Source organism: Paraburkholderia sp. CI3 (genome assembly GCF_050436505.1).
Classification (GTDB): domain Bacteria; phylum Pseudomonadota; class Gammaproteobacteria; order Burkholderiales; family Burkholderiaceae; genus Paraburkholderia; species Paraburkholderia tuberum.
This window is the reverse complement of sequence record NZ_JBNDMI010000003.1, coordinates 1839718-1894733: the sequence shown is the minus strand read 5'-3', so window position 1 is coordinate 1894733 and position 55016 is coordinate 1839718. Positions and strand designations below refer to the sequence as shown.

The window sequence follows — 55016 nt, the reverse complement described above, 5'->3', positions numbered from 1 at the left end:
ACGGCGCGCGACGCATGGCCGGCCGTCGCGGCCGTCGTACCGGCGCGCAATGAAGTCGACGTAATCGCCGAGGCGGTCACGTCGCTGCTCGAGCAGGACTATGCAGGCGCGTTCCACGTGATCGTCGTCGACGATCACAGCACCGACGGCACCGCCGACGCCGCGCGTGCCGCAGCGCTGCGGCTGCAATGTCCGGAGCGCCTCACCGTGCTGAGCGCGAAGCCGTTGCCCCCAGGCTGGTCTGGCAAGGTGTGGGCGCAGTCGCAGGGCATCGAAGCGGTGCGCACGCTCGATCTGCCGGCCGAATTCCTGTTGCTGACCGATGCCGACATCGGCCATCCCGCCGAGGCGTTGACGCAGCTCGTCGCGCGCGCGGATGCCGAAAAGCGCGACCTCGTCTCGCTGATGGTCCGGCTGCGCTGCGATTCGTTCTGGGAAAAGGCGCTGATTCCGGCCTTCGTGTTCTTCTTCGCGAAGCTGTATCCGTTCGCGTGGGTCAACAATCCACGCAACCGCACCGCGGCCGCGGCGGGCGGCTGCATGCTGGTGCGCCGCGCGGCGCTCGAGGAAGCGGGCGGCATCGAGTCGATCCGCGCCGAGCTGATCGACGATTGCAGTCTTGCCGCGCGCATCAAGCATCGTGGCACCGGCCGTCATCCGATCCGGCTCGATGTGGCGGCGAAGAGCGTGTCGCTGCGTCCCTACGATAGCTGGCGCGACATCTGGAACATGATCGCGCGCACCGCGTTCACGCAGCTGCGCTACTCGCCGCTGCTGCTCGCGGGCACGCTCGTCGGCATGGCGATCATCTATCTGTTGCCGCCGGTCGCGGCGTTGATCCTCGGGCCGCTCGTCTGGCCGGCCTGGATCGCGTGGGCGGCAATGTGCTGCGCCTATGCGCCGATGCTCGTCTACTACCGGCGCTCACCGCTGTGGGCGCCGTTTCTGCCGCTCGTGGCGCTGTTCTATGTCGGCGCAACGTTCGCATCGGCGGTGCGCTACTGGCGTGGCAAGGGTGGGCAGTGGAAGGCGCGCGTGCAGGCGCCGGTGCAGGAGCGCTGAAGTCTGTCGATGGCCGATGCGCTCGTCGATTGCAGAAGGCAGGCGTAAAAAAAAGCGGCTCCAGGCCGCTTTTGTTATGTACGCGCGTTTCATCACGCGTTCGTCAGCATCATGTACATCTGGATCACGATGTCCGGCGAGAACGTGAACGGCACCCAGCCGTGGCCGGTGTGGCGCATCACCAGCAAGCGGTCGCCGTTCGACTGCTTCTGCACGGCCATCATCGGATTCTTCGTCGAGACGAATTGCCATCCCGGCGGGATGCCTTGCGGCTGCTCCGGCGTCATCGACGCCCGTGCGTTCGACAGTTCCTCGATCAGCCGGCTGATCTGGTCCGGGCGTAGCGCGACGGTCTGGTCGCCGATCGTCATCGTGATTTCGTCGCGCGCGGGGCGGTTGATTTCGAGCGTCGGCTGGAACTGCGGGGCGGCCGGCTTATCGATCGCTTCGGCGTGCGTTTCTGCGTTTGCTTCGGTGCTCGCGGGCTGTTCCGCTGCCGCTTGCGCCGCTGCTTCGTGCGCGGCATGCTCCACCGCCGCGGGCGATGCCGCAGCGTCAGCGCTTGTCTCGGGAGTGTTCTCGGCCTGCGTGGCCACGACAGCCTGAATGAGCTGATCGACGCCCATTTCCAGCGCGCCGAGCTGTTCGTGAAGATTCATGCGAGGTTTCTCAGGTAGGACCCGCGATTTTACCTGCTGCGCGCGGGCTTGGACCCGTCGCCGGCGCGGGACTTGTAACAAAATGCTTACGGCCGCTGTTCAGCCCTTCACTTAACCGTTCACTTGTCCCTTGATCACCGCTTCAGATACCCCGCCTGCCGGAACCATTCGAGCGCATCGGCGAGCCCCTCGCGATAAGGCCGCGCCCGATACCCCAGCTCGCGTTCCGCCTTCGCCGACGTGAAATACATCTTGTTCTTCGACATCTTCAGTCCGTCGACGGTGACGAAAGGTTCGCGCTTCGTGAACTTGGCGACCGCTTCCGCGCCCATCGCGAGCGGATACAACGGCCAGCGCGGCAGGCTCAGTGTCGGTGCCTTGCGGTCGGTCAACGCCGCGATATCGGCGAGCATCTGCTGCAACGGCAGATTTTCGCCGCCCAGAATATAGCGCTCGCCGATCTTGCCGCGTTCGAGCGCAAGGAAATGACCGGCGGCGACGTCGTCGACGTGCACGAGATTCAGCCCCGTATCGACGAATGCGGGAATCTTGCCGAGCGCCGCCTCCAGAATGATGCGCCCGGTGGGCGTCGGTTTCACGTCGCGCGGGCCGATCGGCGTCGATGGATTGACGATCACCGCGGGCAGACCGTCCTCGGCGACCATGCGCTCGACCGCGCGCTCGGCGAGCACCTTGCTGCGCTTGTAGACGCCGATCGCCTGGTCGGCGCGAAGCGGCGAGGTTTCGTCGGCGGACTGGCCGGAGCTCGTCACCTTCAGCGTGGCGACGCTGCTCGTATACACGATGCGTTCCACGCCTTCCTTCAACGCCGCGCGCATCGTCGCCTCGGTGCCTTCGAGATTCGCGCGCTCGATCTCGCCGGGGTCCGGCGCCCACAGCCGATAATCGGCGGCCACGTGCAGCAGATAGCGCACGCCGCGCAGCGCGTTCCGCATGGATGCTTCGTCGCGCATGTCGCCGACGACGATTTCCGCGTCGAGCGATTCGACGTTCTTGCGCGGACTCGTCGCGCGCACCAGCACGCGTACGCGAAAGCCCTTGCTCTGCGCGATGCGCGCCACCGACGAGCCGACGAAGCCGGACGCGCCGGTCACGAGCACGAGATCGCGATGCTGTTCGGTCATTCTGTTTCCATTTCCTGCGTGACGGTCGACGGATTGTACGTGGCGCGCGCAAAGGATGGGCGTTGCCGAGCGCGCTCGCCGCGACGCGACTAGAATGCCGGCTTGAAAGACTGTCAGGCATTAAAAGGAGGTAGCGGCATGGCCCCGGATCTGGATGAGCGGATCGAAACGTATTACGCGCGGGTGCGCGGCACCGTGCAGGGCGTTGGCTTTCGCCTTGCGACGGTGCGCCAGGCGCACGCACTCGGCATCAAGGGATGGGTCGCAAATCTCGACGACGGTTCGGTCGAGGCGATGTTGCAGGGACCGGCCAATCAGATCGACCGGATGTTGTCGTGGCTGCGTCACGGACCGCCGGCGGCGCGCGTGACCGAAGTGAGCGGCGAGGAGCGCGCGACGGACAGGCGTTACGAGCGCTTCGAACAGCATTGAGCTCGAGCTGCGCGAGTTAAAAAAGCGGCGCGCCGTCCAGAGGAGGGCGCGCCGCTTTTTCGTTTATGCCTTTATCGGCCGTTATTTGACGCGTGGTTAGCGCTTACCGGGCCACCAGCAAACTCTCCGCGAATCCCCACTCATCCTCGATCCATTGATGGCTGCACACGAAGCCGGCGCCATCGGCGATCGCGGGCAATTCTTCCGCGCGATACTTGTGGCTGCTTTCGGTCCAGATCGTCTCGCCTTCCTTCAGCGACACCGTCAGCTTTGCGGCGCGCACGTGAGCGGTGATATCGCGCTTCGCGCGCAGATGCATCTCGATGCTGCGCGCGTCCGGATTGAAGCGCGCGACGTGCTCGAACTCATCGAGCGGAAAGTCGCCGTCGAGTTCGCGGTTGACGCGCGCGAGCAGGTTCAGATTGAACGACGCGGTCACGCCGATCGCGTCGTCGTAGGCTGCGACCAGCACCGGCGTCGGTTTGATCAGATCGGTGCCGAGCAGCAGCGCGTCGCCGGGCGCGAGCATGTTGCGGATCTCGCGCAGAAAACGCGTCGCCGCGAGCCTGCCGAAGTTGCCGATCGTGCTGCCGAGGAACAGCACGAGCAAGCGGTCGCCGGGCGCGCGCTGCCGGCTCACTTCGGCGAGACCGGCCAGATAGTCGCGCTCATAACCGACGATCGAAATCCGCTCGATGTCACCGAGTTCGCGCCGGCACAACTGCAAAGCACTGCGCGAAATTTCAATCGGGCAGTAGGAAGTAGGGCGTTTTTTACACAGCGCCTCGAGAATGCGCCGCGTTTTGCGGCCGCTGCCGCTGCCGAGTTCGGCGACCGTGACGTCATGCGGCAAATGCTCGACGATGTCGGCCGCGTGCTTCGCGAGCAGACGTTCTTCGGCGCGCGTGACGCCATATTCCGGTAATACGGTAATCACTTCAAAAAGTGCGGAACCGACCTCGTCGTACAGATACTTCGACGGCAGCTCTTTTTGCGGCGTATGGGTGAGGCCGGCGTACACGTCGGCGGCGAAGGCGCGACGCAGTTCGGAAGGCGAGTTGCTGAGCGATAGGGCTGGCTGGGTCATGCTGGCTCCAGTAGTCACATTCGATGAGCGGGATTGCTGCCGGGCGGTGGCATGCGCGATGAAACGCAGTTGAGGCATGCCGTGGGCGAGATGCGCGGACGGTGATTCGTGGCGGCCTGACAGACTGCGCTCGAGGCTGCATTCGCCGACCCGGCTCGTGGGTGCTGCTCGTTGCGTGCCGCTGTGGACGTCGTTGTCGCGAATGGTGCGGCCACAGCGTGCAAAACTTGGGTAGCAAGATTCGCGCGAGGCGGGGACGAACCGGAAATGGCTTCGCCGGCCGCGGCGCACAGAGTTATGTTCTAGTGCATCGACACGCGACGCGCACGACTAATTGCGGCCGACTGACGAAAAAGCGCAAGCCCGTTGGCGAATAACCCGTCTAGAATGCCCGTTTTCCTACGATTTTGCACCGCCGCTTCAGAACAACAACGCAGCGTCTGCCGCTTTGCCCGCGTGGCCGCCTGCTCACGAGACATCATATTCATGACGACAACGAACGCCGCGAGCCTGCGTCGCGCGCCGCAAGCCCACGCGTCACACCGATCCCCGACCGCGCAATGAATCACAACGACTTCAGGCGCGGGATCGCATTGTCGGTCGGCGCGTCGGCGATGTTCGCATTATTGTCCGCTTACGCGACGCTGCTCAAACCGCTGTCAGGCCTCGACATCTTCGCGTGGCGCATCGTGTGGACCGTGCCTGGCGCGCTGCTGCTCGTCGCGGTGCGCAAGCGCCTGCCGATTCTGCGCGCGCTCGTTGTCCAAATGATGACGCAGCCGAAGCTCGGTGCCGCGATGGCCGTGGCTGCGGGCCTGCTCGGCGTACAGCTGTGGCTGTTTCTGTGGGCGCCGCTGCATGGGCGCATGCTCGAAGTGTCGCTCGGCTATTTCCTGCTGCCGCTCGTGATGGTGCTGGTCGGGCGCTTCCACTATCGCGAGCGGCTCGACACGTTGCAGTGGCTCGCGGTCGCGTGCGCGGCGGTTGGCGTCGCTCACGAACTGTGGGTGACGGGTGCGTTCTCGTGGCCGACGCTCGTCGTCGCGCTCGGTTATCCGCCTTATTTCGTGGTGCGTCGTCAGATCAATCAGGATTCGCTCGCGATGTTCACCGTCGAAATGGCGTTACTGCTGCCGGTGGCCGCCGTGTGCATTCTCAGCGGCGGCTCGCTGCAAGCGATCGCCGGTCGCGCCGAAATGTGGTGTCTGCTATTGCCGGGACTCGGTGCGTTGAGCACGCTCGCGCTCGCTTCGTATCTGAAGGCGAGCCGACTGTTGCCGGTCGCGTTGTTCGGCATCCTCGGCTACGTCGAGCCGGTGCTACTCGTGTTCGTGTCGATCACGCTGCTGCGCGAAACGCTGAGCGTCGCGCAACTCGCGACCTATGTGCCGATCTGGATTGCCGTCGCGCTAACCGCGCTGCACAGCGTGCGCTTCGTTCGGTTCGCGTCGAACTGAACTACGGCGCTCGCTCAGCGATGCGCGTCGGGCCTACCTCAGCCTCGATCGCATCGCGCAGCTCGGGACGCCAGCCGACACCGAACAGCGCTTCGGCGAGCACGAATAGCGGGCCGATCAACAGGCCGATCACGTCGTCGACGAATGCCGGCTTGCGATGTTCGTAGGCCACGTGGCCGACGAACTGGAACACCCAGCCGACCACGAACAGCCCAATGCCGGTCGCGAGCCACGCGAGCGTCGTTTGCGCGGCGATCCACTCGCCGAACGCGATGCAGAGCGCCGAGACGCAGGCCATCAGCACGCCGAGCGGCACGTCGAGCGCGAGGTAGTAGACGGTCGCCGCCACGAACAGCAGCCACGCGGGCGACAACGTGACCGGGAATATCCCGGCGCCAAACGACGGGCGGCTCAGCAACACCGCGAGCGCGAGCACGATCATCGGAATGCCGACGAAGTGCGTGGCGATATTGCGCCGGTCGCGATGGTAGGCCGCGTATTGCGTCAGTTGCTGCGTCAGCGTTCTCATCAGTGCCGCTCCTGTGTCAAAGTCAGCATAATCGCGCGCAGCGGATTTTCAAACCATCGGGTAGCCGACAATCAGCAACGACCGTCCACGGATACCGTCCATGACAGAGCGTTCTTCATCGAAGGAGCTTGCCAGGCTGCTTGAACGCAGCGCGTGGTTTCGCGCCGCGCCAGCCGAGCTGCGGGTGCAATTGCTCGACGCGGGGCGCGTCGAATCTCTCGCGGCAGGTCAGCGGCTTTTCACGCGCGGCGCTGCCGACGACGGCCTGTACTGCGTGCTCGACGGCCTCGTCAGAATCGGCGCGGCGAGTTCGACCGGCAAGGAAGCGTTGCTCGCGGTGATCGAGCCGGTGAACTGGTTTGGCGAGATCGCGCTGTTCGACGATCGATCGCGCACCCACGACGCCTATGCCGAACGCGATACCGCGCTGTTTCATGTGCCGCGCGCGGCGCTCGCCGCGTTGCTCGAGCGCACGCCGGCTTACTGGCATGCGTTCGGTCTGCTGCTCGCGCACAAGTTGCGTCTGGCGTTCGAGGCGATCGAGGAAGCCGCGCTATTGCCGGCCGCACCGCGTGTCGCGCGGCGCCTGTTGCTGATGGCGGGCGGCTATGGCGAACCCGGCGCATTGCGCAACGTGCTGAAGGTCCCGCAGGAAGACCTGGCGATGATGCTCGCGTTGTCGCGGCAGACGATCAATCAGGTGCTCAAGCACTTCGAGACGCAGGGCGCGTTGAAGCTGCGCTATGCGGAGATCGAAATCGTCGATGCCGACAAGCTGCGTGAACAGTCTCTCGTCGAGCGCATTTAACGCGCGCTCGGGTGGCTGACGCGACGTTTCAATGGACCGATCGTCGCGGCGGGCAACGTGGTGAGCAGCATGTGCAACGTGAAGTGGAGATCTTCGCGCGCGATGTCGAGTTGCACGCGGTCTTCTTCGCGCACGGTTTCCGTGTTGATTACATAGACGCCGAGCGGCGAATGAAGCAGTGCGCGCAAGTGAGCGTGCGGCAGCGTCACGAGTAGAGCCGCGCGCGCCGACGGAAACGGAATGACGTTGCTGTGTTGAACCTGCTTGCTGGCAGGTTGCGGCGAGAGCTTGTCGAGCGATTGGGTAAGAGCCATGTGATGCGGCGTTCGTGCGACGCGATGGTGAATTGGAACGATTCGAGAGTAGTCGTCCGCGAGTAAAGACGGTGCAAAAATTCGCGCGTTTGTCGGCAAAAAGATACGACGGGGAATGACACGCGGCATAAAAAAAGGCGAGTCATAAGACTCGCCCTCCCTGAACGGCACAGTCCGGCTTCGATCAACTTCTATTTGAACAGCACCTGCATGGCCGGTCAGCGCCGAAACCGATCACGTGTTATTGCGTTTTGGTCGTGTCGGCTTGTGCGCCGTCGGCTTTCGCCGGGGCAGTGCTGGCCTCTTTCGCACTCTCCGTTTTAGTCTTCGCTGCGCTCGTTTCGACGGCATTTTTGGCCGTGGACTTGTGGGCCTTCTTCGTATGGGCGGAAGTCTTTTTCACGTGCTTTTGCGTAGCGGCTTCGGCAGGCGCTTTCGTTGCGGTCGCGCCGGCTTGTACCGCGGTGCTTGCCTTCAGATTCGCCTGGCCGGTGGCTGGCAACTGCGTGGTTTGCGCGGGTTGTGCGGCAGACGGTGCGGCCGTTTGAGCAAAGGCGGTCGACACGAGCAGTGCGGAAGCAACAGCGGCGAACAGCGTCTTCATGATGTGACTCCAGGTTGAATCGGTGGATTCGTTTGTCGCGGCTGAATCATTTCAGCGCTGCCGGTTTAACGTAGGGCGGAATACAGGAGTTGACGCCGCGCTGGTGACAAAACGTAAGTAGTGCGTCAGGGCGGATACATGTTGCGACTCACAAAGCGAATCCCCGGAAAGACGCCACGCTCAATGAAGACGCGACCGCGGTCTTGCCGAGCAATTGCGCTAAAGCCTCCGGCGAGACCGCTGGGCTAAACAGGAAACCCTGGGCCACCGTGCATCCGTGACGGACCAGAAACTCGCGCTGGACATCGAGCTCGACCCCTTCAGCGACGACATCGAAGCTCAGCGTTTCAGCAATCGCGATGATGGCAAGCGACAGAGCTTCAAGTTCCTTGTCTCTGCCGATTTCGCAAACGAAGGCGCGATCGATCTTGATGCGGTCGACGCTAAAGCGTTTCAGATAGCTGAGGCTCGAATAACCGGTGCCGAAGTCGTCGATAGCGATGGACACACCGAGTTCGCGCAGTTCGCGAAAAGCCCGTTGCGCTTCTTCAGCGTTGCGCATCAATGTGCCCTCGGTGACTTCGAGCTCCAGCAGTTCGGCGGGCCAATGGGCATCGTCGAGTGCCGAGCGCACTACACCTGGAAGGTCCGCCCGTTCGAGTTGAAGTGGCGAAACATTGACCGATATGCGCACGGGCGGAAGCCCCGAGCGTACCCATGCGCTCGCCTGCAGACACGCCTGCCGCAATACCCACGTGCCGATGCTCTGGATCAGACCGGTTTCTTCGGCAAGCGGGATGAAGACGGCCGGCGAGACTTCACCGAGTTCGTCGTCGTGCCACCGCAAAAGTGCCTCGGCACCGACGATACATCCGGTTTTCATGTCGAATTGCGGCTGATACGCCAGATACAACTCATTGGCTTTCGCCGCGCGCCGCAGTCGCGTCGTGAGCCGCAACTTCTCGGCGGCCGCCCGGCTCAGCTCCGGTTCGTAGAATTGATAGCCGTTTCTCCCGCGCGATTTCGCCACGTACAACGCGGCATCGGCATTTCGCGTGAGCAGTTCCGGCTGGGCGCCGTCTTGTGGAAAAGTACTGACGCCGATGCTTGCTTCGAGATAAAGCTCGTGCTCGCCGATGCGATACGGCTCGCTCATCTCGTGAATCAGCGTGTCCAGCATTTCGGTGAGTTGCTTCGCGTCGGCCCGTTCCGCGACGATGACGAATTCATCGCCCCCGTAACGTGCGACGAAATCCGTCGCGCGCAGCAGACGCTGAAGCCTTCGCGCCACGGCTTGTAGCAGCAAATCGCCAATGCGGTGTCCGAGCGAATCGTTGACGTCCTTGAAACGATCGAGATCGAGGAACAGGACGGAAACGTTCTGACCTGTCGCTGCCGCGCGGACGAGCGACTCTGAAAGATGTTCGCCGAGCAGCACCCGGTTCGGCAGATCGGTCAGTGCGTCGTATCTGGCTTGATGCTCGAGTCTTGTGAGCGAACGACGAAGATGCGCTCCAATGCGCCCGTTCCAGTGAATCAGCGAAAGCAGCAACAAGGCCGAAGCGACGCCGCAGCTCAACAGCATGCGCGTAAACCACTTCCCATCCAACGAGGATTTGCTGACGACTAAAGCGACCTTGGCGTCGGCCGCGAGTCGTACGTCGACGACCCGGTCGAGAACGCTATAGAAATAGGCGTCGATTTGTTCGAGTCTGGGGTCGCCCACTGCCACACTGCCGGGATGTTCCGCGATCTTGCGCGCAAGACCAAAGCTCAGCTCGCTAAGTCTGCCGATCATGTCGTCCAGATCCGACAGCCTCGATATGCATTCCTGATTCTCGCTGCAGCTCTCGCGCGCGTCGCGCGTCAACGCGAGCAGTTCCAGCATCGGAAAGCTATAAGCGGCGCGGTTGTAAAGCGGCACCGTTGCGATCGAGGTGTAGAGCGTCGCATGCTCATCGAGCATGACTTGCTGAACCCGGTCGAGATCATGGCGCAGCCGCCCGGAAGCCTGGATCGTCCGAAGCGAACTGTCCTGCTCGCTGCTCTGGCGGATTGCGAGGAAGGTACTCGTCGCAATGACAGCGAGAATGGCAAGTACGGCTATGACAGTACCGGCTTTGCGCGTTGCTTCCTGTCCCAAGGCGCGTCCCTTTCCGTCAACCCGGCGCGGACGAACACCGACCCGCCCGGATAGTGAATGTTTAGGTGGCTGCATGACTTGCCTTAGGGCGCTCCGGATCTGCCTGTAACGGCGCGCTATGGGTCTGCTTATCCGCTTATCGATCGGCAAATTCCACGCGGTTGCGCCCGCTTCGCTTGGCGCGGTACAGAGCCGCATCGGCGAGGCCATATGCGGTGTCGAAACAGGTTCCGACCTCGTTGATGCTGACGCCAAAGCTGGCCGTGATGCGGCGCTCGACGGGTGGAACGACCAGCGAGTCACTGATGGCTTCTCGCATGCGCTCGGCAAGAATGGCACCGCTGGCCGGTTCATGACCGGGCAGCAGGACGGTGAACTCCTCACCGCCCACTCGCCCGATGAAGCCTTGTTCTCCGACGATTCTGCGCAGACAATCGACGACCCCCGAAATGACCGCGTCTCCGGTGGGGTGGCCGTAGTCGTCGTTGATCTGCTTGAATTCGTCGATGTCGAGGATGATCATCACCGCGCTGCTGATGCGCAAGACCTTGGTGGTCCGTTCGATCACGGCACTGCGGTTCAGTACGCCCGTCAACGCGTCGTGCGATGCGCGATACGCCAACTGCTGGGCGAGCGCCTGCATCTCGCGTTCGGCCCGGTCGCTGCGGTCGATCAGGCGCCGTGTCTCGCGCATCAGGCGCTGGAAGTGCTCGATCAGTTCGCCCAACGACTGGCGATACTCCGCGGGGTCCGCATCGATGATCGAATGCATGGCCCGAGCCTTTGCCAGCGCGGTGCTTTCGTTCTGGAACAGATCGGGTGCGCCACCCGAGGACACGTCAAGGGAAGAGGTCGAACGCACTTTACTTTCCCTGCTGCGCAATGGGACGATCGGTGAACTCGATCGCGCGGAAATCGGCTTTCAGTTCTTCACCGAATTCGGCAATGGTCTCGTCTTCCTCGTCGCGATACCAGTTCATCGACACGCGGCTTCCCGATTCCGCCGCCTGATCGAGCGCGTCGAAGATGCTGAACAGCATTTTGGTACTCGAGCTATTGAAGTACGTCAGCGCGACGTCGATAGTGATCTCGGCCCCGGCGTTCGCGGCGAGGTATTTGCGCATCTGCTCGATGATCGGCGCGTAAAAGGCGGCTGCGTTTTCGGGGTAAGACTCTCCCCTGATCGACAACGCGTGTTGGTCGAAGCGAAAATCGACTTCGGGCGACGTCGTCGTCGCGGGGATGTGTAGGTTTTCCATTGTTCGTGTGCCTTCCTGCTCAGATGATGGCCATGAGGCAAAACAGCGTGGTGCCCGGTTCGCCGGCACGCGGATGAAAAGCGAATTCAAGCGGCGCGCTCGCATCGCGCGCCATCGTCAGGAAGCCGAGCCCGGCGCCCTTGCTGTCTTTCGGAGCATCGGTGCGCAATGAAACCTTGTACGCTTGCTTGATTTCTTCGAGTGACATGTTGCGCAGAGGCTCCAACCTGCTTCGCAGGTCCTCGACTTCGGCGGTCGCGATGGGATTGACGCACAACATTACGTGATGTTCGCCGTGCCTGGAGATGCACACCGCGCCCTCGCGTATCTCACCTGCCCGTTCGCCACCGGGCTCCAGCGCGTTCGACGAGTAATGAACGATGTTCTGTGCCAGCTCGATAAAGGACGAGAAGAGTTTGCGGCGAGTAGGACCGCTGACGCCGGCGACTTCGAGCTGCAGTTTCACGACTTCGCCCATCGACGCGACGATGTTATGGGAGAAGTAGCCCTTGTGATAGAAGAGCACGTTGCGCCGCTGCGCGAGTTCGAAAAAGGCGCTGTCTTGTTCTAGTAGTTGGGACATTCTGGGAATTCACTAAATGCGGGCACAGAAAAGCGTGACGTCGTCACGGCGCGATTGCTTGCCTTGCCACTCCGCGAGCGCGAGCCGGACGCGCTCGCAAATCGTCGCTGGAGTTTCGGCGCGGTTTTCGAGTATCAGGTCGAGCGCACGGCGCCGGCCGAAAGAAATGTTGCGCGGGCCGCCGATCTGATCGGCGAGGCCGTCGGTATAGATGAACAGGAGGCTGCCCGCCGTGACCGGAATCGAACGCAAGCTCCACGCATAGTCGGCGCGACTGTCCACATAACCGACACCCATGCGGTCGGCGTCGATCGTTTCAAACTCCGCGGCATCGGGCGACAGGATGTGCAGAGCGATCCTCGCGCCGGCAAAATGCAGCACGCTCTCCGTGGCGTCGAACCAGAAGAGTGCGGTATCCAGACCGTCGTTGGATTGGGTTCCTTCGTCGGCACTGTTCACTTGCCCAAGCAAGCCCTTGACGTTTTGATTGACGGCCGCCAGTAACGCGGCGGGGTCGCGCGGACCGATCTGTTCGAGCGCCTTCGACAGTGACGCCGAAGCAAGCAAGGTCATGAAGGCGCCCGGTACGCCATGTCCGGTGCAATCGGCAACAGCGCCAAACCAGCCGTTCGCAAAGGCCGCGAAATGATAGAAGTCGCCGCCGACGACGTCGCGAGGTTCCCAGACCATCGCCGCGTCGCGCAGCTTCATCGACAGGGTCTCGCTGGAAGCACGCAACATGGCGCGCTGTATCACGCTGGCGTACTCGATACTCTGCATGATCTGGCGGTTCTTCTCCGCCTGCATTTCCGCGACCGCACTGATAAGCTGCAGACCACTGCCGAGACCCGAGAAGAGTCCGTCACGTGTCACGATGAAACCATCGACCAGCGCTTTTTCTCCGGCCTCGACGGTCCTGAACGTCAGCGCTTCGATGCTCACGTCGGCGTCGACGATGAGCGGTTCCTTGTCCATGAACGCGATGCAACTCTTCTTGTCGTAAAGCTCTCGATGGAACGGCTTGCTCATTTGCGACATGAAGATATCGCGGTTGATCAGGCCGATGGGACGGTGGTCGTCGATGACAGCGAGACTCTGCATGTCGCGGCGCGCCGAGAAGATCTCCATGACCACGGAGTTGGGATCTTCAACGTCTACGGATGGAACTCCCTGGCACAAGTCTCCGGCAGTGCGCGGATTACCCTGTGCGGAAGAACGGCGAAATCTCGAGAACGCAGCATGCATGGAGACGCCAGTCGATGTGTGAAGAAACCTCGCACGCTAAGGTTTCTCTATGTACATTATGTGACAGAGGGGAGGCGATCCGCTCTATTGGCGCGAGATTAGAAAACTAGCGGTCACGCAAAGGTTTGCGTGACCGACATCAGTAAAAATTGCGATCTGCGAGGTTGCGCAAATGCAACGCCGCCGAATCCGTTATTGAAACGGGTTCTGCACGATACCCGGTTTAGCATCCGGCTCGTCCTGCACCTTTGCCGGTAAATCCTTCTGCGCCTGCAGGCTCGCGACGATCGCATCGAGCGCTTCCTTCAACGCGAGCGCCGCCTTCAGTCCGCGTTGATCGCGCGTCAATTCGAGCGTGCCGTTCAGCACGACACGCGTCGTGCCATTGCTGAGCGTGAGCGCATCGCCTTGAATGTTGAGCACGTCGTCATCGTTCGAATAGGGCTTAAACACCTTTCAGTCCTCCTGGCCGCTGGTCCTTGAGGTTGTCCGGAATGCCCGGAAAGCGGATGCCCGACATCGCTTCGATTTCGTGAATCGTGTGGATGTCGTAGCGGTTGGTCGCTACATTATCAACCACGACTGCGAAGGCCAGTTGACGCGACGGCACGTAGACGACCTTGTACAACTGGGTGGGCACGAACACGCGCGTCGGTCCGATCGTCTGCAATTGCTGGCCGGTGAACAGCGGTCCGGTGACGACGTACGTGTCGTCGTAGGCGAGTGCGATCTTGCGCACGGCGGTTTCGATGCGTGCCCACAATCGTTGGTTATTCTGACGATTTTGCGGCACGATGTTCGCGAGCGAGAACGATTGCGCCATCGCCTCGTCGTTCCACCGATTACCCGCCGGACTCATATGACCGCGATCGAAGCCGCTGCGTTTGTAGTCGGCGAGTGTCGCGCCTTCGCCTTCGGGCAGACGCGCGTCTTCGAAGAACTTGTTGGTGCGCACCATGTCCTTCGCTTCTTCGATGTGCTCACGCGTCAGATGCTCGGCAGACCACAGCGGACCGTGCGTGATACCCGAATGCAGCACCGCGAAATCGCTATAACAAAGCAGGCGCGTTTTCGGCGCCATCTTCTGATTGGTGAGGACGGGCCATTGCGCATTCGGTGTGAATCCGGTGCAGGAAGGCGCCGCGCTCGCATGAGCGGCGACGGCGAGTAACAGACAGGCAAGCCACTTCTTCATGTGTCGGTGGTTCGATGAACGGGGACGCAAGTATAGCGTCGTGGCCCGCATCGAGCGACTGCACAATTCGAATCGAAGGAAGGGAATTGGAAACGGCAGAGGCGGCGTGCGCCGGACAAAAAAGTGGGCCGCTTTGCAGCGACCCGAATGCGTGGACTTCCGAATCTACGCACGCAATCTTAAGAATGTCTTAAGGCTTTGCGATATCGCGGCACGTTATGTTCGATTGCGCACGAACAGATTTACGCGTACGAACAGGCTCGTGCAATGAGCCGGAAGTTTCGACCGGAAAAGAGAAATGCGATGAATCGCGCCAGAACTTAATTACCGAACACGCTGTTTTCAGCGTGCACTTTTTGACGATCCACCGCCTGCAAACGCCAGAAGCCGCTAGTCGCCTTGCGTGTTGGCAGCGCGGTCCATGCAGCGGCGCCTTGCGCGGCGCTCACTCGCTCCTTGCGATCGACGTGCAGACCGCGCAACGTACAAAGCGGCGCGTCGGCGCTCGGTGCGCACAGCGTGGTCACGCCGTTTTCGTCGCGCAGTTCGCCCCATGGGGGCAGGTCGATCCCTTGATGCGCTTCTCTCGACCACCGATGTTCATCGGTATCGAGCCAGAGCACAGCGTAATCATGGCTTACGGTGGGATCGGAACCGTTAATCAGGATGGTCAGCCGCATATCAGTTCCGTTCATAAATTGCGAAGCGCTTTATCAGTCTAGGCGGCGCGGCGCTTTATGCAAGACAAAGGCATGACGTGCGAATGGAAAATCAAGTCGCCAAAAGGTGTGGCGAGGTACGGTGAATCCTTACTGCGCCGCGGCGTACGCGATATGCATGCAGTAACGACCACAGGCAGACCGCGAGCCGCGGCAAATCAACGCAGCCGAGAGGCGCTCAAGCGAGATCGAGCGAGGCGGTCAGATCGCCGAGCGGCGCGAGTCCGTTGCTTGCGAATGCCTTGTCGCGCGCGACCACGCCATCGAGTGGCGCGAGTCCATGCACACGGTTAATGAAACGCAGAATCGAGTTCGTGTCGTACACCGTGTGATCGACATAAGCCTTCTTCGCCAGCGGCGAGATCACGAGCGCGGGAACGCGCGAACCCGGACCCCAGCGATCGCCGATCGGCGGCGCGACGTGGTCCCACCAGCCGCCGTTCTCGTCGACGGTGACGATCACGACCGTGTTCTGCCATTGCGGGCCGCGCTGGATGTGCTCGATCAGCGTCGCGATGTGACGGTCGCCCGAGGCGACGTCCGCATAGCCCGCGTGCATGTTCAGGTCGCCCTGCGGTTTATAGAACGTCACGGTCGGCAAACGTCCCGCGTCGATGTCGGCAATCAGGCGATTGGTCGACGCGTCGTTACCCATGCCGCCGTCGCGCAGATAGCGGCGGCGCGCGGCGGTGCCCGGCGCGTAATTGGCGAAGTAGTTAAACGGCTGATGGTGGTACTGGAAGTCGGGCATCGACCCCGTATCGCGATGATCGAGCGCGAATTGCCACGCGCCGCTGTACCACGCCCAGTCGATGCCCTTGCCGGTCAGCCGGTCGCCGATCGTCGCGTAATTCTGCGGCGGCATCACCCGCGGGTTCGACGGATCCGCGAAAGCCGGGTCGCCGCCTTCGGCCGGACGCACGCTGCTCGGCTGATAGGGCGGCGCCATCGTGTTGACTGCGTAGCCGTCGGCGGTGAAAGCGCCGTCATTGACGAACTTCGGCGGACCGTCGAGCGCCGACGCAGGCGAATTGGGCGCGAGCTTCAAACGGGTGCCGGTCGGATCGTCGCCTTCCACGACCGACACCATCTTCTTCGCCGGACTGTTGTGGATGTCCGGATAGTAGGGCGCCTGCGCCGAGATCAGGAAGATATGGTTCAGCCAGGAGCCGCCAAAGGCGGCCATGAAAAAGTTGTCGCACAGCGTGTACTGCTGCGCGAGATTCCACAGACGCAGCGTGTCGGCGGAATTGCGGTAGTGCCCCATCACAAGGCCGCCGGAATCACCCCACGCGGCGAACTGGTTGTTGCGCCCCGCGTTGATCTGCATCTGGTTCTGATAGAAGCGATGGATGAGGTCGCGCGTGATCACGCCGGTCGGCAGCGGCGCGCCGTGCGCATCGACGATGCGGAACGGCCGGTTGCGCAGATGATCGAGATCCTTTTCGCCGATCATGTAGCGCTTGCCGTCCACTTCCTGCGCCTGCGGCACGAGCCCGCCCCAGATCGCCGGCAGCCGCGGCAGCGGCGTCTTGCCATCGCGGTCGAGCTGGACGTATTGCTCGGCGGTGACCGCGTCGAGCGGATGCTGGACGCCCGGGTAGTTGCTGTACAGGTTCGCGAAGCTGCGATTCTCCGCGTAGATCACCACGATGTTCTTCACCTGATCGTGCAGCGCGGCGTCGAGCCGCAAGTCGGCGGCGCTGCGCGGCGGCCCGTTGCCTGCGAGTCCCTCGCCTGTTTTGCAGCCGGTCAGCGCAAGGCCGAGGCCGACCGCCGCGAGACCGGTCAGTACGCGCCGGCGTTCGGGATCGTCGGGGGCGTCGTTGGTGTTATCGATTGAATCGGGGTTGTCCAGTTTCGGCGGCAGGTGAGGATCGTGGTCGGTCATCGGTGAGTTCCGAAGGAGACGTGACGGTCGCATCGGCGCCGCTCGAAGCGGCGCGCGCGACACCGGTTACGGGTCCGCCGAGGGCGGCAGGCCTCGCAGCTTTACGGCAGCCGACGCTTGACGCGCCAACTGTGATGCGTGGCATCGACGGCCAATAGTAGCCAGTGCCGTGCGTCGATCGGATGACGTTTTTGCGTCGCATAACGGTCGACGGTCAATTCGAGTTCGTCATGTGCGCGCCGATGGCAGGTGGCGTGCGCACCGGAACCGTCCGCGAATTCGACGCGCGCCTCGGCGACGTTTGACGCGCAGGCCGGCTCGGGAAGATTCGCGATGCGCACCGCGCAGCCCGGATAAAGATGCGAGTCGGCAACCTGAATCTGGACCGCGTTGGACATGACGTGGCCTCCTACGCTTGGGCGGCGCGAGCGAGCGGCTGGAATACACCGCGCCGCCGGACCGGATCAAAGCATAGCACCCCTCATGGCCGATTCGCCGCATGCTTCGCGCTATCAACCTGAATTGAACCCGATGAACCGCATAGAGACGGCAGCCAAGATGGCAAAAGAAGAGCAGACAGGAGTGGGACGCAGGCAGGCCAAACCGCGTGCGGCAGTGTATGAACGGTGCGCGCGAGAGCGCGGCGCTTGGCTATGCGGTCAGCGAGGCGTCGTTCGAGCGGGGGATTTCGGTGGTGAGCGCGCCGGTGCGTGACCAGAGCGGTAAGATCGCCGCCGCGTTGACGGTGACGATCCCGCGTTCGGATATCGGCGAGACCGCCGAGCGCGAGCCGCTGATCATCGCCGTATGCCAGGCGGCGCTGGAGCTGTCCGAGCGCCTGAGCTATCGCCCGAGGCAGGACGATCCGACCGCGATGCAGGCGCGCCGCAGATCGATTGCCGCGCATTGAGTGCGCGCTGACTTCACGGCGCAACTACTTCAAATACTTATTTCATATCTGTCGGCGAGTCCTGCTGCATTGCACAGCCGGACTCGCCGTGTCACGTCGTCAAAATCATCAGAACGACGATCTTCGCGCCGGCGATCGTGTCGAAGACGATGATCGGCGGCAACCTGGAAGTGGCGTGCTATATCCTCGCTGCTGTGCCGTTCCTCGCGGCGGTCGCGGTGCACATCCTTGGTATCGAAACCAAGGGCAAGGTGCTGGAGCAGCTCGAGGTCTGACCGGGACTGCGTGATGACCGTTTGAGCAGTAAAACGAAAGGCGCACCGGGTGGTGCGCCTTTCGTCTTTGATGAGCCTTGATGAAGCGCTGAGCGCTAAAGCGCTTTGCGATAAACCACGAAGCCGGACTTATCCGCGACCTTGTCATAGAGCTGCATCGCGGTGTGATTCGTCTCGTGCGTCTGCCAGTAGACGCGTTGCGCGCCGTCGGCTTTTGCCCGCGCATAGACGGCCTCGATCAGCGCACGGCCGACACCCTTGCCGCGCTCGCTATCGAGCGTGTACAGGTCCTGCAGATAGCAGATCGGCCCCGCCATCGTCGTATGACGGTGATAGAGAAAATGCACGATGCCCTGCAATTGCCCGGCGCGTTCCGCGACGAATGCATGCATCGGCTCGTAGCCATCGAAAAAGCGATTCCACGTGATTTGCGTGATCTCGCGCGGCAACGCGGTCTCGCCCGAGCGGCCATAAAACGCGTTGTAGGCGTCCCATAGCGGCAACCATGCATCGAAATCGTCACGGGTGACGGCGCGAATCTGCAGCGGGGCGGACATGTGGACGGTTCCTTTGGAAAGCTGTGGAACCGCCAGCATAAAAAATTTGCGACGCGATTGTTAGCTCCACCATGCTCGCAACATCTGGAGCCACGACCCGTGCGACAGCGCGATGAGCCGACGCATCACCGCATGCCGCGAGTCAGTGCTCGCGATGTTGCTTGTGACGCAGCTCGTTGCGGACCTTCTTCGCGGCGAACAGCGGCACGTAGTCGAACACGCGCGCCTCGTTCCGGAATTCGGCGAGCGTATCGGCGTACATGCGCGACACCGTTTCTGCCGGCGTGTCGGTTTCCTCGGCGATGCTTCGGACCACTTCGTCTACATTCGGCTCAGGCTGGGACATGGTCTCTCTCCGGGTAGGACGGCAGGCTGGATGGACGGTAGGAGTCCATTACAGGATGCGAATCGCGAGCGCGCCAATTGAATCGACCTATCGTTCGACTGATTTCACAAAGATTTTTTTCTTGCGCTGCGGCAAGCGCCCACGCGGTGAGGCCGTGCGGAAAATCAACTGGCTGCGCGGTGGTGAATACCCGGGAAACGCACAGGGCTAAGCGACCGTCGTCTCTACCTCTGCGCTTTCTGCGCTACATGCGCGATCCGGTCGCGCACGACGCCGATCGCCTGCTTCAGCGCGTAAACGTCCTGAAAGTAGCGGTACGGAATTCGGATCTGGCTAGCGTTCGCGTCGATGCTTTCAATCTCCTCGCTCCATTGCGCGATCTGCGCGCGAGACGGCTCGGCGTTCTTCCACACTTCGTCCTCGAGCGCCTTGATCGCGCGGTACCACACGAACAGGCGTTTCTTCATCCGCGCTTCGAGCATGCCCGGCAGCGCCTGCGCGAGGCCGATCAGCAGCGCGAGGAACGGCACCAGAATCAGCAGCCGCCGTTCGATCAGACTCGCGAGCCAGAACGGCAGGTAGCGATACAGAAACGGCCGGCCCGATTTGAAGTAGCGCACGCTTTCGTCGGAGATCGGGAATTCTTCGGTGTTCAGGTTGGGGAACGTGCCGAGCGGCGTGAAGTAGTCCTCGCCGCCGTGCACCGTGCGCGCCGCGTCGAGCAGCAGATAGACGAGCGCCGGATGCAGCGTGTCCTTCGACACGAGCAGCGCCGTCGCCGCGAGCAGCGTGACGTCGCTGCGCGGCAGATCGTCGGCGACGCTCGTCGAGGCACGCGGCAAGATGATCTTCGACAGCGATGGGAATTTTTGCGCCAGTGCGTCGGCCTGCGCGAAGCTCATCAGCTTCAGGTCGCTGGTGAGCAGCGTGTGCTGCATGTCGGCGTCGGGCCGGCCAATGAAGAATGCCGCGTCGACCTGACCGCTTTCGAGCCCCTGGTATGCGGCGTTCGCGTCCATCTGCAGCAGCGTCGAGTTCTGACTCGTGACGCCGCTATAGCCGAGCAGCACCTGCGAGACGTTGAGCAACCCGCTGCCTGGCACGCCCATCGAAATGCGCTTGCCGCGCAGTTGCGACAGCCGGTCGATCGTCGCATCGCCGCGATAGAACACCCAGATCGGCTCGTACGACACGGCGGCGATGGTTTGCAGATTGTCGGTGTCATTCGGACTGGTCGTGCCCGACTGGATGAAGCCGACCTGATAGGCGCTGTTCGGGTCCGCGAGCCGCTGGTAGTTTTCGACCGAGCCCGACGAGCTACGGATGTCGAGCTTGATGCCTTCGCGCTTGAGCAGCGGCGCGTAGCGATCGGCGAAGCCGCGATAGATGCCGCCGTCCGCGCCGGTGGTGATGACGATCGTGCGCTGGAACGCGGGCTCGAGCACGAGCGCGAGCATCCAGCCGAATGCGGCGACGAGCACGATCGCGCCGACGATCAGAAGACGCCGGCGCCGCCGCGTCATCGGGGTTGTCGGGCTGCGGTACAGCGCGGGGTCTGGTCTCGGCATCGTTACCCGGTTTGGTCAGGTCCGGCCTTGGTGACTAATGGGATGGAGGCGGTCTCTATTTCCTCAACTTTACGATATCAGGGGGTTTTATTGGATAGTCAGTGATGTGCATTGAAAAGGTCTGGCTGACACTGTCATCGGGGCACAGGTCGGTTGGCCCTGATGTCGAAGGTTTCGGTAACTACGCCGTTGCTGCCGTCTTGGGCATTCGGGACTATGTATTCCTGCTTGCCCCCGGCTGCCCGATCATCATCTGGACCGTCACGCGTTGCGCCTCGGATCGTTCTGACTTGCGTCCGCGTTGATTGCACTATTCGGCAGACGGTTTCACTTGCGTCCAGACTAGTGGTGCTTCAGTCGTCACTTGCAGGCGTGCCCGAAGCTTGGGGTGCGCCTTGGTGTGGCAGAGCATCGCCATGCTTCCGAGCTTCCGTGCGTCTTCATCCGTAATTGGGGTGTCGGAGTTTTCGGGCGCATCCGGGGGGACCGGAATTGTAAGCGCGCGATCGATCGCAGATTGCACGTGCGCACGCTGAACGACGCAAAATTTGATTTGCTGCGTTTGCTCGTCGTAATAGGAAATGAAGGCGGATTCGTTACTCACTAGAAAGCTCTGCAAGTCTGGTAGTTGAAGAACGCTTTTCGCTTGCACAGTAGGTACGTTCGGGAATCTCTGAATGTAGCGCCGATCATGTCGTACGCATCATATCCTGCTCGTACTTCGCAATGCATTTCGCTTCATGCCCTTCACTCACTCCGCGCGCTGCAATGGTCTGCACGAACCGCGGCAGCTATAAGCCGGGTTGCCATCTTTCGTTATCCAAATCCATTTAACGAGAGGTGCAGTGAACAGCAAAGGGTCTGCTCGTGGCTTCGCAGGTCCGAGCCCCAACGGCATGAATCACAACAGTGCTGTTAGTGCCGTGGTAGCGGCATACCAGATAGGGGTCAACGCCCGTTAAATCCCACTGGTCAGATGTTTTTCCTGACGCAGGAATAAGGTCTGCCTCGTGCTCTGGAGGGCCATCGAACAGGGATGCGTTATCCAGAACATGATGTTGCCCTCCTGCAAAAAGCGCGTTTGGGCATTTGAATTGGACCTGTGTTGGCGACGCGCACGCGGCGCTTGTTGCCAGGAGGCAAACTGCCAGGAAAAGCACCTTATTCGACAACATAATATCGGCTGCCATCATTAACAGGCGAGCCCTTGCCGCGACGGAAATGGATAGTACGCCGATGCGGAGGTTGTTTGGTATGTCCGTTCCACTGGTCAATCACAGTGATTCCAGCCAGTGTTTGCCCGAGATAAATTGCCGCGTGGCTGGTTCCGTTCGTGTGATTTCCATAGCGTCCATTGCTGTCGAATGTAGCTATTACGGTTCCTTTGTGGATGAGGACATTGCCCTGGACCCGGTCTCCCTTTTTCCACAAGGAAGACGGCGGAATTTTCACAACAGCATGAACTAGTGTAACGCACTGGCCATTCCCGACCAGATGCCCTTGGTTGATCAGATCATCTGCCTTTTCCGTATCAGCGACATAGCGCATCTTTTCTGCTTTTCCTTTGCCAGTAAAAGGGACACGACTCAACGCACACACTAGCGAGCCCAGCCCATCCAAACAAGCAGTACTCGAGTTTTCAGATATTGACGATCCGCTGATTAGTCCGTCCAGATTGCCATTCAGCTTCTCGCGAGCGAGAAACAGCCTTCTGCTCGATGTGTCGCAATGTGTCGGGTAGCTCCACCTCGAGTCAACCGCTGTGCTGCACTACGCCCCCACCCCCACCTCACCCCCCAACTCCCGCGCAATAAACTCCACGAACGCGCGAATACGATTCGACATCTGATGCCGCGGCGAATACACCGCGAAGATATCCGCATTCGGTGTGTCGTGATCGGGCAGCAACTGGACGAGCGATCCTTCCGTCAGATACTGCCGGATGTCCCATTCCGCGCGCATCAGGATGCCGTGTCCTTCGAGCGCCCATTTGACGGCGATCTCGCCGTCGTTGGTGGTCAGCGTGCCCTTGATCCGCACCGCCTCGGTCTTGCGCGCGGCGCCGCGTCCCGAGGTCAGCCGCCACACGCCGTACGCTTCGTCGCCCTGACGAATGCCGATGCAGTTGTGGCGCGTCAGATCGTGCGCCGTGAGCGGCATGCCGTGCGCCGCGAGATACGACGGCGCCGCGCACAGCAGACGCCGGTTCGGCGCAAGCCGGCGCGCGACCACGCGGGTATCGGGCGGCTCGCCGAAGCGGATGCAGACGTCGAAGCTGTCGTCGGTAAGCGCCGGGGGCGTGACCGACAACTGCAGTTGAACCGACACCTGCGGATACCGCGCGACGAAGCGCGAGATCGCCGGCCCGACATGGCTGCGCCCGAAGCCGAGCGTCGCGTTCACGCGCAGCAAGCCCTTCGGTGTCTTCTTCGCCGAGCCGAGCAGTTCGGCCAGTTCGTCGATCTCGTCGAGAATCCGCCGCGCGCGCTCGAGGTATAGCTCGCCTTCGGGCGTCAGCATCATGCGGCGCGTCGTGCGGTTCACGAGTGCGACGCCCGCGCGCTGCTCCATCTGGGTCAGGCGCTTGCTGACGGCCGCCGCGGTCAGCCCCAGTTCGCGTGCGGCCGCGCTGAGGCTGCCGCTCGCGGCGAGCGTCGAGAAAAAGCCCAGATCGGCTGGCTGGACGGTGTCGCGCATCGTCTTTTCCGCGCCTTCGCATTTGTGAATGCAAGTTAAAGATGCTTTGAGTTTAGCACCGGTTTTTACCCGTGGGATCGAGCTAGAGTCCACTCACGCCATTCCCCAAGCACAGGACGCAGACATGAAAACCTATCGCATCGCAACCATCCCCGGCGACGGCATCGGCAAGGAGGTCGTGCCGGCCGGCGCGCAGGTGCTCGAGGCGCTCGCGAAGACCACGCGCGCCTTCACGTTCGAGTTCGAGAACTTCGACTGGGGCGGCGACTACTACCGCCAGCACGGCCTGATGATGCCGGCCAACGGGCTCGACGCGATCCGCAACAAGGATGCGATCCTGTTCGGCTCGGCGGGCGACAAGGACATTCCCGATCACATCACGCTGTGGGGTCTGCGACTGAAAATCTGCCAGGGCTTCGACCAATACGCGAATGTGCGCCCGACGCGCATCCTGCCCGGCATCGACGCACCGCTGAAGTACTGCAAGCCCGAGGATCTGAACTGGGTGATCGTCCGCGAAAATTCGGAGGGTGAATATTCGGGCGTCGGCGGCCGCGTGCATCAGGGCCATCCGATCGAAGCCGCGACCGACGTGTCGATCATGACGCGCGCCGGCGTCGAGCGCATCATGCGCTTCGCGTTCCGCCTCGCGCAGTCGCGCCCGCGCAAGCTGTTGACCGTGATCACGAAGAGCAACGCGCAGCGTCATGCGATGGTGATGTGGGACGAGATCGCGCTCGAAATCTCGAAGGAGTTTCCGGACGTCGCGTGGGACAAGGAACTCGTCGACGCGGCGACCGCGCGCATGGTCAATCGTCCCGCGACGCTCGACACGATCGTCGCCACCAATCTGCACGCCGATATTCTCAGCGACCTCGCGGCCGCGCTCGCCGGCAGCCTCGGCATCGCGCCGACCGGCAACATCGATCCGGAGCGCCGCTATCCGTCGATGTTCGAGCCGATCCACGGCTCCGCGTTCGACATCATGGGCAAGGGGCTCGCGAATCCGGTCGGCACGTTCTGGTCGGTCGTGATGCTGCTCGAACACCTCGGCGAATTCGACGCGGCCAGGCGCGTGATGCAGGCCGTCGAAGCGGTGACCGCGAACAAAGCGCTGCACACGCGCGACCTCGGCGGCACGGCCACGACCGCGCAGGTGACGGCGGCCGTGTGCGCGTTCATCGAGCAGGCGGCGACGCCCGCGGCGAACGCGGCTTGAGCGCCGGCTTCGCGCGAACTGAACCGGACTGAGCGGAATCGCGCGCAAATCAGGCGCGCGGTCTACGCCCCGGCCACGACGTGGCCGGCACACAACCTTGACTCGACTAGCTCGGCCCAACGTCGGCCGGCGCGAGGCTCGCGCGCGGTCAATAGCCGCGCGCCGCAGGAGGAGACAATGACTTCGGAACTCGAAAGCCGGGTGTCCCGCAAGCTGATGCGGCGGATCATCCCGTTCGTCATGCTGTTGTACTTCGTGAGCTTTCTCGATCGCGTAAATGTGGGCTTCGCCGCGTTGTCGATGAACAAGGCGATCGGTCTTTCGCCGACCGCGTTCGGCCTCGGCGGCGGGCTCTTCTTTATCGGCTATTTTCTGTTCGAAGTGCCGTCGAACCTGATCCTGCACAAGGTCGGCGCGCGGCGCTGGATTGCTCGCGTGATGGTGTCGTGGGGGCTCGTGTCGCTCGCGTCGGCGTTCGTCGTCGGGCCGAACAGTTTCTATGCGCTGCGCTTCATTCTCGGCGTCGCGGAAGCGGGCTTCTTTCCCGGCATCATCCTGTATCTGAGCCTGTGGTTTCCGGCGCGGCAGCGTGCGGTCGCGGCGGCATGGTTCATGGCCGCCGCGCCGATCTCGACTGCGATCGGCTCGCCGATTTCCGGCGCGATCATGAAACTGCCGCCGATTGCCGGACTCGTCGACTGGCAAATGCTCTACATACTCGAAGCATTGCCCGCGATCATCCTCGGCTTCTGCGTGCTCAGGTATCTGACCGACAAGCCCGCGCAAGCCGGGTGGCTGCAGCCCGAAGAGCGCGACTGGCTGATCGCGAGGCTGAAGCTCGAAGCCGACGCGCGGCACGCGCATGCGGGCCACACGGCCGGCGCGCTCAGCGCGTTGCGCGATCCGCGCGTGCTCGCGCTCGCGCTGATCTACTTCGGCACCTCGGCGGGACTTTATACGCTCGGCTTGTGGGCGCCGCTGATCATCCGCCAATACGGTTTCGGCACGTTCGAAACCGGGTTGCTCGCCGGCGTGCCGAGCGTGCTCGCGGTGATCGCGATGGTGCTATGGGCGAAGCACTCGGATCGCACCGACGAACGCACGTGGCACGTCGTGATTCCGTGTGCGCTTGCGTGCGTCGGCTTCGTGTTCGCCGGTAATGCGACCACCGCGTTGATGATCGTGCTTGCGCTCGTCGTCGTGAACGTCGGAATCAGCGCCGCGAAGGCGCCGCTGTGGGCGATGCCGAGCATGTTCCTGTCGGGCGCCGGGGCGGCGGCGGGCATTGCCATGATCAACTCAATCGGCAACCTCGGCGGCTTCGTCGGGCCGTTTGCGATCGGCTGGCTCAAGCACGTGACGGGCGGCTATGCGGCGGGGCTTTATGTGGTCGGGGCGACGTTGGCGGTGTCGGCGGTCGTGACGCTGATGTTGAGCCGGCAGACGAAGCATGCGCCGGTCGCAGTGGGCGAACGGCCGGGGCATTGAGCGAAGCACCGATGAAGCGAGCGCGTCGCCGGTTGAAAAGCCGGCGGCAACCGCGAATTCATCCGATACGTCAGTACCCCACTACCGGAAGCCGTAGACCAGAACCTTCTTCCCTTCGAACGCCTCCTGCACACCTTGCACGCAATCCATCGGGCAGCTGTAGCCGTCGGGGGCCGACGCGGCCGACGGGATGCTCGCCCGATAGACGACGGATTCGACCTGCGTGCCGTCCGAAGTGACCACGATGTTCAGGTCGGTCACGACGCCGGCTGGCACGGGTCCTCCGGCGGTATAGACAACCGACATGGTGCCGGTGCAATCGGAGTTCACCGAGTAAGTGCCTTTCTGCGCCGGATTGAAGGTTATCTGCCCACCTTTCGGCACGCCGTTGATGCTCCCGAAATCGGTGCGGGTAAATTTGCCGTTGCCGTCGAATGTCACGAGGGCGACGTCATCGAGGATCGACTGGGTGGCGAACGGATGCAGCACGTTGCTCGAATCCAGCAACCCAAGGATCACGCCGTGACCGATGAACCCATAGGGTCCTTTTAGCGTTGCGTTCGAGCAAAGACCGCCGCCACCGCCACGGCCCCGGTCGCCGTCATCACCACCGGCCTGCGCGGTGCCACTCAGCGACAGAAGTGCAACGGCTACAGCCGACCAAATGCTTAATTGCCGGGTCTTCATCTTCGTTTCCTTGTCAGCGAATCAGGCGCGTGAAATCGCGCCGTGCAAGGGGCCTATCGGCTGCCGGATCAGGCGCCTGATTCAATCAAGCGAAAATAGTCGATTTGAAATGGCCGCAGCGATACCTGGTCGCCGTCGTGTGAGGGACCAGGGGCGGGCCAAAGTGGTGAATGGCGAAACGCTTTCACCAAGCAGTCGTATTTCGCCCGGTGTCGGCGGATACGTGCGGAAGGGATGCACGAAAGTCCGCGCAATGGTGACTTCGTGGGTCAGCCACGCCTGAAAGTCGCATAGCGAAAACCAGTGTAATCGATGCTACTTGCGGCGACCTGATGAATATCGGACAAAAGGAAGGCACATTCAGATCGCGCGCTGCGAGTCGTCGCGCTGTCTTTCGGGAGCCCCTCACCGAACCTTGTCCTCGGAATACGCTCGCACCCGTCGACGCCGCACCACCATTAACAAACAAACCCCACTTGCCGCCACGATATTCACCGACGGATAAAACGCCACGGCCACACTCCATTTCGGCAGCGCAAGAATCGCGAGCGCGTATTTAAAAACACAGAGCGCAAAGTACAAAAGACTCTCACTCCACGGATCAAGAATAGTCTTGCGAACCGTCGGCGCGAGGCCGACGAGTTCGATCAGCGTCACAAGACAGATGGACAACGTCGGATCGTTAGTGAGTATCCAGAGCGGAATAGCGGACAACGCCGCGGCGAGGCAAAGCCAATCAAAAGCGGTCCGCTGACGTTCGCCCCGAAAAACGCTTGCCACAAGAACAAAGAAGCAGGTGGCCGCGATCGCCGCCGTACACCACGCTGAAGGACCCGCACCGGCGACGAACTGTCCCACAGCCGCAATCGCCGTGACGAGCGACCAGATCAACCAGGTAAAAAGATGAGGGCGTACGGTGCCGCGCCAGATCGCAAGTCCATAAGGCAGAAACGCGACCAAGGATACGATCGATCCCATGACACCGAACAGCCGAGTCATGTTCTGATCGATACTTATCATAGGACGATCACACCCGGCATCGCCCCCGATACCGCGCCGGCGGCGCCCCACATGCACGCGTAAAAAACCGCGTAAACGCCGTCGTCGAGGCAAAGCCGACCCGTTCGCTAATCTCGCTGATCGACATCGGTGTATGCGCGAGCAGCATGCGTGCTTCGTCGATGCGCGTTTGCATCAGCACCTCGCTGAAGGTTTTGCACTCCGCCGCGAGCTTGCGTTGCAACGTCCAGCGCGTCAGCGACAGCCGCTCGCAGACGATCGTCTGCAGGCTCTTCGGCTCGATCGCATCCGCGTGCTCGCGCAGCACGTCACGCAGACATCGCTCGACCGTCGGAGAAAAGCGGCCCTGCTCGCGAATCCGCTGCAAGATTCCATGCGCGGCATGCATGTGAATCTTCGCGAGCGGCGCGTTGTAGACCTCGAACGCGCGATCCAGCGCGGACGACTGCAACACCATCCGATTGCGAGCCTGATCGAGTTGAATGCGCACGCCCAACGTCCCGCTCAGCGCCGCGATCGCCCCGAGCCGCGCATCGGTGATACCCGCGTCGCGCACGCGCAGTCGCACGTCGTAGAGCTTTGCCACACCCGCTATCAGCGCGAAGTTGCCGAGCGCGCTCGATGCGTTGCGCCCTTCGCCTTCCGTCACGTATTCGAATGCGACTTCGTCGCCGTGCTCCTGCATGACGAGCCAGTCGACATTACCGATCAGGTCACGATACGTGACGTAATTGCGCAATGCATCGCGCAGCGTCGGTCTATTGCAGAGCACGCCCGCAAGCTCGGGGAAATACAGCAGACCATCGAGCACGTCGCCCTCGGGCGCGCCGCGCATCAGGCGGCTTTCCGCAAGCTGGAGCATGGCGACGTGCTTGTCGCCCGGCACTCGCGCATCGGCCGCGGCGATGTCGGCCTCGTCGATGCCGATATCGTGGGCCACTTTGGTGCGATCGAGGCCCTCACGCTCCGCCGCGTCGAGCAATCCTCGATAGATGCGCGCTGAAACGGACTTCTGACGCAAATCCACTTTGCCTCCTCCGGTCGAAACCTGTCTGCGGGTTTTCCTGACTCTTCATCGGTCAAGTGCTGCACCTATCGGTCAAGCGCGTTTCGGGCGCATCCCTAGAATTTCTTTCGGCGCATTACCACGAGCGCTTAGCGTAACAGGACACGTCACGTGCCGGTAGCGCGTCGATGCAACGTTACGCAATGCAAATCACATGACCGACAACGACAACACGGAGCGAGATGATGAGAAGGAAGCTGACGATACCCTTTGCCGCAAGCGCCATCGCCTGCGGTGTCGCGCTGGTACTCGCCGCCTGCGGCAATGGCAGCAACATCAGTGACCCGCCGTTGCCGTCCGATCCCGATGCGCGCGCCGATGCGCGTGCCGCCGCGCTCGTCCAGAAGATGACGACCGCCGAAAAGATTCAGCTCGTGCACGGCGTGGGTATCCCCAACGCGGGACTCGGCGGTCCGTATCCGGCCGGCGTCAACGGAGCCGGCTACATTCCCGGCATCGCGCGGCTCGGCATTCCGGGCCTTGCAATGGCCGATTCGGCCGGCGGCGTCAATGTCGTCAACTCGAACGCGACGGCGCTGCCCGCGCCGGTGGCGCTCGCGGCAAGCTGGGACCCCACGCTGGCGAATCAATACGGCGCGCGTATCGCGACCGAGCTGCGCGTGCTCGGTTATGGCGAAGGTCTCGGCGGCGGCGTCAATCTCGCGCGCGAACCACGCAATGGCCGCACCTTCGAGTACATGGGTGAAGATCCGGTACTGACCGGCACGCTGAGCGCCGCGCGCACGATCGGCACGCAGGCGCAGAACGTCATCGCGACGATCAAGCACTACGCGATGAACGATCAGGAAACGAACCGCATGACCAGCAACTCGGTCGTCGACGAACGCACGATGCGCGAAACCGAACTGCTGGCGTTCGAACTCGGCGTCACGCAGGGAACGCCCGGCAACGTGATGTGTTCGTACAACCTGGTGAACGGCGTGTATGCGTGCGAAAACCCGTATCTGCTGACCACCGTGCTGAAGAACGAGTGGGGCTTCAAGGGCGTGGTGCAGTCGGACTGGACAGCCACGCACAGTACGGTCGCCTCGGCATTGGCTGGCCTCGATGAAGAAGAGCCTGGCGATCTCGGCGGCGGAGCGTCGATTCCGGGCTTTACGCTGACGTCGTATTTCAACACCGCGCTGACGAGCGCGGTCAACGCCGGCAGCGTGCCGATGTCGCGACTCAACGACATGGTTCAGCGCAAGCTTCGCACGATGATTCGCTATGGTGTCTTCGATTCGCCGCCAACCACCGGAGGAAGCGTCGATCAAACCGCGGGCAATGCGCTCGCGTTGCAGGTCGCGCAGCAATCGTCGGTCTTGCTGAAGAACGCGGTGGCGAGCGGCGATTCGCAACCGGTGCTGCCGCTGAACGCGGCGGGGCTGTCGTCGATCGTGGTGATCGGCGCTCACGCGGATGCGGGCGTGCTGTCGGGCGGCGGCTCGGGCGCGGTGCCGGCGGCCGCGGGCAACGCGGTGTCCGGTTGCGTGTCACCGTCGCCGCTGTTGAGCACCTGCGCGACGTGGTACAAGTCGGCACCGCTGGCCGCGATCCAGGCGAAGGCGCCGAACGCGAGCGTGACCTTCGTCGACGGCACGAACGCGGTGGCAGCGGCGACCGCCGCCGCGAAGGCGGATGTGGCGATCGTGTTCGCGACGCAATGGGAAAGCGAGGGCGCGGATCTGCCGAGCCTGAGCCTGCCGAGCAATGCGACCGACACCTATAACCAGAGCTACGATCAGAACGCGCTGATCAGCGCGGTCGCGGCGCAAGCCAAGCGTGTGATCGTCGTACTCGAGAACGGCAGCCCGGTCCTGATGCCGTGGCTCGGCAACGTGCACGGCGTGCTCGAAGCATGGTATCCGGGCGTTCAGGGCGGCCAGGCGATTGCCGATCTGCTGTTCGGCGCCGTGAACCCGTCCGGCAAATTGCCGATCACGTTCCCGATGCAGGACGCGGATCTTCCGCAACCGACGATCTCGGCCACCGATACCACCGTCACTTACAGCGAAGGGCTCTTCATAGGTTATCGCTGGTATGACGGCAAGCAGATCGCGCCGCTGTTCCCGTTCGGTTATGGGCTGTCCTACACGAGCTACAGCTACTCGGGCCTCAACGCGCAAGTGGACGCGAGCGGCAACGTGAGCGTGACCTTCACCGTCAAGAATACGGGATCGCGCGCGGGCGCGGAAATCGCCGAAGTTTATGCCGCGTTGCCGAGCGGTCTGGGCGAACCGCCGAAGCGTCTGGTCGGCTGGCAAAAGGTCGCGCTGCAGGCGGGGCAGTCGCAGCAGGTCAGCGTATCGATTGCGCCGAAGCTGCTGTCGACGTGGGACGCGACCAACCACGTGTGGAAGCTCAACGGCGGCGTCTATCAGATGATCGCGGGGGCTTCTTCGCGCGATCCGAATGCGTTGACGGCGTCGGTGACGATCGCGGGGCATTGAGCGCTGAGGTTTTGAACTGGAAAGCCTGGTAGCGGGGTACGGGGTCGAGCGCCGTATCCCGCCGGCACGCGTTCGGCATGTCAGTGGCCGGGCAGACGATAAGCGAACTCGTACGAATGCGCGCCGTCGACGATGTCGATCCTGAACTCGCCTTCAATGCCGCTCAGCTCGCCCGTGCCTGAATCCGGCACGACCGTCACCGCCAGCGCCGCTGCGCCGCGATTCATCACGCCGATATGCTGCAGCACGAACGTGCCCTGTTTGCCCGCCAGCGTGCCAGTGACCTGTTCGAGCGCGACATAGCCGGCCGAGCCTTTGACGTTCGTCATCGCGCTCAGCATTTGCCCTTGGGTGGTCGCGGCGAGATCGCCGGAGATCTGCTTGTCGATCGACATGCGGCCGAGCTTCGATTCGGCCGCCGCGTTTTCGAACGGCATCGGTTGAAGGGAGACGATGAAGGTGCCTTTTGCGACGTGGTGAGTCATCGGGATTTCCTCCGGGCTTGAACGGGCGACGGCGAAGCGGCGAAACGAAACGTGACGCTTCCGAACCGTAGCACACGTCGCTGTCAGGGCGCTGCACGCGCAGTGCCGTCGCTCGTGCCGAACGCGTCCGCGAACTCGCGCTTCAACCACGCGAGCGCCGGGTCCTGGTCGTGCGCCGCGGCCCACATCAGCGAAACCTCGTAGCCCGGCACCTCGAATGGCAGCGGACTCAGCGCGAGACCGAGCGTATCGCGCCAGACGCGGCCGATGAACTCCGGCACCGTCGCGATCGCCGCCGTGCGTTGCACGATGAACGGACTGGTCGCGAAGTTCGAGCTCGAAAACACGACGTCGCGCTTCAGTCCCTGCATCTCGAGTCGTTCATCGATGAAGCCGCGCAGCTCGGCGCTGAACGAAGTCAGCACATGGCGGTGGCGCAGAAACTCGTCCATCGACAAATGCTTGCGGCGCGTCCTGACGAGCTGGGGGTTGTAGACGCTCACGAAGCGCCATGAAAACAGCGGCGTGAGTCGCTGCCACGGCACGCATTCGCGGAATACGCCGACCGCGAGTTCGATCGCGCCATCGTCGAGCATCGCGGCGGCGCGCGTCGAATCTGTGGAGCGCGCGATCAGCTTCACGCCGCGTGCGGTGTCGGCGAGGCGCGCAATGATCTCGGGCATCAGCAGCAGTTCGAGCGAATCGCTGAGGCCGATGCGGAACACGCGCTGCGCGCGGGCCGGATCGAAGACGGACGGCTGCGTGAGCGCCTGATGCAGCGATTGCAGGAACGGCTCGATCTGCCGTGCGAGTTCGAGCGCGCGCGGCGTCGGCGTCATGCCTTGCGGCGTGCGCACGAACAACTCGTCGCCGAACGTCTCGCGCAAGCGCTTGAGCGCGCCGCTGACGGCCGGTTGCCCAAGAAACAGCCGCTGCGCGGCCCGCGTGACGCTGCGCTCTTCCAGCAGCGCGCGGAAGGTCAGCAGCAGGTTCAGGTCGAAGCGCCGAAAATCATTTTCAATGATGTTGGCCATGACATTAAACGATTTGAGTGATGGGCTCGCACCGCGCATTCTACTGCCACGGGGTCTTCCGTTCACACTCAGGAGCAATGACATGGACTGGCAAAATCAGAAGGTCGTGGTGCTAGGTGGCTCGTCGGGCATTGGGCTCGCGCTGGTGAAGCGGCTCGTGACGGCTGGCGCGAGCGTCGTCGCGGTGGGGCGCGACCGCGCCAAACTGGACGATGCGCTGCTTGGCATCGGCGGACAGGTGACGAGCGAGGCGCTCGATTGCGCCGATCGCGCGGCACTCGGACACTTTTTCGGCGGCCTCGGCCGGATCGATCATCTGGTGATGACGCTGTCGGGCGGAGAAGGCGCGGGGCCGTTTGCCGAACTGGATCTGGCCGCGCTGCGGCGTGGCTTCGAGGCCAAGTTCTGGCCGCAGCTCGAAGCCGCGCAGACCGCGCTACCCACGCTGCGCCGCGACGGCAGCCTGACGTTTCTGACCGCGATTTCGGCGCGCATCGCGAATCCGGGCACGGCGGGTCTGGGTGCGATCAACGGCGCGCTCGAAAGCATGATCGGCACGCTGGCGCGCGAGCTTGCGCCGCTGCGCGTGAACGCGGTGTCGCCGGGTGTGATCGATACGCCCTGGTGGGACAGATTTCCCGCGAGCGTGAAGAGTGAGCTGTTTCGGCAGCAAAGCGAAACGTTACCGGTGCGGCGCGTCGGGCAGGCCGACGATGTCGCGCACGCGCTGCAGTTTCTGCTGGAGAACACGTTTATGACGGGGGCGGTGATCGAGTGTGACGGCGGCTTGCGGCTACTGTGAAGTACGGGCGCGGGAATGCGTGGTCAGGCGTTCTTCGCCCGCTGAACGCGAACCGGCAGAAACATCGCCGCCGCGAAGCACAACAAATGCAGCCCGGCCAGCAGCACGAACGTCGGCAGAAAGCGGCCGGGCTGTGCACCCGAAACACCGTGCAACGTCGACGCCATCACCATCGAAAGCAGCGTCGTCGCGAACGGACCGCCCACTCTCTGCGCGATGTTCAACGCAGTATTCGCAACCGCGAGCCTTTCTCTCCCGATCGACGAATACGCGGCCGAGATCGACGGCACGCTGATCGTCCCCTGACCGACGCCCGCAAAGAACAGACCGACCGCGGCCCATCCGGCGGAGAACGAATCAACGCTCAGCCACAGAAACACGAGCGTGCTCAGAAACGCCAGCAATGCGCCGCCCGCCGCGAGCGCGCGGCAGCCGAGCCGCTCGGTCAACCATCCGAGCAGCGGAAAAGAGCACATCATGCCGATGCCGGTTGCCGCGAGCAGGCCGCCCGCGTGCGCGGCCGACAAACCGCAGCCCACGATCAGAAAAAGCGGCACTGCGAGCTGCCGTCCATACATGATCCCGTTCGCGAAGAACTGGGCGAGTGCGGCGACCGAGAACGTACGTGTCGCAAACATGCGCACGTCGATCAGCGCGGTATGGCCTTTGCGCGCCGCGTACAGCACGAAGCCGGCGAGAAACGCGACGCCCGCGAGCAGACACGCCAAGCCCACCGCTCGCGACGCGTCCTGAAGTCCATAGACAAGCGCGACGAGCCCAGGGGAGATCAACGCAAAGCCGGTGAAATCGAACGGTCGCTTCTGCGACTCGGCGGCATCGCGCGGCAGCAGCAACACCGCCATCGCGACGCCGAAAGCGCCCACCGGAACATTGATGAAGAACAGCCAGGGCCAGCTCGCGTGCGCGAGCACGAGGCCGGCCAGCACCGGGCCGAGAATCGGACCGAGCAGAATGGGTAGCGCGGTGTAGCCCATCACCCGCTCGAGGTTCTTGCCGGCCACGCGTCCGATCATCATTTGTGCCATCGGCGCGAGCACACCGGCAACGAGGCCCTGGAAGATGCGCGCGCCGATCAGCTCGCCGATCGTCTGCGCCGCGCCGCACAGCATCGACGCTATCGTGAACGTCGAAAAGCAGAACAGGTACAGCCGCTTCGCGCCGATGCGGTCGACCAGCCAGCCGTTGAGCGGCAACATCAACGCCATCGCGAGCAGGTAGCCGCTGACGATCCACTGCGCGGTAGCGATCGACGCATCGAGCGCATGGCCGATCGCCGACAGCGACACGTTGACCAGCGTCGAGTCCATCTGCGACATGAACGAGCCGATCGACACGACCGCCGCGACTTTCCACACGGTCGGATCGATCCGCGTGGAAGCGGATGCGCAGGCGTGCTCGCGCATGCCGTTCATCGGTCCGCGCGTGTACAGATGAAGGTCTGGCGTTCGGTCGAGCTCATGTGCCGGCTCACGCCGCCTTGCCGCTCGCGCTCGCGCTCGCCACGGCCGCAGGCTGTACCTGCTCGAGATGGCGCAGCAGCTTCGTCACCATCACGACGACGACGAACGCGAGGACCACGAAGAACAGCGCGAGCGGTGTGAGCACCTGTACCGACACGAAGCCGGCCAACCCCATCATCGCCGATGAAACCAGCAGCAGCGCGCAGCCGAGAATCGCGCTCGTCAGACCCGCGATGTGCGGGAACAGCGAGTTGCCCTTCGCCATCAGCGTCGGATACATCGCGCCGGCGCAGAAGCCCATCACGAGCACAGGCGTCGCGAGCGTCCACACGCGCAGACCGACCGTCAGCGCGAGCAGCAGCATCGCAAGCGACGCGGCCGCCATCAGCCGTGCGCCGATGCGCAGCCGCTGCTCGGCGCTCGGCAGGCCCGGACCGTGCAGGCGATTCGACAGACCGCCAAGAAAGTACATCATGCCGATGCCGAGCGCGAGGTAGCCGAAGAAGGTCGGCGGCTTGTGCAGCGTGGTCTGCACCATGAACGGCCCGACGATGTTGAACACCAGCAGGATGCTGTAGCACAGGCCCTGCGCGAGGAAGCAGCTCTGGAACACGGGGCTCGCGAGCACTTTGCGCGCGTTCGCGGTCAGCGTGCGCGGTTCGAGATGGACGGGCTTCGGCAAGGTCTCGCGATAACGCCACAGCAGCGCCCACATCACCAGCGAATAGATCAGCAGAAACACGAGGCACGCGCGCCAGCCGAACGCGGTCTGCAGATGCGCGCCGATCACCGGCGCGACGATCGGCGCGAGCCCCCACGCGATCGACATGTACGTGAACGCATGCAGCAAGGCCTGACCCGCGAACGAATCGGTGATGATCGCCTTCGCCAGCAGGTTCGTGCTCGCGATGCCGAAGCCCTGCAGTGCGCGGGCGAGGATGAACGTCTCGAGATTGGGCGCCGCGAGCGACAGCAGGCAGCCGACCGTGTAGACCGTCAGACCGAACGCGAGCACGCGCTTGCGGCCATACGCGTCGGCGATCGGACCGAAGATCAGCTGACCGAACGCGTAGGCGGCCATGTAGCCGGTGACGCTGGTCTGGATCGCTTGCGGCGAGGTGCCGAAGTAGCGCGCCATCGCGGGCAGCGCGGGCACGTAGATGTCGATGGCGAGCTGTCCGGCGGACGCGAACAGGCAGATCAGGAATAGCAGGAAGCGCGGCGAGTTCGGGGCGGAGTCGGCGGAAGCGGGGTGGTCGGCGGTGGCGTGGCTCATGGGTGCATCGAAAGGGAACACTGGCGGCGCGGGCATCGATGCGTTCGGATATCGAACGGAAAAGGCGCGAATGCCCCCGGCATTATCGCCGGGTATTGTGCCCATGGTATGGCAGGAAATGGGATAGTCCCTGGCGGGGGTGTGGGATGGCGCGGCCGACGAGTGCGCTATCCCGCCGCAACGAGGCTCAGTTCGCGCAGTCCTCGATCGACCGCAGCAACGCGCCCTGGTCTGCCGGGTCCTGGAAGAACGCGACGAAGCTCGCATGCTCGTCGTTTGCGATGCGGCCGGAGCAGTCCTCGCCTTTGAGCGGGGGGCGAGACGCCGTCCAGATCATCGCCATCACGGCGAGAGCCAGCACGACGCCTGTAAAGACGAGCCCGAGCAGTAACGACCTGGCGTCGTCCGATATTGCGTCTAGCCGATGCGAAGCCTCCCGCGGCTCGCAACTTCTGGTTTGACGACGGAATGGTTCAGCGCGGCGGGGCAGCACCCCACGCCGCGCATCCAGCTCAACTACTCGGATGCGATCAAGAGTCTCGTCGCAGCGGGATACGGCGCCGCGCTGCTGCCGCAGGAACCGAGCCGCTCGTCGGCCGACGCGCGCATCGTCACACGTGCGCTGCGCCCTGCGTTATGGCGACAGCTGGGCCTGGCCTTTCGCGCGGGTCCCGTGGAGCGTCCGACTCAGTATGTGCTCGACGTATTGCGGAGTTTGCGATTGAGCTAGCGGGCTGTGTTACGTCGCCGACGCTTTCCGCCTCTCCTGCTCCTCGCGATAAAGCACGAACTCTTCCCCGCCAACGCTTTTGCAACGGAAGCCCTACGCGTGATTCGAGGCGGTGTCGCGGCGTACTCAATACTCAGGTCTCGATCAGATGCAGAAACTGCCTTACCCGTGGACTGCTGCCTTCACCAAAGAAGGCTTGCGGTGTCGTGTCTTCGGCAACTACGCCGCCGTCCATAAAAACAACCCGATCCGCTACATCTCGCGCAAACCGCACTTCGTGCGTGACGATCAGCATCGTCATGCCCGCTTTGGCAACGTCGCGCATGACGGTCAGGACATCCTCCCGCAGCGCTGGATCGAGAGCAGACGTGGGCTCGTCGAAGAAGATGACCTCTGGATCCATCGCGAGCGCCCGCGCGATCGCTACGCGCTGCTTCTGACCGCCGGACAGCCGTGCCGGATATTCGTTGGCTTTTGCGGCCAGGCCAACCCGTGTCAGCAGGTGAATTGCGCGCTCCGACGCTTGCGCACGAGGGACACCCTTGACGCTGACCGGACCTTCCATCACGTTTTCCAGTGCTGTCCTGTGCGGAAAGAGGTTGAACGACTGGAACACCATCGCGGTGCGCTGGCGGATCGCGCGGATCTTCTTCTGATTCTGGCGTGACGGTTTTGACAAACCGTTGCATTCGACATCAATGCCGCATACTGTCACGCTGCCGGCATCCGGTACCTCGAGGAAGTTCAGCGAGCGCAGCAGCGTGGTCTTGCCCGACCCGGAGGGGCCCATTACAACGACAACCTCGCCTTTCGATACGCTGAAATCGACGCCGCGCAAGACCTGGTTGTCGCCAAATGCCTTCGAAAGTCCACGGACTTCAATCGTCCTGATATCAGTATTCATACAAAACGCCTCGAAATGCGATTCTCGAGGACGGTCTGGACTATCGTGAGAATCTGGTTGATGCCCCAGTAGATCAGGCCGACCATCAGGAACATTTCCATGTAGCGGAAGGTGGAGGCGCCGACCTGGTCGGCGACGCGGGTCAGTTCTACCACCGTAATTGTCGAAGCGAGGGATGTATCTTTGATGAGTGCAATCATGCGGCTGCCGACAGGCGGAATGGCGATGCGTAGTCCTTGGGGAAGAATAACCCGCGACATGGCTTTCCAGTAACCCATGCCCAGCGACATCGCAGCTTCCCACTGGCCCTTGTCCACCGCGTTGATGCCGGAACGGAAGTTCTCGCTCAGATACGCGGCCGAAAACAGCGTGAGCGCGAGGAGCGCGGCGGGAACCGGGTCAAGTGTCAGACCGTACCGGGGCAAACCGAAATAGATCAGCAGTATCTGCACGAGCAGCGGCGTGCCACGGAAGATGGATACATATGCGAATGCGAACGCGCGTAGTGCACCTATGCTGGAGATACGAGCCAAGGCGACCAGCAACCCTAGCGTCGAACCGAGCACAAACGACAACAAACCGAGAAAGAGTGTCATCAGCACCGCACTCTTTAACAGCGGAAGCGAGCGCATGAAAAGCTCGATCATGACTACTCCTTGTGTGCCTTCGCTTTGGTGATCGTGCCGGCCATATCGTAATCTTGCCCGACCCACTTCCTGGCAATGGCCTCGATCGTCCCGTCAGCCATCATGTCTGCAATCGCCTTATCGACCGCTGCGAGCAGGGCCGGTTGGCCTTTCTGCAAAGCCGGCGCTGATAGCTGGTAGATCAAGGGTTCGCCCACTTCCTTGACCGGTAAATGGTTGACGTTGGCGTACTTCATGCCGCCGAAGTGCGAGATGATGACTGCGTCGATACGTCCATTGCCCAGATCGCTGAAGACGAGTCCCCCGTTATCGTACGAACGAATGTCGGAGTCATGCAGGTGTGCTCGTGCCCATGTTTCATTGCTCGAGCCAGTGACCACTCCCACTCGCTTGCCTTTAAGGGTTTCCTTGCCCTTAATGTCTGTGTTGCCGGCGGGTACGAAAATGCGGAAATCCTCCACGCCGTATGGAACGCCGAAATCAACCTGTTGTTCCCTTTCAGGTGTAGGTGTGAGATCGTTCATCACAAGGTCGTACTTGCCCGTCTTCAACCCTTCCACGAAGTTCTTGAACGAATCGGCGACGAATACTACGTTCGGCACGCCAATGCGCTTGCCGACTTCCTTTGCAATTGCAACGTCATAGCCGACAGGTTGATTGTTTTCGTCAAGCATGCTCCATGGGGGACTACTCTGGGTGTTGGCCACGCGCAATGTGCCATTCGCCTTCACCTGCGCGAGAAGATCCGCTGCCTGCACAGTAGCGGGTGAACTGAATGCCGCGGAAAGCGTCACGAAACTCGCTACCGTGACAAAGCGTCTCCATCCCTTGATTGATTTCATCTCGTACTCACTCATCCAGGTAAATTGAATTAAAAAATCTACGCAGCGGTTGCCCGGGCGCGTCCGAATGCGTCAAGACCGGCATTCAGATCCGCAAGCAGCATCGCCGGGTCCTCCAAGCCGATCGAAAGGCGCACGATAGGCTGGTCGGTAAGCGGGAACGCACGCTCGGCCTGCAACGGGGCCGGGTAGTAGGCAGCGAGGCTATGCACGCCTCCCCAGCTCGCCCCGATGGGGAAATACTGGAGCGTATCGAAGAATGCGTTGAACGCGTCCTCCGCCGCGGGCTGGAGGATCAGGGAGAAGAGACACCCGCTGCTCGCAAAATCCCGCTTCCAGATGGCATGACCGGCATCGGACGGCAGTGCCGGGAACAGCACCTTGCTCACTTCCGGGTGACGTTCGAGTTCCCTCGCAATCTGCAGCGTTGAGGCGCTCTGGGCAGCGAAGCGAACCTTCAGGGTTTGCAGGCCGCGCATGACGAGGAAGCAGTCATCAGGGCTGGTCTGCTGGCCGAGAACGCTCTGCGTCTCGCGCAAGGTCGCGTAGTAATCCGCGTCGTTCATGCTGATGCAGCCCGCCAGTAGATCCGAATGACCACCAAAAAATTTCGTCGCGGCTTCGACGCTGAAATTCACACCATGTTCGAGCGGTTTGAAAGCGAGCGGGCTTGCCCAGGTGTTGTCCATCATCGTCAATACGCCGTGACGTTTCGCGACTTCGACGATCGCCGGAATGTCGGGCATCTCCATCGTCACCGTCCCCGGCGACTCCATGCAGATCATGCGGGTGTTGGGCTTGATGTACTTTTGAATCGCAGCCCCGATTGCCGGCGGATACAGTTCGACCTCGACGTCGAAGTGCGCCAGCCACTTATGCGCGAATGTCTTGAGCGCGCCGTAGCAGGCAGCGGACACCAGCAGGTGATCGCCGCCGCGCACGAAGCCCATCACGGTCGTCATCAGCGCGGATTGACCGGAAGGCGTCACCACGCAATGCGCGCCACCTTCGAGCTCGGCGATGCGGTGCTCCAGTTCACGAGCCGTTGGCGTTCCGGTGATGCCATAGCTGTAACCGTCCGGTTGCCGCTCCTTGCGGCGCGAAAACTCGGCCAGAGAATCGAATACAACCGTCGATGCCCGCATGACGGATGGGGACAGGCTGCGGAACGGCTGCGGCGCTTTCTGGGGATTGCTTGTCATCTTGCTCCCGGCGATGCCTCGTGGTGGATTGGTGATCGAAGTTTACTTTCACCCGAGATTGCATCAACATCGGAAATAATTAGCTCAATAAGTCTAGGTTATGCGGATCAGGGATATTGAAGTGTTCAGGGCGGTCATGAACGCAGGAAGCACGAGCAAGGCGGCGGCCCTGCTCGGCATTTCGCAACCGGCTGTCAGTCAGGCCATCAGGCGTCTGGAAACCATGGCGGACTTCTGCCTGTTCGAGCGGATACGCAGCCGGCTCGTTCCCACCCAGGAAGCCGTCGCCCTGATGCGTGAGGTTGACCAGTACTTTCGCGGATTTGAGGTCATCGAGCATCGAATCCGTAGTTTGCGGTCCTACGGATTGGGCCGGATGGCGATCGCCTCTCTGCCGGCACTGGGCACAGGCTTTCTGCCACGTGTCATTGCGGCGTTCGATGCCCCGTCCAGAAACGTGCAAATTTCGCTACAGGTGATGAGTTCGCGCGAAGTGCATGAGAAGGTCTCGGCTGGACAGGTGGATTTCGGCCTGATGTCCGACGAGATGTCGATGGCCGGCCTCGAACACTCGGTGTTCGCGCGTATGCGGGCTGTCGCAGTGATGAACTCACGTCATCCTTTGGCCACGCGTCCTGTCATTGCTGTTGCGGACCTGCCTGAATTTCCTTTCATCGCGCTGAATCCCGAAGACAGCACCAGGCTGCGCCTGGACACGCAACTCACGGCACGCGAAATCCGTCTCAAACCGGTCGTCGAGACGCCGTATTCGCACACGATCTGCGAACTGGCGCTCGCGGGAGTCGGTATAGGAATCGCTCATCCGCTCGTGACGTTGGACTTCGCAGAGCGGGGACTCGTCGTGAAGCCGATCGACATCGAGGTAATGTTCACAGGAGTGCTGGTGTTTCGCCCTGGTACCCCACTCACGGAAACCGCGAGGCAGTTCATGCGGCACATGAGAATGCAGCTCGAACGTGACCAGAAGGCGCTCAAAAGGGCGCTGGCGAATTGATCGGATAGAAATCGGACACGCTTGATCGCTACATCGCGCCTGGCTTCGTCACGTTCGAAACCGCGTTCGAGCGACGGCTCGAACGCGCGCAAGCGCAAGGTGAACTCGATGCTGCCGCGAGTCCCGCGCTGATCTGCGGGACGCCAGCCAGAACATGGGCCAAAACACCAGCTAAAAGGCAGCCACGCGAGTGCGATTTGCGCGCGTGTCGTGCCTCCAAAGCCCGAAACAAACTGAAACACGCAGGTTGAGCGCTTTGCGGAATAAAACGACACACTTGGGCGTTTGCCTGATACCGGTAGCGTCGATTTTCAAACAGCTTTCACGGCATTCATCGCCCTCGTGAACGGAACCCCCATGAACACCCAAGCGAATTCCCTGACCGATTCGACCGATGCATCTCGCCCGCCGCGCTATACGCGCACCGCGATGACGCTGCACTGGCTGATCGCGTTGCTGATGTGCGTCAATGTCGTGCTCGCTCTGTCCGCCGATTCGCTGCCCGACGACTGGGTGCGTCCGGTGATCGACACGCACAAATCGATCGGCATCACGGTGCTCGGGCTCGCGCTGCTGCGCATCCTGTGGCGCGTGTCGCACAAGCCGCCGCCGTTGCCGCGCGAGTTTCCGTCGTGGGAAAAGTTTGCCGCGCACCTCGCGCACTTCGCGCTGTATTTGCTGATGATTGCGTTGCCGCTGTCCGGCTGGCTGCACGATTCCGCGTGGAAAGACGCGGCCACGCATCCGATGCAGTGGTTCGGCCTGTTCCAATGGCCGCGCTTCGGCTATGTGATGCATCTCGACCCGACACTGAAAGAGACGTTGCACGATCGCTTCGGCGCGCTGCATGCGTGGCTCGGTTATGCGCTCTATGCGTTGCTGGCGATGCATATCGGCGGCGCGCTCAAGCATGAGTGGCTCGATCGCAAATCGGTATTGAAGCGCATGACGCCGTGAAGTCGCGGCGTGTTTTTGATGGCGCGCGAACACAGCTTCGCCAACTAACCGCAACCCAGCTGAACCTGAAACACTCACCTTGAAGAAGACCCTAGAACAGGCATTCGCTGTCGCGTCGCCGCGCATTCTGCCGCGTCGCGCGACGCTATCGAGCACGCTAATCCATTCCAGCGTCGTCGTGCTGTGGGCACTGCTGTTCGCGCGAGCATTCTTTCTGCGTGGCGCGCTCGCGTGGTCGACCGGTATTGCGTATGTCGTGTATGACACGTTGCTGCTCGCGTTCGTCACGTGGAAGTCGTTGCCGCTCACGCGCCGCGCGGCGCCGCTCGAAGCCGACCACGAACGGCGCGAGTTGCCGGGCATGGGTGTCATCGTCGCGTCGCGTAACGAGGCGGCCGTGTTGCCGGTCACGCTCGCCGCGCTGCTGCGGCAAACGCACGGCCCCGCGCAGATCGTGATCGCCGACGACGGCTCCACCGACGCCACCGCCGAGCTGCTCACGCAACGCTTCGGCCTCACGCCCGCCGCCGATGGCGTGCTGAGCGCGCCGAGCTCGCTGCATCCGAACCTGTTCTGGCTGCGCGTGCCGCACGGCGGCAAGGCCCGCGCGCTGAACGCCGCGATCACCGTGATGACGACCGACACCGTGATGACCGTCGACGCCGACACGCTGCTCGACGACGACGCCACCTACGCGATGCGCGCCGCGTTCGCGAGCGAGCCGTCGCTCGTCGCGGCAGCGGGCATTCTCGTGCCGGTCTGCGGCAAGTCGCTGTCGGGCCGCGTGTTCCAGTGGTTCCAGACCTACGAGTACATGCGCAACTTCATCGCGCGTTTCGCGTGGATGCGCGCGGACAGCCTGCTGCTGATCTCGGGCGCATTCGCGTCGTTCCGGCGCGATGCGCTCGTCGCGGTCGGCGGCTTCGATCCGCAGTGTCTGGTCGAGGATTACGAACTGATTCACCGGCTGCGCCGCTATTCGGTGGATCACGAGCTCGGCTGGGACGTGCGCGTGGTCGGCGAAGCGCATGCGCGCACCGATGCGCCCGACACCCTCGCAAGCTTTCTGCGCCAGCGCCGCCGCTGGTTCGCGGGCTTCCTGCAGACCCAGTACTGGAACCGCGACATGACCGGCAATCGGCGCTACGGCACGCTCGGCATGCTGATGCTGCCGGTCAAGGCGGTCGACACGATGCAGCCGATCTACGGCCTCACGGCATTCGCATTGCTACTCGGTTTTCTGTTCGGCGGACACGGGGCGATCGTCGTGTCGATCTTCAGCGTGATCGGCCTGAAAACGGCGATCGATCTGGCGTTTTACCTGTGGAGCATCCATCTCTACCGGCGCTGGACCGGCGAGCGCAGTGGCAACAGTCTCGGCATGGGGATGCTCGCGGCCGTTGCGGAGCCGTTCTCGTTCCAGCTCGCGCGTCATCTGGGCGCCGTGCTCGGCTGGCTGCATTTTCTGCGCGGCGGCCGCGCGTGGGGCGTGCAACGGCGCTCCGGGCTCGTCGCGGTCGACGAGGATTGAGCAGCTCGACGAGCAGGTCAATGTTTCCGTAGGGCGGGTGTGGTAAAGGTAGGCTCGTTCACCCTGATGCGCGCTGCTGCGCAATGTGTGCTGCGACGCATCGCGCATGCCGGCGACAGTGCCATGCGGCGGCTGCATCAAGTAGACTGGTGAAGATGCCGCACTGCCATGCAGCGCGGCAACCTTCCATCCGCTGGTGCACGGAGGCTTGACCTATGCATGCAGTTCCCCCGCTCGAACAGGAACAGGAATCCGCAGGCGCAACGCTCGCTGCCGCGCCTGCTCAAGCCACTCACGAGGCGCCGGTGCGCGATCTGCGCCGCGTCGCCATTCATCCGGATTACTGGTACCCACTTGCGTGGTCGCATGAAGTGAAGCGCGGCAAGACGCTCGGCGTGACCTTCGCCGGCGATCCGATCGTGCTCGCGCGCACCGAGAGTGGCAAAGTGTTCGCGCTGGAAGATCGCTGCGCGCATCGGCAGGTGCCGCTGCATCAGGGCGTAGTCGACGGCGAATCGATTCGCTGCGGCTATCACGGCTGGACCTACGACTGCTCGGGCAAGTGCATCGACGTGCCGTACCTCGGCCGCGAGCGTCTACCGAACGGTGTGCGCTCGTATCCGTGTCAGGAAGTGGAGGGGCTGATCTTCGTGTTTCCCGGCGACGCCGCGCTCGCGGAGGAGCGGCCGTTGCCGGGCTTTCGCTCGGTGTCCGACCCGAAGTACAAGACGCGCCGTTTCGGCCGTCCGGTCAAGTGTCATTATTCGTTCATGCACGAGAACCTGATGGACATGAATCATCAGTTCCTGCATCGCCGCCAGATGGGGCGCATGCGCGCGCGTTCGCTCGGGCGGCGGCGCGGTGAGGGCTGGGTCGAGGTCGACTACACGTTTGCGCGCATGGAGGGGCAGCAGCCGCTAGGCGAGGCGATGGTGTTCGGCGAGAGGCGCAAGACCGGTGGCTCCGGCGACAAAGACGTCATGACGATCCGCACCGAATACCCGTTCCAGACGCTGCAAATCCGCAACGACGAGCAGACGCTGGTGATGGACCTGTGGATCGTCTATGTGCCGCTCGACCGCGAGCAGCGCACCAACCGAACGTTCGGGCTGCTGTCGATCCGCAAGCCCGGCATTCCGGGTGTGATGAATCTCGCATGGCCGCTGCTGGTGTGGTTCACCGAACGCATTTTCAAGGAGGATCGCGAGATCGTGGAGGCGGAGCAGCGCGCCCACGATTCGCAGGGAGCGGACTGGAATCACGAGGTGTTCCCGGTCATCAACGACTTGCGCGCGCTGCTGCGCGAGTGCGGCGCGCCGGACCAGGTGGTCGGCGCGGGCACCGGCGATACGGCGGTGATCCGTTTCTGGGATTCGCGTCACGGCGATCCGCTCGCCAAGACCTGAGCGCGGCGCGGCGCGGGTGTGTTCACCGGCGCCGCGCGCCCCGTCGCGCCACGGCTTTCCCCCTCGCCGGGAATTAATCCATCTCCCCACGGTAGACAATGCGCGGCGCGCGAGCGGCGATAATATCGCCCGGTACTTTTATTGCGCGCGAGTTTGCGCCAATCGACATTCGTCGCGTCCGCACCCGTGTACCATTGCGCTTTTTCCGAACTTCAAGACTCGCTCGTGACCACGCAACAAACCCCCACCAACTCGCGTAAATCCCTCACTCTGCTGCAGTTGCTTGGCCTGATCGGCGCCGCTGGCCTGATCGCCTCGATCGCGCTGAATCTGCTGGTCCACGCGCACTGAAGCAGCGCCCGCGTCGCGCGGGCAGCCTTGTGCCGGCGCGCGTCGCCGGCTTTCTCGAGATTTTTGATTGCCATGTACAAGAAGGGCGTAGCCGTAGAAATCCAGTTTTCCCCCGAGCGGCTCAACGACGGCGCCGGCGATCCGTACTGGATCGATCTGACCCACGACGAAGCGCAGCGCCTGCTCGACAGCCTGAAGGCGCGGCTCGCGGGAACCGGTAGCGGCACGGTCGCGCCGCTCGTCGTGAGCCTCGATGCGACGGCGCGCACGTGCGCGGCGGATGCCGCTGCGACCGGTACGCCCGATGCGCCGTCGGCCGCGAACGTCGCCACAGCCGACGACTTCAAGCAATGGGTCTGCGTGATCTGCGGCTGGGTCTACGACGAAGCCGCCGGCGTGCCGGAAGAGAGCATCGCGCCGGGCACGCGCTGGGCCGATGTGCCTGCCGACTGGCGCTGCCCGCTGTGCGATGTGGGCAAGGAAGATTTTGCGCTGGTGGAGTTTTAAGCGGCGGGCCGAGGCTCGCCTGATAAAGCCGCTCTACGCCGTCCCTTCCGGATAATCCGCCCCCTCGCTCGTCGCTCGCCAGGTGTCGAAATCGCCGCGCAGAAAGTCGAGCTTCCTGTACGCGAGATCGAGCGCGGTCTTGCCGAGCAGCAGACGCAGCGGCGGCGCGTCCGACAACGCCGCATCGATGATCGCCTGCGCGGCGCGCACCGGGTCGCCGGCCTGGTTGCCGCTGCGCGCTTCGGTCTGCTTGCGGCGCTCGCCGGCGGTCGACGCATAGTCGTCGATCAAGGTTGCCGACTGCTTGATCGACGGACCCGCCCAGTTGGTGCGAAACGGCCCCGGCTCGACGATCAGCACGCCGATGCCGAGTGGTTTCACTTCCAGCGCGAGCGATTCCGACAGCCCTTCCACTGCGTACTTCGTCGCATGGTAGTAGCCGGTCGCCGCGAAACTCGCAATCCCGCCAATCGACGACACGTTGACGATCAAACCGCTGCGCTGCTCACGCATGATCGGCAGCACGGCCTTCGTGATGTCGACGAGGCCGAACACGTTGGTCTCGAACATCGCGCGGACTTCGCTGTCCTCGCCTTCCTCGATCGCGGCCAGATAACCGTAGCCCGCGTTGTTGACGAGCGCGTCGATGCGGCCGAAATGGCGCTTCGCCTGTGCGACCACGGTTTCAATCTGCGCGCGATTGGTCACGTCGAGCGGCAGCACCAGCGCGCGCTCGCCGTGCCCCTCTGCGATGTCCTTCACTTTCGATGCATCGCGCGCGGTGACGACCGCGCGCCAGCCGCGTTCCAGCACAAGCTTCGCGAGTTCGCGGCCGAAGCCGGTGGAACAGCCTGTGATCAGCCAGACGGGATTGTCTCGATTCATCATTTGGAACACTCCTGTTGAGGGTCTATGACGTGAAGACGGGGAAACGGCGCTAAAAACGGCGCCCCGATGCGGCGCAGACGCGCGGCGCGTCGGTAATCGGTATGCGGGTGATGTCAGCTCGAAGCGTGCCCGGTTCGCGCGGCGGACGGTTCGGGCGGTGGCCCCGCGCGAACGCGCGAGGCGCTGCGCGGATTCGCCGGGCGATGAAGCGGGGACGCCGCCGTGACTGCTATGAATGCGATGACCGCTTGGGGCTGGTGTGCCGCTTCAATTGTAGCCGCAGCGCGGCGGCTTCGCTTTGCAGCGCGCCGACGAAGGCGTCCGCGAGCGGATGCGCGGGCCGGTGCTCGGGACGGATCACGCTGACGCGAAACGGCAGCGACGACGCGAGCGGCCGGATATGCAGATTGTGGCCCGCGAAATCGAGCGCGGTCAGCGGATTGACGATCGCAATGCCGAGCCCTTGCCGCACGAAGCTGCACACGGACACCGCGGTCGGCGTTTCGATCAGCAGGCGGCGCGCGATGCCGGCTCGCGCGAACGCTTCGTCGATTTGCAGCCGGTATGGATCGTTCGCGGACAGGCTGATGAACGCCTGATCGGCGAAATCTTTCAATGCGATCACGCGTTTCGCGAGCAGCGGGTGAGCGTCGGGCAGCACACACACTTCATCGACGGCGATGAGCGGCGTGAGCCGCGTGCCGGGCGGCGGCGCGTCGTGCTCAGTGAGGCCGAGGTCATAGCGCTGCGCGCTCAGCCATTCTTCGAGAAACGGCGACTCCTGCGTCGCGATCGATACGCTGAAGCCCGGCTGCACATCGTGAAAGCGTTTGACGGCGCCCGGCAGGATCGAATGCGAAAACACCGGCAGCGCGATCACGGACAGCTGGCCACCCTTGAATTCCCGCAGCGCGGCCGCCGTCGACGCGACGCGTTCGAGCCCGACATACGCGCGCTTGATCTCGTCGAACAGCGTCAGCGCGGATTGCGTGGGACGCAGCCGGCCCTGCACTCGCTCGAACAACGCGAAGCCGATGCTCTGTTCCATGCGCGCGAGTTCGCGGCTCACGGTGGGCTGCGACGTGAACAGCATCTCGGCTGCCTTGGTCACGCTGCCGGCCGTCATCAGCGCGCGGAAGATTTCGATGTGCCGGTGCGTGAGCGCCATGGTGGGTCCGTGCTATATCAAAAGTGAATAGGCGAGCAATAGATTGGTATTTTACTGAATGATCGCCGCGGATCATCATGTCGGCTATCGCTTTCGCAAAGCTTCGACATGCAACCGACCACGACGCCATTCGACTCCCGTCAACTCGCCGACCTCGCGCGCCAGCACGGCACGCCGCTATGGGTCTATGACGCCGACACGATCCGCCAGCGCATCGCGCAGTTGCGCAGTTTCGACACGATCCGCTACGCGCAGAAGGCCTGTTCGAACGTGCACATCCTGAAGCTGATGCGCGACGAAGGCGTGATGGTCGATGCGGTCTCTTTGGGTGAACTCGCGCGCAGTTTTGCCGCGGGCTATGCGGCTCAACCCGCATCGAACGGTGGGCCCGAAGGCGTCGTCTTCACCGCCGACGTGCTCGACCACGCGACGCTGGCCACCGTGCTCGACGAGCGAATCACGGTCAACGCCGGCTCGCCCGACATGCTCGAACGGCTCGGGAGACACGCGAGCGAAGACCATCGCGTGTGGCTGCGGATCAATCCCGGCTTCGGTCACGGCCACAGCAGCAAGACCAACACAGGCGGCGAGCACAGCAAGCACGGCATCTGGCGCGATGACCTGCCACGCGCGCTCGAACTGGTGCGGCGCTATCGGCTGAAGCTCGTCGGGCTGCATATGCATATTGGCTCGGGTGTCGATTACGCGCATCTCGCGAAAGTGTGCGATGCGATGGTCGATGCGGTGTCGCAACTCGATCAGGATATCGAGGCGATTTCCGCGGGTGGTGGTTTGTCGGTGCCGTATCGCGATGGCGAGCTGAGTGTCGATACCGCGCATTATTTCCGGCTGTGGGACGACGCGCGGCGCCGCATCGAAGCACGCGTCGGGCATCGCGTGCGACTCGAAATCGAACCGGGGCGCTTTCTGGTCGCGCAGGCAGGTGTACTCGTCGCCGAAGTGCACGCGCTGAACCGGCGGCCGTCGCGGCAATTCGCGTTGCTCGATGCGGGCTTCAACGACCTGGTGCGGCCGTCGTACTACGGCAGTTATCACGAGATCAGCGTGCTTCGGCGCAACGGCACGCCGAGCGATGCGCCGGCCGGCTCGTTCAGCGTGGCGGGGCCACTGTGCGAAGCCGGCGATGTGTTCACGCAGGCGCAAGGCGGTGTCGTCACGAGCCGGTCGATGCCCGCGCCTCGAGTGGGCGACCTGCTCGTGTTCCATGACACAGGCGCGTATGGCGCGTCGATGTCATCGAACTACAACAGCCGGCCGCTCGCGCCCGAGGTGCTGATCGAGCGCGGCAACGCGCGGCTGATCCGGCGCAGGCAGCGCATCGAAGAATTGATAGCGCTCGAAGCAACGGCGGCTTGAGCGGCGCGTTGGAGTTCAACACTCAACGCTCAATGCGCCCGCACCGTGCGCGCGTACGACGCCATCATCGTCGCGAACTCCTGCGCGGCTGGGGTCAGCGGAATCGCGGCGCGTTGCAGCAGACAGACGTTCTGCTGCAACGCGCGCTCGCGCACGGGGATCGTCGTCAGCACGTCCGCGAACGGCCCGCGCTTCGCGATGACCGATGATTCGAGCGACAGGCAATCGGTCGCGGCTACCAGGTGCAGCGTCTCGTACAAGCCCTCGACGGTCGCGACGATCTTCGGCGGCGGCAAGCCGTAGCTGTCGAACAGATGGCTCAACCGGTTGACGTGCGGCTCCTCGGTCAGATTCGGCGAGCGCGTCGTCACCCACGTGCAATCGACGAGTTCGGCGAGCGACTTCGCGCGCGCCTTCGGATGACCGCGCCGGCACACGATTACCGGGTCGGACGGATAGAGCGGCGTGACCGACAGATCGGCGGTGTCGGTCTGCTTCGATACGAGCGCGACAGCGAAATCGAGCGTGCCTTCGCGGATCCACGAAATCATCATGCGCGACGTGCCCGTGCGCAGATGCACGGCGACGCGCTCGAAGCGCGCACGAAATTCCATCAGCACGGGCGCGAACGCGTCGACGAGCGGCTCTGTCGTCATGCCGAACGTGACCTCGCCCACGTAGTCGCCGCGCAGTTGCCGCACGTCCTCCTCGGCACGCTCGCATTCGCCGAGGATCGCGCCGGCCCGCTGCAGCAGCCGCTGGCCCAGCGCGGTCAGCGCAATGCCGCGATTCGTGCGCGTGAACAGCGTCGCGCCGAGCATCGATTCGAGGTTCTGCAACTGCTGCGTGATGCCGCTTTGCGCGATGCCGAGCGCGCGCGACGCCGCGCGGATGCTGCCATGCTCGGCGACTGCCGTGAACGCGCGCAGCTGGGAAATCGTCAATGCCATGGCGTCAGGGTTTGGTGATCGGTAAAAGTGATCATGATAGTCCGAACGGGACTTCTTTGAGGCGCCACAGCGGCTTACGATCACGCTGTCCTGATCCGCTCATCGTCGCCTTCCATGAAAACTCCACTGATGACTCTCTGCGCCGCGCTGGCTTTCAGCAGCGGCGCGTTCGCCGCTGACGCCAACACGTTGCGCCTCGGCATCGATCCGACCTATCCGCCGATGGACTCGAAGGCGCCCGATGGCAGCCTGAAGGGCTTCGACGTCGATCTCGGCAACGAGATTTGCCGGCGCATCCACGCGCATTGTCAGTGGGTCGAACTCGAGTTTTCGGGCATGATTCCGGCGCTGCAGGCGCGCAAGATCGACGCGGTGCTGTCGTCGATGGCGATCACCGAGAAGCGCGAGCAGCAGATTCTGTTTTCGTCGAAGCTGTTCCAGTTCAAGTCGCGGCTGATCGCGCGGCAAGGCTCGTCGCTCGCGCCTACGGCGAGCGGACTTGCCGGCAAGCAGATCGGCGTGCAGTCGGGCACCCAGTTCGAGGGCTACGCGCTGAAGAACTGGACGCCGCTCGGCGCGAACGTGGTCGCCTACAAGAGCCAGGACGAGGTGTTCGCCGATCTGCAGAACGGCCGGCTCGACGGCGCGTTGCTCGGCACCGTCGAGGCCGATTACGGCTTCCTGCGCACGCCCGCGGGCAAGGGCTTCGCGTTTGTCGGCGAGCCGCTTTCGATGGGAGATCGCGGCGTCGGCATCGGCTTGCGCAAGGACGAAACCGAGGTGCAGGCATCGATCAACGCGGCGATCGCGTCGATGCGCAAAGACGGCACCTATGCGCAGATCGCGAAGAAGTACTTCGACTTCGATCCGTACGGCAATTGATCCAGATTTCCAACATTATCTTCACGGCTTTCCATTCATGAACAGGCAATCGATTCCGCTTGTGTCGCCAGCCATCGGCACGCACCGCGAACTGGTGTCGTTTCATTTCGGCCCGGCCAATAGCGGGCAGAAGATCTACATCCAGGCGTCGCTGCATGCCGACGAAACGCCCGCGATGCTGACCACGGTGCTGCTGAAGCGGCGTCTGCGGGAGCTCGAGGAAGCCGGCGCGCTGAGCGCTCAAATCGTGCTCGTGCCGGTGTCGAATCCGCTCGGGCTCAGTCAATACGTGCTCGGGCAGTTCATCGGCCGCTTCGATCTCGGCAGTGGCAAGAACTTCAACCGGCATTTCGTGCAGTTCGCAAAGCTCGTCGCGAATGCGAAAGAGGCGCTCGGCGCCGACGCGAACGAGAACCGCCGCATCGTGCGCGAGCTGCTCGCGGCCGAACTCGCGCAACAGAAGCCACTGACCGAATTCGAGTCGCTGCAACTGGCGCTCCTGAAGTTGTCGTGCGACGCGGACGTCGTGATCGATCTGCATTGCTCGCTCGAAGCGGCGATGCATGTGTACACGAGCGAATCCGCTTGGGCCGAGTTCGAGCCGCTGTCGCGCTATCTCGGTGCAGAGGCGTCGTTGCTCGCGACCGATTCGGGCGGCGGCGCGTTCGACGAAACCCACAGCCTGCTGTGGTGGACGTTGCAGCAGCAGATGCCGGCGAGCAAGCCGGTGCCGACCGGCTCGATCGCGGTGACGGTCGAATGCCGCGGCCAGCGCGACGTATCGTATGAAGTCGCGCAGCAGGATGCCGACGCGCTCGTCGACTATCTGGTGTGGCGCGGCGCGATTCGGGGCGAGGCCAAGCCGTTGCCGCCGCTGCTGTCGCCGGCGACGCCGCTCGCGGGCAGCGAGCAGTTCTATGCGCCGGTGAGCGGGATTCTCGTGCACCGCGCGAAGATCGGCGACAAGATCCGCGTCGGCCAGCCGCTGTTCGATATCGTCGATCCGCTGACCGACGAGACGACCACGATCGCGAGCCAGACCGAAGGGGTGCTGTACATGCGGCGCGCGATCCGTTTCGCGACGGCCGGTGCGCCGCTCGGTCGCGTGACCGGCACGCGGCCGATCCGAACGGGCGTGTTGCTGGGCGCCTGATCGCGTAACGGCTATGCCGGACTCGGCATCCAGGGGCAGCCTCGACGCCTCACGCGACGGTGCTGACGTGCGCCTCAGCCGCCTTGCTGCGAGGTAGCCGGCGCCGCCCGGCCGGCGATCCGGCGCCTCGCCTGTTATGCGGATTTAATCTCTTTCAGCCACGAAAAAGCCCAAGCCCGCCTCCGGATAAAGGCCGATACTCGTCGTCATACTCAACGTGTGTCGGCGCGGCCGGCTTTTTGAAGGAGACGGACAAAGTGAGCAAGGCTATCCAATGGAGCGGGGTGTTTCCCGCCGTCAGCACCCAGTTCAAACCGGATTTTTCGCTCGACGTCGACGCGACGCACCGAGTGGTCAGCAATCTCGTCAAGGACGGGGTGTCGGGTCTGGTGGTCTGCGGCACGGTTGGCGAAAACACCTCGTTGAGTACGTCGGAAAAACTGCAGGTGATCGAGGCCGCGCGCGACGCGGCTGGCGGCAAGGTGCCGGTCGTCGCGGGTGTCGCCGAGTTCACGACCGAGTTCGCGCGGCAGACGGTGCGTGAAGCCGCGCGTGTCGGCGTCGACGGCGTGATGGTCATGCCGGCGCTCGTCTATTCCGCGAAGCCGCACGAAACCGCCGCGCATTTCCGCTCGGTCGCGACCAGCACCGATCTGCCGGTGATGATCTACAACAACCCGCCGATCTACAAGAACGACGTCACGCCGGACGTGCTGATCGCACTGCAGGACTGCGAGAACATCGTCTGCTTCAAGGATTCGTCGGGCGATACGCGACGCTTCATCGATCTGCGCAACGCGGTGGGCGACCGCTTCGTGCTGTTCGCCGGCCTCGACGACGTCGTCGTCGAAAGCATCGCGGTCGGTGCGCAAGGGTGGGTGTCGGGCATGTCGAACGCGTTCCCGAAGGAGGGCGAGACGCTGTTCCGCCTCGCCACGCAGAAGCGTTTCGATGAAGCGCTGTCGCTGTACCGCTGGTTCATGCCGCTGTTGCACCTCGACGCGCGCCCCGACCTCGTGCAATGCATCAAGCTGTGCGAGGAACTGCTCGGCCGCGGCAGCGCTGTCACGCGTCCGCCGCGCCTCGCGCTGCAAGGCGATACGCTGGCTGAAGTCAAAGACATCGTCGCCAAGGCGCTCGCCACGCGTCCGGCGCTGCCGGACGTCGGTCTCTAAACACCGCGTTTCGCACGAGCCTTAAAAAACATCGGCACCCTGTCCGCCACGTAGGCGGGACAGGATGCCGAATCTTACTGCGAGTAAGCAGGGCGGGGCGGTTGTCGCCTCAACTCGCGCTCAGCACCGGCGCAACCGCAGCCGGATCGCTGATACTCGGCCGGCCGTTCTCGACGTGACCGGCAAAGCGGCGCGAGAAGCTCGCGTCGTCACTGCTCGTCACCGTCAGGTCGTACCAGTGATGGCTCGACGCAAGCACCCAGTCTTCTTCGATACGCGCATTGGCCGGCACGACCACGGTACGCGGGCGCGCGCCGTACGCGTTGTCGATCACCGTCAGATGCGCGATGCCGTCGCCGCTGTTGGTGAACTTCAGGAACACGTTGCCATTCGCGACGTCGTATTGCGCGGTCACTTCAGGCCGCGCCGGCTGGTTGTTGCCATGACCGTTGCCATGGCCATTCTGCGTGCTTTGCGTGCTCGCCTGGGTGTTGCCCGCGAACTTGCGCACGAAGCCGTTCGGGCCGAACACGTCGAATGCATACACGCCGTTCGTCGTGCTCAGGTCGAACGTGTCGCTGAGCGACTTGCCCGCTTCGACCGTGTAGCGCCACGGACCGTCGGTGCGATTCGTCGCGTACACGTAGAAGTGCGCGCCCTGGTCGCCGGTGTTGCCGATCGTGATTTCGAACGTGTCGTTGCCCGCGTTCGCCGCGCCGTTCACATGCAGTTCGTACGGCAACGCGCGCGCGAAACGGATGCCCGCTTCCTGCGCATCGACCGGAGTCGGCGTCGTCGGCACGGTCGGCTTCGGTTGCGTCTTGCACTGGTTGTC

Annotated in this window: 57 protein-coding genes and 3 pseudogenes (2 of these 60 only partly in view); 21 read left to right on the top strand and 39 right to left on the bottom strand. The window is 63.0% G+C overall.

Annotated features, from left to right (window positions below; genetic code table 11):
* Positions 1–1062, top strand: the 3' portion of a protein-coding gene (locus OKW29_RS17455) for a glycosyltransferase (RefSeq protein ID WP_429291911.1). 111 nt of this gene lie to the left of the window's left edge; the window shows 1062 of its 1173 coding nt (coding positions 112–1173); its start codon lies beyond the left edge, outside the window; the stop codon is at positions 1060–1062.
* Between the two features lie 92 nt (positions 1063–1154).
* Here the strand turns inward: OKW29_RS17455 and OKW29_RS17450 are convergent, their stop codons facing one another.
* Both OKW29_RS17450 and hpnA read right to left on the bottom strand, forming a co-directional pair.
* Entirely contained in the window at positions 1155–1721 is a 567-nt protein-coding gene (locus OKW29_RS17450; RefSeq protein WP_187630212.1) for a hypothetical protein, read from the bottom strand.
* A 134-nt stretch (positions 1722–1855) separates the two neighbouring features.
* Positions 1856–2866 (bottom strand): hopanoid-associated sugar epimerase, encoded by a 1011-nt coding sequence (gene hpnA / locus OKW29_RS17445; protein ID WP_184073459.1) that lies wholly within the window; start codon positions 2864–2866, stop codon positions 1856–1858.
* Between the two features lie 138 nt (positions 2867–3004).
* Here hpnA and OKW29_RS17440 point away from each other — a divergent pair, with 138 nt between their 5' ends.
* Positions 3005–3298, top strand: a complete 294-nt coding sequence (locus tag OKW29_RS17440) for an acylphosphatase (protein ID WP_187617609.1) — start codon at positions 3005–3007, stop codon at positions 3296–3298.
* A 103-nt stretch (positions 3299–3401) separates the two neighbouring features.
* Here OKW29_RS17440 and egtD read toward each other — a convergent pair whose 3' ends face one another.
* Positions 3402–4385, bottom strand: coding sequence for an L-histidine N(alpha)-methyltransferase (egtD, locus tag OKW29_RS17435; protein ID WP_184052776.1), 984 nt, complete (start codon positions 4383–4385; stop codon positions 3402–3404).
* A gap of 560 nt (positions 4386–4945) precedes the next feature.
* On the opposite strand from egtD, the gene rarD reads away from it, so the two are divergent.
* On the top strand, positions 4946–5842 hold the full coding sequence (gene rarD / locus OKW29_RS17430; RefSeq protein ID WP_429291910.1) for an EamA family transporter RarD: 897 nt from the start codon (positions 4946–4948) through the stop codon (positions 5840–5842).
* A gap of 1 nt (position 5843) precedes the next feature.
* Here rarD and OKW29_RS17425 read toward each other — a convergent pair whose 3' ends face one another.
* The gene (locus OKW29_RS17425) at positions 5844–6371 is read right to left on the bottom strand and encodes a DUF962 domain-containing protein (protein WP_429291909.1); all 528 of its coding nucleotides are present in this window, start codon (positions 6369–6371) and stop codon (positions 5844–5846) included.
* 100 nt (positions 6372–6471) lie between these two features.
* Here OKW29_RS17425 and OKW29_RS17420 point away from each other — a divergent pair, with 100 nt between their 5' ends.
* Complete coding sequence (locus OKW29_RS17420) at positions 6472–7179, top strand: Crp/Fnr family transcriptional regulator (RefSeq protein ID WP_429291908.1); 708 nt, start codon at positions 6472–6474, stop codon at positions 7177–7179.
* On the opposite strand, the gene OKW29_RS17415 is transcribed toward OKW29_RS17420, so the two are convergent.
* The 12 genes from OKW29_RS17415 to OKW29_RS17360 form a co-directional block, all read right to left on the bottom strand.
* The gene (locus OKW29_RS17415; RefSeq protein WP_187630219.1) at positions 7176–7493 is read right to left on the bottom strand and encodes a hypothetical protein; all 318 of its coding nucleotides are present in this window, start codon (positions 7491–7493) and stop codon (positions 7176–7178) included. The two genes, OKW29_RS17420 and OKW29_RS17415, sit on opposite strands and share 4 nt — an antisense overlap.
* Positions 7494–7734: 241 nt before the next feature.
* The gene (locus tag OKW29_RS17410) at positions 7735–8097 is read right to left on the bottom strand and encodes a hypothetical protein (RefSeq protein WP_090808080.1); all 363 of its coding nucleotides are present in this window, start codon (positions 8095–8097) and stop codon (positions 7735–7737) included.
* A 148-nt stretch (positions 8098–8245) separates the two neighbouring features.
* Positions 8246–10450 carry a putative bifunctional diguanylate cyclase/phosphodiesterase gene (locus OKW29_RS17405; protein ID WP_429291907.1) on the bottom strand — a complete coding sequence of 735 codons (2205 nt, stop codon included), beginning with the start codon at positions 10448–10450 and terminating at the stop codon, positions 8246–8248.
* Positions 10377–11102: a GGDEF domain-containing protein gene (locus tag OKW29_RS17400; RefSeq protein WP_429291906.1), complete on the bottom strand. Its 726-nt coding sequence runs from the start codon at positions 11100–11102 to the stop codon at positions 10377–10379. The genes OKW29_RS17405 and OKW29_RS17400 overlap by 74 nt, the downstream gene beginning before the upstream one ends.
* A 1-nt stretch (position 11103) precedes the next feature.
* Positions 11104–11499, bottom strand: coding sequence for a DUF1987 domain-containing protein (locus OKW29_RS17395; RefSeq protein ID WP_090808074.1), 396 nt, complete (start codon positions 11497–11499; stop codon positions 11104–11106).
* A gap of 19 nt (positions 11500–11518) precedes the next feature.
* On the bottom strand, positions 11519–12082 hold the full coding sequence (locus OKW29_RS17390) for a SiaB family protein kinase (protein ID WP_429291905.1): 564 nt from the start codon (positions 12080–12082) through the stop codon (positions 11519–11521).
* A 12-nt stretch (positions 12083–12094) separates the two neighbouring features.
* Positions 12095–13210, bottom strand: coding sequence for a SpoIIE family protein phosphatase (locus OKW29_RS17385; RefSeq protein WP_429291904.1), 1116 nt, complete (start codon positions 13208–13210; stop codon positions 12095–12097).
* 309 nt (positions 13211–13519) lie between these two features.
* A complete protein-coding gene (locus OKW29_RS17380; protein WP_184057752.1) occupies positions 13520–13780 on the bottom strand; it encodes a hypothetical protein in 261 nt (86 codons plus the stop codon).
* Entirely contained in the window at positions 13773–14522 is a 750-nt protein-coding gene (locus tag OKW29_RS17375) for a DNA/RNA non-specific endonuclease (protein ID WP_429291903.1), read from the bottom strand. Before OKW29_RS17375 ends, OKW29_RS17380 begins: the two co-directional genes overlap by 8 nt.
* Positions 14523–14842: 320 nt before the next feature.
* A complete protein-coding gene (locus OKW29_RS17370) occupies positions 14843–15202 on the bottom strand; it encodes a DUF3564 domain-containing protein (RefSeq protein ID WP_429291902.1) in 360 nt (119 codons plus the stop codon).
* Positions 15203–15419: 217 nt separating this feature from the next.
* Positions 15420–17132, bottom strand: a complete 1713-nt coding sequence (locus OKW29_RS17365) for an acid phosphatase (protein WP_429291901.1) — start codon at positions 17130–17132, stop codon at positions 15420–15422.
* 101 nt (positions 17133–17233) lie between these two features.
* On the bottom strand, positions 17234–17530 hold the full coding sequence (locus OKW29_RS17360) for a hypothetical protein (protein WP_184030734.1): 297 nt from the start codon (positions 17528–17530) through the stop codon (positions 17234–17236).
* 230 nt (positions 17531–17760) lie between these two features.
* Here OKW29_RS17360 and OKW29_RS17355 point away from each other — a divergent pair.
* Positions 17761–18042: pseudogene (locus OKW29_RS17355) on the top strand (IclR family transcriptional regulator domain-containing protein); the annotation flags it as partial.
* A gap of 119 nt (positions 18043–18161) precedes the next feature.
* Positions 18162–18317 (top strand): annotated as a pseudogene (locus tag OKW29_RS17350) (MFS transporter); the annotation flags it as partial.
* A 95-nt stretch (positions 18318–18412) separates the two neighbouring features.
* Here the strand turns inward: OKW29_RS17350 and OKW29_RS17345 are convergent.
* The 7 genes from OKW29_RS17345 to OKW29_RS17315 all read right to left on the bottom strand — a co-directional run bounded on the left by OKW29_RS17345 (position 18413) and on the right by OKW29_RS17315 (position 23485).
* Positions 18413–18874 carry a GNAT family N-acetyltransferase gene (locus OKW29_RS17345; protein ID WP_018423974.1) on the bottom strand — a complete coding sequence of 154 codons (462 nt, stop codon included), beginning with the start codon at positions 18872–18874 and terminating at the stop codon, positions 18413–18415.
* Between the two features lie 142 nt (positions 18875–19016).
* The gene (locus tag OKW29_RS17340) at positions 19017–19220 is read right to left on the bottom strand and encodes a DUF3562 domain-containing protein (RefSeq protein WP_184030727.1); all 204 of its coding nucleotides are present in this window, start codon (positions 19218–19220) and stop codon (positions 19017–19019) included.
* Between the two features lie 224 nt (positions 19221–19444).
* A complete protein-coding gene (locus OKW29_RS17335) occupies positions 19445–20743 on the bottom strand; it encodes a TAXI family TRAP transporter solute-binding subunit (RefSeq protein ID WP_429292526.1) in 1299 nt (432 codons plus the stop codon).
* Between the two features lie 355 nt (positions 20744–21098).
* A complete protein-coding gene (locus OKW29_RS17330; protein WP_429291900.1) occupies positions 21099–21392 on the bottom strand; it encodes a hypothetical protein in 294 nt (97 codons plus the stop codon).
* A gap of 226 nt (positions 21393–21618) precedes the next feature.
* Entirely contained in the window at positions 21619–21963 is a 345-nt protein-coding gene (locus OKW29_RS17325; protein ID WP_429292525.1) for an STY0301 family protein, read from the bottom strand.
* The gene (locus OKW29_RS17320) at positions 21950–22336 is read right to left on the bottom strand and encodes a BPSL0067 family protein (protein WP_184052803.1); all 387 of its coding nucleotides are present in this window, start codon (positions 22334–22336) and stop codon (positions 21950–21952) included. The genes OKW29_RS17325 and OKW29_RS17320 overlap by 14 nt, the downstream gene beginning before the upstream one ends.
* A gap of 222 nt (positions 22337–22558) precedes the next feature.
* Entirely contained in the window at positions 22559–23485 is a 927-nt protein-coding gene (locus OKW29_RS17315; protein ID WP_429291899.1) for a LysR substrate-binding domain-containing protein, read from the bottom strand.
* A gap of 124 nt (positions 23486–23609) precedes the next feature.
* On the opposite strand from OKW29_RS17315, the gene OKW29_RS17310 reads away from it, so the two are divergent.
* Together OKW29_RS17310 and OKW29_RS17305 are read left to right on the top strand one after the other, a co-directional pair.
* Complete coding sequence (locus OKW29_RS17310; protein WP_429291898.1) at positions 23610–24704, top strand: tartrate dehydrogenase; 1095 nt, start codon at positions 23610–23612, stop codon at positions 24702–24704.
* 177 nt (positions 24705–24881) lie between these two features.
* Positions 24882–26192, top strand: a complete 1311-nt coding sequence (locus OKW29_RS17305; protein ID WP_429291897.1) for an MFS transporter — start codon at positions 24882–24884, stop codon at positions 26190–26192.
* An 81-nt stretch (positions 26193–26273) separates the two neighbouring features.
* Here the strand turns inward: OKW29_RS17305 and OKW29_RS17300 are convergent, their stop codons facing one another.
* From OKW29_RS17300 to OKW29_RS17290, 3 genes are all read right to left on the bottom strand, one after another.
* Complete coding sequence (locus tag OKW29_RS17300) at positions 26274–26879, bottom strand: hypothetical protein (protein ID WP_429291896.1); 606 nt, start codon at positions 26877–26879, stop codon at positions 26274–26276.
* 405 nt (positions 26880–27284) lie between these two features.
* Positions 27285–27899 (bottom strand): hypothetical protein, encoded by a 615-nt coding sequence (locus tag OKW29_RS17295; protein WP_429291895.1) that lies wholly within the window; start codon positions 27897–27899, stop codon positions 27285–27287.
* Positions 27900–27906: 7 nt separating this feature from the next.
* Positions 27907–28926, bottom strand: coding sequence for a helix-turn-helix domain-containing protein (locus OKW29_RS17290; protein WP_429291894.1), 1020 nt, complete (start codon positions 28924–28926; stop codon positions 27907–27909).
* Between the two features lie 224 nt (positions 28927–29150).
* Between OKW29_RS17290 and OKW29_RS17285 the strand changes: the two genes are divergently transcribed.
* Positions 29151–31418 carry a beta-glucosidase gene (locus OKW29_RS17285; RefSeq protein ID WP_429292524.1) on the top strand — a complete coding sequence of 756 codons (2268 nt, stop codon included), beginning with the start codon at positions 29151–29153 and terminating at the stop codon, positions 31416–31418.
* Between the two features lie 80 nt (positions 31419–31498).
* Here OKW29_RS17285 and OKW29_RS17280 read toward each other — a convergent pair whose 3' ends face one another.
* Positions 31499–31903, bottom strand: coding sequence for a DUF3224 domain-containing protein (locus tag OKW29_RS17280; protein WP_429291893.1), 405 nt, complete (start codon positions 31901–31903; stop codon positions 31499–31501).
* An 83-nt stretch (positions 31904–31986) separates the two neighbouring features.
* The gene (locus OKW29_RS17275; protein ID WP_429291892.1) at positions 31987–32937 is read right to left on the bottom strand and encodes a LysR family transcriptional regulator; all 951 of its coding nucleotides are present in this window, start codon (positions 32935–32937) and stop codon (positions 31987–31989) included.
* Between the two features lie 82 nt (positions 32938–33019).
* Between OKW29_RS17275 and OKW29_RS17270 the strand changes: the two genes are divergently transcribed.
* Positions 33020–33739: an SDR family oxidoreductase gene (locus tag OKW29_RS17270; RefSeq protein ID WP_184057810.1), complete on the top strand. Its 720-nt coding sequence runs from the start codon at positions 33020–33022 to the stop codon at positions 33737–33739.
* Between the two features lie 23 nt (positions 33740–33762).
* On the opposite strand, the gene OKW29_RS17265 is transcribed toward OKW29_RS17270, so the two are convergent.
* The 3 genes from OKW29_RS17265 to OKW29_RS17255 all read right to left on the bottom strand — a co-directional run bounded on the left by OKW29_RS17265 (position 33763) and on the right by OKW29_RS17255 (position 36842).
* The gene (locus tag OKW29_RS17265) at positions 33763–35172 is read right to left on the bottom strand and encodes a DHA2 family efflux MFS transporter permease subunit (RefSeq protein ID WP_429291891.1); all 1410 of its coding nucleotides are present in this window, start codon (positions 35170–35172) and stop codon (positions 33763–33765) included.
* A gap of 55 nt (positions 35173–35227) precedes the next feature.
* The gene (locus OKW29_RS17260; RefSeq protein ID WP_429291890.1) at positions 35228–36496 is read right to left on the bottom strand and encodes a multidrug effflux MFS transporter; all 1269 of its coding nucleotides are present in this window, start codon (positions 36494–36496) and stop codon (positions 35228–35230) included.
* Positions 36497–36683: 187 nt separating this feature from the next.
* Entirely contained in the window at positions 36684–36842 is a 159-nt protein-coding gene (locus OKW29_RS17255; RefSeq protein ID WP_429292551.1) for a hypothetical protein, read from the bottom strand.
* Positions 36843–36947: 105 nt separating this feature from the next.
* Here OKW29_RS17255 and OKW29_RS17250 point away from each other — a divergent pair.
* Positions 36948–37226 (top strand): annotated as a pseudogene (locus tag OKW29_RS17250) (LysR family transcriptional regulator substrate-binding protein); the annotation flags it as partial.
* Between the two features lie 133 nt (positions 37227–37359).
* Here OKW29_RS17250 and OKW29_RS17245 read toward each other — a convergent pair.
* From OKW29_RS17245 to metC, 4 genes are read right to left on the bottom strand one after another with little or no spacing between them, the layout of a single operon-like run.
* Positions 37360–38130, bottom strand: a complete 771-nt coding sequence (locus OKW29_RS17245) for an amino acid ABC transporter ATP-binding protein (RefSeq protein WP_429291889.1) — start codon at positions 38128–38130, stop codon at positions 37360–37362.
* Positions 38127–38777 carry an amino acid ABC transporter permease gene (locus OKW29_RS17240; RefSeq protein WP_090808002.1) on the bottom strand — a complete coding sequence of 217 codons (651 nt, stop codon included), beginning with the start codon at positions 38775–38777 and terminating at the stop codon, positions 38127–38129. The genes OKW29_RS17245 and OKW29_RS17240 overlap by 4 nt, the downstream gene beginning before the upstream one ends.
* A 2-nt stretch (positions 38778–38779) precedes the next feature.
* On the bottom strand, positions 38780–39619 hold the full coding sequence (locus OKW29_RS17235) for an ABC transporter substrate-binding protein (protein ID WP_429291888.1): 840 nt from the start codon (positions 39617–39619) through the stop codon (positions 38780–38782).
* A gap of 38 nt (positions 39620–39657) precedes the next feature.
* Positions 39658–40764 (bottom strand): cystathionine beta-lyase, encoded by a 1107-nt coding sequence (metC, locus tag OKW29_RS17230; protein WP_429292523.1) that lies wholly within the window; start codon positions 40762–40764, stop codon positions 39658–39660.
* A 157-nt stretch (positions 40765–40921) separates the two neighbouring features.
* Between metC and OKW29_RS17225 the strand changes: the two genes are divergently transcribed.
* From OKW29_RS17225 to OKW29_RS17200, 6 genes are all read left to right on the top strand, one after another.
* A complete protein-coding gene (locus OKW29_RS17225; RefSeq protein WP_429291887.1) occupies positions 40922–41836 on the top strand; it encodes a LysR substrate-binding domain-containing protein in 915 nt (304 codons plus the stop codon).
* Between the two features lie 357 nt (positions 41837–42193).
* Positions 42194–42793, top strand: a complete 600-nt coding sequence (locus OKW29_RS17220) for a cytochrome b (protein ID WP_429291886.1) — start codon at positions 42194–42196, stop codon at positions 42791–42793.
* 79 nt (positions 42794–42872) lie between these two features.
* Positions 42873–44324, top strand: a complete 1452-nt coding sequence (locus OKW29_RS17215) for a glycosyltransferase family 2 protein (RefSeq protein WP_429291885.1) — start codon at positions 42873–42875, stop codon at positions 44322–44324.
* A 215-nt stretch (positions 44325–44539) separates the two neighbouring features.
* Entirely contained in the window at positions 44540–45730 is a 1191-nt protein-coding gene (locus OKW29_RS17210; protein WP_184052838.1) for an aromatic ring-hydroxylating oxygenase subunit alpha, read from the top strand.
* Between the two features lie 225 nt (positions 45731–45955).
* A complete protein-coding gene (locus OKW29_RS17205) occupies positions 45956–46081 on the top strand; it encodes a hypothetical protein (protein WP_260327592.1) in 126 nt (41 codons plus the stop codon).
* Between the two features lie 72 nt (positions 46082–46153).
* A complete protein-coding gene (locus OKW29_RS17200) occupies positions 46154–46588 on the top strand; it encodes a rubredoxin (RefSeq protein WP_429291884.1) in 435 nt (144 codons plus the stop codon).
* Between the two features lie 33 nt (positions 46589–46621).
* Here the strand turns inward: OKW29_RS17200 and OKW29_RS17195 are convergent, their stop codons facing one another.
* Together OKW29_RS17195 and OKW29_RS17190 are read right to left on the bottom strand one after the other, a co-directional pair.
* Positions 46622–47476, bottom strand: coding sequence for an oxidoreductase (locus OKW29_RS17195; RefSeq protein WP_184030598.1), 855 nt, complete (start codon positions 47474–47476; stop codon positions 46622–46624).
* A 229-nt stretch (positions 47477–47705) separates the two neighbouring features.
* Positions 47706–48644: a LysR family transcriptional regulator gene (locus tag OKW29_RS17190; protein WP_429291883.1), complete on the bottom strand. Its 939-nt coding sequence runs from the start codon at positions 48642–48644 to the stop codon at positions 47706–47708.
* Between the two features lie 108 nt (positions 48645–48752).
* On the opposite strand from OKW29_RS17190, the gene lysA reads away from it, so the two are divergent.
* Positions 48753–50021 carry a diaminopimelate decarboxylase gene (lysA, locus tag OKW29_RS17185; RefSeq protein WP_429291882.1) on the top strand — a complete coding sequence of 423 codons (1269 nt, stop codon included), beginning with the start codon at positions 48753–48755 and terminating at the stop codon, positions 50019–50021.
* A gap of 29 nt (positions 50022–50050) precedes the next feature.
* Here lysA and OKW29_RS17180 read toward each other — a convergent pair whose 3' ends face one another.
* On the bottom strand, positions 50051–50971 hold the full coding sequence (locus tag OKW29_RS17180) for a LysR substrate-binding domain-containing protein (RefSeq protein ID WP_429291881.1): 921 nt from the start codon (positions 50969–50971) through the stop codon (positions 50051–50053).
* Between the two features lie 114 nt (positions 50972–51085).
* Between OKW29_RS17180 and OKW29_RS17175 the strand changes: the two genes are divergently transcribed.
* From OKW29_RS17175 to OKW29_RS17165, 3 genes are all read left to right on the top strand, one after another.
* Positions 51086–51853, top strand: a complete 768-nt coding sequence (locus tag OKW29_RS17175; protein WP_429291880.1) for a transporter substrate-binding domain-containing protein — start codon at positions 51086–51088, stop codon at positions 51851–51853.
* 37 nt (positions 51854–51890) lie between these two features.
* A complete protein-coding gene (locus OKW29_RS17170) occupies positions 51891–53006 on the top strand; it encodes a succinylglutamate desuccinylase/aspartoacylase family protein (protein ID WP_429291879.1) in 1116 nt (371 codons plus the stop codon).
* 257 nt (positions 53007–53263) lie between these two features.
* Entirely contained in the window at positions 53264–54181 is a 918-nt protein-coding gene (locus tag OKW29_RS17165; RefSeq protein ID WP_429291878.1) for a dihydrodipicolinate synthase family protein, read from the top strand.
* A gap of 109 nt (positions 54182–54290) precedes the next feature.
* Here the strand turns inward: OKW29_RS17165 and OKW29_RS17160 are convergent, their stop codons facing one another.
* On the bottom strand, positions 54291–55016 hold the 3' end of the coding sequence (locus tag OKW29_RS17160) for a phosphocholine-specific phospholipase C (RefSeq protein ID WP_429291877.1). 1431 nt of this gene lie beyond the right edge of the window; only the last 726 of its 2157 coding nucleotides appear in the window; the start codon falls outside the window, past its right edge; the stop codon is at positions 54291–54293.

Excerpts from the sequence above, each read along its gene's own strand:
- OKW29_RS17450 (WP_187630212.1), bottom strand. The coding sequence starts at position 1,721 with ATGAATCTTCACGAACAGCTCGGCGCGCTGGAAATGGGCGTCGATCAG.
- hpnA (WP_184073459.1), bottom strand. The coding sequence starts at position 2,866 with ATGACCGAACAGCATCGCGATCTCGTGCTCGTGACCGGCGCGTCCGGC.
- OKW29_RS17440 (WP_187617609.1), top strand. The coding sequence starts at position 3,005 with ATGGCCCCGGATCTGGATGAGCGGATCGAAACGTATTACGCGCGGGTG.
- egtD (WP_184052776.1), bottom strand. The coding sequence starts at position 4,385 with ATGACCCAGCCAGCCCTATCGCTCAGCAACTCGCCTTCCGAACTGCGT.
- rarD (WP_429291910.1), top strand. The coding sequence starts at position 4,946 with ATGAATCACAACGACTTCAGGCGCGGGATCGCATTGTCGGTCGGCGCG.
- OKW29_RS17425 (WP_429291909.1), bottom strand. The coding sequence starts at position 6,371 with ATGAGAACGCTGACGCAGCAACTGACGCAATACGCGGCCTACCATCGC.
- OKW29_RS17420 (WP_429291908.1), top strand. The coding sequence starts at position 6,472 with ATGACAGAGCGTTCTTCATCGAAGGAGCTTGCCAGGCTGCTTGAACGC.
- OKW29_RS17415 (WP_187630219.1), bottom strand. The coding sequence starts at position 7,493 with ATGGCTCTTACCCAATCGCTCGACAAGCTCTCGCCGCAACCTGCCAGC.
- OKW29_RS17410 (WP_090808080.1), bottom strand. The coding sequence starts at position 8,097 with ATGAAGACGCTGTTCGCCGCTGTTGCTTCCGCACTGCTCGTGTCGACC.
- OKW29_RS17405 (WP_429291907.1), bottom strand. The coding sequence starts at position 10,450 with ATGGCCTCGCCGATGCGGCTCTGTACCGCGCCAAGCGAAGCGGGCGCA.
- OKW29_RS17395 (WP_090808074.1), bottom strand. The coding sequence starts at position 11,499 with ATGGAAAACCTACACATCCCCGCGACGACGACGTCGCCCGAAGTCGAT.
- OKW29_RS17390 (WP_429291905.1), bottom strand. The coding sequence starts at position 12,082 with ATGTCCCAACTACTAGAACAAGACAGCGCCTTTTTCGAACTCGCGCAG.
- OKW29_RS17385 (WP_429291904.1), bottom strand. The coding sequence starts at position 13,210 with ATGGAGATCTTCTCGGCGCGCCGCGACATGCAGAGTCTCGCTGTCATC.
- OKW29_RS17375 (WP_429291903.1), bottom strand. The coding sequence starts at position 14,522 with ATGAAGAAGTGGCTTGCCTGTCTGTTACTCGCCGTCGCCGCTCATGCG.
- OKW29_RS17370 (WP_429291902.1), bottom strand. The coding sequence starts at position 15,202 with ATGCGGCTGACCATCCTGATTAACGGTTCCGATCCCACCGTAAGCCAT.
- OKW29_RS17365 (WP_429291901.1), bottom strand. The coding sequence starts at position 17,132 with ATGACCGACCACGATCCTCACCTGCCGCCGAAACTGGACAACCCCGAT.
- OKW29_RS17360 (WP_184030734.1), bottom strand. The coding sequence starts at position 17,530 with ATGTCCAACGCGGTCCAGATTCAGGTTGCCGACTCGCATCTTTATCCG.
- OKW29_RS17345 (WP_018423974.1), bottom strand. The coding sequence starts at position 18,874 with ATGTCCGCCCCGCTGCAGATTCGCGCCGTCACCCGTGACGATTTCGAT.
- OKW29_RS17340 (WP_184030727.1), bottom strand. The coding sequence starts at position 19,220 with ATGTCCCAGCCTGAGCCGAATGTAGACGAAGTGGTCCGAAGCATCGCC.
- OKW29_RS17335 (WP_429292526.1), bottom strand. The coding sequence starts at position 20,743 with ATGACGCGGCGGCGCCGGCGTCTTCTGATCGTCGGCGCGATCGTGCTC.
- OKW29_RS17325 (WP_429292525.1), bottom strand. The coding sequence starts at position 21,963 with ATGTTGTCGAATAAGGTGCTTTTCCTGGCAGTTTGCCTCCTGGCAACA.
- OKW29_RS17320 (WP_184052803.1), bottom strand. The coding sequence starts at position 22,336 with ATGCGCTATGTCGCTGATACGGAAAAGGCAGATGATCTGATCAACCAA.
- OKW29_RS17315 (WP_429291899.1), bottom strand. The coding sequence starts at position 23,485 with ATGCGCGACACCGTCCAGCCAGCCGATCTGGGCTTTTTCTCGACGCTC.
- OKW29_RS17310 (WP_429291898.1), top strand. The coding sequence starts at position 23,610 with ATGAAAACCTATCGCATCGCAACCATCCCCGGCGACGGCATCGGCAAG.
- OKW29_RS17305 (WP_429291897.1), top strand. The coding sequence starts at position 24,882 with ATGACTTCGGAACTCGAAAGCCGGGTGTCCCGCAAGCTGATGCGGCGG.
- OKW29_RS17300 (WP_429291896.1), bottom strand. The coding sequence starts at position 26,879 with ATGAAGACCCGGCAATTAAGCATTTGGTCGGCTGTAGCCGTTGCACTT.
- OKW29_RS17295 (WP_429291895.1), bottom strand. The coding sequence starts at position 27,899 with ATGATAAGTATCGATCAGAACATGACTCGGCTGTTCGGTGTCATGGGA.
- OKW29_RS17285 (WP_429292524.1), top strand. The coding sequence starts at position 29,151 with ATGAGAAGGAAGCTGACGATACCCTTTGCCGCAAGCGCCATCGCCTGC.
- OKW29_RS17280 (WP_429291893.1), bottom strand. The coding sequence starts at position 31,903 with ATGACTCACCACGTCGCAAAAGGCACCTTCATCGTCTCCCTTCAACCG.
- OKW29_RS17275 (WP_429291892.1), bottom strand. The coding sequence starts at position 32,937 with ATGGCCAACATCATTGAAAATGATTTTCGGCGCTTCGACCTGAACCTG.
- OKW29_RS17270 (WP_184057810.1), top strand. The coding sequence starts at position 33,020 with ATGGACTGGCAAAATCAGAAGGTCGTGGTGCTAGGTGGCTCGTCGGGC.
- OKW29_RS17265 (WP_429291891.1), bottom strand. The coding sequence starts at position 35,172 with ATGAACGGCATGCGCGAGCACGCCTGCGCATCCGCTTCCACGCGGATC.
- OKW29_RS17260 (WP_429291890.1), bottom strand. The coding sequence starts at position 36,496 with ATGAGCCACGCCACCGCCGACCACCCCGCTTCCGCCGACTCCGCCCCG.
- OKW29_RS17245 (WP_429291889.1), bottom strand. The coding sequence starts at position 38,130 with ATGAATACTGATATCAGGACGATTGAAGTCCGTGGACTTTCGAAGGCA.
- OKW29_RS17240 (WP_090808002.1), bottom strand. The coding sequence starts at position 38,777 with ATGATCGAGCTTTTCATGCGCTCGCTTCCGCTGTTAAAGAGTGCGGTG.
- OKW29_RS17235 (WP_429291888.1), bottom strand. The coding sequence starts at position 39,619 with ATGAAATCAATCAAGGGATGGAGACGCTTTGTCACGGTAGCGAGTTTC.
- metC (WP_429292523.1), bottom strand. The coding sequence starts at position 40,764 with ATGCGGGCATCGACGGTTGTATTCGATTCTCTGGCCGAGTTTTCGCGC.
- OKW29_RS17225 (WP_429291887.1), top strand. The coding sequence starts at position 40,922 with ATGCGGATCAGGGATATTGAAGTGTTCAGGGCGGTCATGAACGCAGGA.
- OKW29_RS17220 (WP_429291886.1), top strand. The coding sequence starts at position 42,194 with ATGAACACCCAAGCGAATTCCCTGACCGATTCGACCGATGCATCTCGC.
- OKW29_RS17210 (WP_184052838.1), top strand. The coding sequence starts at position 44,540 with ATGCATGCAGTTCCCCCGCTCGAACAGGAACAGGAATCCGCAGGCGCA.
- OKW29_RS17200 (WP_429291884.1), top strand. The coding sequence starts at position 46,154 with ATGTACAAGAAGGGCGTAGCCGTAGAAATCCAGTTTTCCCCCGAGCGG.
- OKW29_RS17195 (WP_184030598.1), bottom strand. The coding sequence starts at position 47,476 with ATGATGAATCGAGACAATCCCGTCTGGCTGATCACAGGCTGTTCCACC.
- OKW29_RS17190 (WP_429291883.1), bottom strand. The coding sequence starts at position 48,644 with ATGGCGCTCACGCACCGGCACATCGAAATCTTCCGCGCGCTGATGACG.
- lysA (WP_429291882.1), top strand. The coding sequence starts at position 48,753 with ATGCAACCGACCACGACGCCATTCGACTCCCGTCAACTCGCCGACCTC.
- OKW29_RS17180 (WP_429291881.1), bottom strand. The coding sequence starts at position 50,971 with ATGGCATTGACGATTTCCCAGCTGCGCGCGTTCACGGCAGTCGCCGAG.
- OKW29_RS17175 (WP_429291880.1), top strand. The coding sequence starts at position 51,086 with ATGAAAACTCCACTGATGACTCTCTGCGCCGCGCTGGCTTTCAGCAGC.
- OKW29_RS17170 (WP_429291879.1), top strand. The coding sequence starts at position 51,891 with ATGAACAGGCAATCGATTCCGCTTGTGTCGCCAGCCATCGGCACGCAC.